The organism is Pseudomonas sp. FW305-7, assembly GCF_058786735.1.
Genome location: NZ_JBYSZA010000001.1, coordinates 568786 through 625952, shown reverse-complemented (window position 1 = coordinate 625952; position 57167 = coordinate 568786). Strand labels below are relative to the sequence as shown.

At 60.4% G+C, this 57167-nt stretch carries 51 protein-coding genes (2 of these 51 only partly in view); 32 read left to right on the top strand and 19 right to left on the bottom strand.

The window, feature by feature from the left end; translation table 11 throughout:
• Positions 1-57, top strand: partial view of a DUF971 domain-containing protein gene (locus AC3WMT_RS02910; protein WP_103302405.1) — the 3' portion only. It extends 222 nt beyond the left edge of the window; 57 of the gene's 279 nt are visible here — the last part of the coding sequence; its start codon lies off the left edge, out of view; it ends in the stop codon at positions 55-57.
• A gap of 125 nt (positions 58-182) precedes the next feature.
• Here AC3WMT_RS02910 and AC3WMT_RS02905 read toward each other — a convergent pair whose 3' ends face one another.
• The 3 genes from AC3WMT_RS02905 to AC3WMT_RS02895 form a co-directional block, all read right to left on the bottom strand.
• A complete protein-coding gene (locus AC3WMT_RS02905; protein ID WP_103302404.1) occupies positions 183-1841 on the bottom strand; it encodes a phosphoethanolamine transferase in 1659 nt (552 codons plus the stop codon).
• Between the two features lie 221 nt (positions 1842-2062).
• Entirely contained in the window at positions 2063-2800 is a 738-nt protein-coding gene (locus AC3WMT_RS02900; protein WP_103302403.1) for a TorF family putative porin, read from the bottom strand.
• 185 nt (positions 2801-2985) lie between these two features.
• Positions 2986-4728 carry an amidohydrolase gene (locus AC3WMT_RS02895; RefSeq protein WP_103302401.1) on the bottom strand — a complete coding sequence of 581 codons (1743 nt, stop codon included), beginning with the start codon at positions 4726-4728 and terminating at the stop codon, positions 2986-2988.
• A gap of 103 nt (positions 4729-4831) precedes the next feature.
• On the opposite strand from AC3WMT_RS02895, the gene AC3WMT_RS02890 reads away from it, so the two are divergent.
• The 11 genes from AC3WMT_RS02890 to AC3WMT_RS02840 all read left to right on the top strand — a co-directional run bounded on the left by AC3WMT_RS02890 (position 4832) and on the right by AC3WMT_RS02840 (position 19746).
• Positions 4832-5749, top strand: a complete 918-nt coding sequence (locus tag AC3WMT_RS02890; RefSeq protein WP_103302400.1) for a LysR family transcriptional regulator — start codon at positions 4832-4834, stop codon at positions 5747-5749.
• Between the two features lie 166 nt (positions 5750-5915).
• Complete coding sequence (lexA, locus tag AC3WMT_RS02885) at positions 5916-6533, top strand: transcriptional repressor LexA (protein WP_103302399.1); 618 nt, start codon at positions 5916-5918, stop codon at positions 6531-6533.
• The gene (gene imuA / locus AC3WMT_RS02880) at positions 6533-7150 is read left to right on the top strand and encodes a translesion DNA synthesis-associated protein ImuA (protein WP_053120911.1); all 618 of its coding nucleotides are present in this window, start codon (positions 6533-6535) and stop codon (positions 7148-7150) included. The genes lexA and imuA overlap by 1 nt, the downstream gene beginning before the upstream one ends.
• A 7-nt stretch (positions 7151-7157) precedes the next feature.
• The gene (locus AC3WMT_RS02875; RefSeq protein WP_103302398.1) at positions 7158-8573 is read left to right on the top strand and encodes a Y-family DNA polymerase; all 1416 of its coding nucleotides are present in this window, start codon (positions 7158-7160) and stop codon (positions 8571-8573) included.
• Positions 8570-11647, top strand: a complete 3078-nt coding sequence (locus AC3WMT_RS02870) for an error-prone DNA polymerase (RefSeq protein ID WP_103302397.1) — start codon at positions 8570-8572, stop codon at positions 11645-11647. The genes AC3WMT_RS02875 and AC3WMT_RS02870 overlap by 4 nt, the downstream gene beginning before the upstream one ends.
• A 341-nt stretch (positions 11648-11988) precedes the next feature.
• Entirely contained in the window at positions 11989-12675 is a 687-nt protein-coding gene (locus tag AC3WMT_RS02865; protein ID WP_177431358.1) for a CsgG/HfaB family protein, read from the top strand.
• 29 nt (positions 12676-12704) lie between these two features.
• Positions 12705-13073: a DUF4810 domain-containing protein gene (locus AC3WMT_RS02860; RefSeq protein WP_103302395.1), complete on the top strand. Its 369-nt coding sequence runs from the start codon at positions 12705-12707 to the stop codon at positions 13071-13073.
• Positions 13070-13729 (top strand): DUF799 domain-containing protein, encoded by a 660-nt coding sequence (locus AC3WMT_RS02855; protein ID WP_103302394.1) that lies wholly within the window; start codon positions 13070-13072, stop codon positions 13727-13729. Before AC3WMT_RS02860 ends, AC3WMT_RS02855 begins: the two co-directional genes overlap by 4 nt.
• Before the next feature lie 220 nt (positions 13730-13949).
• A complete protein-coding gene (locus tag AC3WMT_RS02850; protein ID WP_103302393.1) occupies positions 13950-14639 on the top strand; it encodes a GntR family transcriptional regulator in 690 nt (229 codons plus the stop codon).
• 134 nt (positions 14640-14773) lie between these two features.
• Positions 14774-16885 (top strand): hybrid sensor histidine kinase/response regulator, encoded by a 2112-nt coding sequence (locus AC3WMT_RS02845; protein WP_103302392.1) that lies wholly within the window; start codon positions 14774-14776, stop codon positions 16883-16885.
• Positions 16886-17112: 227 nt separating this feature from the next.
• Positions 17113-19746, top strand: a complete 2634-nt coding sequence (locus AC3WMT_RS02840; RefSeq protein WP_103302391.1) for an excinuclease ABC subunit UvrA — start codon at positions 17113-17115, stop codon at positions 19744-19746.
• Positions 19747-20040: 294 nt separating this feature from the next.
• Here AC3WMT_RS02840 and AC3WMT_RS02835 read toward each other — a convergent pair whose 3' ends face one another.
• Genes AC3WMT_RS02835 through AC3WMT_RS02810 form a run of 6 tightly spaced genes read right to left on the bottom strand, consistent with a single transcriptional unit; the run spans position 20041 to position 25445 of the window.
• Positions 20041-21963, bottom strand: coding sequence for a response regulator (locus AC3WMT_RS02835; RefSeq protein WP_103302390.1), 1923 nt, complete (start codon positions 21961-21963; stop codon positions 20041-20043).
• On the bottom strand, positions 21953-22828 hold the full coding sequence (locus tag AC3WMT_RS02830; protein ID WP_103302389.1) for a sensor histidine kinase: 876 nt from the start codon (positions 22826-22828) through the stop codon (positions 21953-21955). Before AC3WMT_RS02830 ends, AC3WMT_RS02835 begins: the two co-directional genes overlap by 11 nt.
• Complete coding sequence (locus tag AC3WMT_RS02825) at positions 22821-23831, bottom strand: ATP-binding protein (RefSeq protein ID WP_103302474.1); 1011 nt, start codon at positions 23829-23831, stop codon at positions 22821-22823. The genes AC3WMT_RS02830 and AC3WMT_RS02825 overlap by 8 nt, the downstream gene beginning before the upstream one ends.
• On the bottom strand, positions 23828-24232 hold the full coding sequence (locus AC3WMT_RS02820) for an anti-sigma regulatory factor (protein WP_103302388.1): 405 nt from the start codon (positions 24230-24232) through the stop codon (positions 23828-23830). The genes AC3WMT_RS02825 and AC3WMT_RS02820 overlap by 4 nt, the downstream gene beginning before the upstream one ends.
• Positions 24229-24591, bottom strand: coding sequence for an STAS domain-containing protein (locus tag AC3WMT_RS02815; protein ID WP_103302387.1), 363 nt, complete (start codon positions 24589-24591; stop codon positions 24229-24231). The genes AC3WMT_RS02820 and AC3WMT_RS02815 overlap by 4 nt, the downstream gene beginning before the upstream one ends.
• Before the next feature lie 2 nt (positions 24592-24593).
• Positions 24594-25445, bottom strand: a complete 852-nt coding sequence (locus AC3WMT_RS02810) for an STAS domain-containing protein (RefSeq protein WP_103302386.1) — start codon at positions 25443-25445, stop codon at positions 24594-24596.
• A gap of 251 nt (positions 25446-25696) precedes the next feature.
• On the opposite strand from AC3WMT_RS02810, the gene AC3WMT_RS02805 reads away from it, so the two are divergent.
• Complete coding sequence (locus AC3WMT_RS02805) at positions 25697-25966, top strand: hypothetical protein (protein WP_103302473.1); 270 nt, start codon at positions 25697-25699, stop codon at positions 25964-25966.
• A 349-nt stretch (positions 25967-26315) separates the two neighbouring features.
• On the opposite strand, the gene AC3WMT_RS02800 is transcribed toward AC3WMT_RS02805, so the two are convergent.
• Complete coding sequence (locus tag AC3WMT_RS02800; RefSeq protein WP_103302385.1) at positions 26316-26837, bottom strand: DUF4142 domain-containing protein; 522 nt, start codon at positions 26835-26837, stop codon at positions 26316-26318.
• Positions 26838-27042: 205 nt separating this feature from the next.
• Here AC3WMT_RS02800 and AC3WMT_RS02795 point away from each other — a divergent pair, with 205 nt between their 5' ends.
• Complete coding sequence (locus AC3WMT_RS02795; protein ID WP_103302384.1) at positions 27043-27285, top strand: DUF465 domain-containing protein; 243 nt, start codon at positions 27043-27045, stop codon at positions 27283-27285.
• Positions 27286-27394: 109 nt separating this feature from the next.
• The gene (locus AC3WMT_RS02790) at positions 27395-27559 is read left to right on the top strand and encodes a hypothetical protein (protein ID WP_177431347.1); all 165 of its coding nucleotides are present in this window, start codon (positions 27395-27397) and stop codon (positions 27557-27559) included.
• Positions 27560-27691: 132 nt separating this feature from the next.
• Here AC3WMT_RS02790 and AC3WMT_RS02785 read toward each other — a convergent pair whose 3' ends face one another.
• From AC3WMT_RS02785 to AC3WMT_RS02770, 4 genes are all read right to left on the bottom strand, one after another.
• Positions 27692-28768 carry an SMP-30/gluconolactonase/LRE family protein gene (locus AC3WMT_RS02785; protein WP_103302383.1) on the bottom strand — a complete coding sequence of 359 codons (1077 nt, stop codon included), beginning with the start codon at positions 28766-28768 and terminating at the stop codon, positions 27692-27694.
• Positions 28765-29910 (bottom strand): sterol desaturase/SRPBCC family protein, encoded by a 1146-nt coding sequence (locus AC3WMT_RS02780; protein WP_103302382.1) that lies wholly within the window; start codon positions 29908-29910, stop codon positions 28765-28767. The genes AC3WMT_RS02785 and AC3WMT_RS02780 overlap by 4 nt, the downstream gene beginning before the upstream one ends.
• 112 nt (positions 29911-30022) lie before the next feature.
• Positions 30023-30886: a LysR family transcriptional regulator gene (locus AC3WMT_RS02775; RefSeq protein WP_103302381.1), complete on the bottom strand. Its 864-nt coding sequence runs from the start codon at positions 30884-30886 to the stop codon at positions 30023-30025.
• Between the two features lie 175 nt (positions 30887-31061).
• The gene (locus tag AC3WMT_RS02770; protein ID WP_103302380.1) at positions 31062-32780 is read right to left on the bottom strand and encodes a hydrogenase maturation protein; all 1719 of its coding nucleotides are present in this window, start codon (positions 32778-32780) and stop codon (positions 31062-31064) included.
• Between the two features lie 297 nt (positions 32781-33077).
• Between AC3WMT_RS02770 and AC3WMT_RS02765 the strand changes: the two genes are divergently transcribed.
• From AC3WMT_RS02765 to AC3WMT_RS02700, 14 genes are all read left to right on the top strand, one after another.
• Positions 33078-33584, top strand: coding sequence for a sigma-70 family RNA polymerase sigma factor (locus AC3WMT_RS02765; RefSeq protein ID WP_064120628.1), 507 nt, complete (start codon positions 33078-33080; stop codon positions 33582-33584).
• Positions 33581-34528 (top strand): FecR domain-containing protein, encoded by a 948-nt coding sequence (locus tag AC3WMT_RS02760; protein ID WP_103302379.1) that lies wholly within the window; start codon positions 33581-33583, stop codon positions 34526-34528. The genes AC3WMT_RS02765 and AC3WMT_RS02760 overlap by 4 nt, the downstream gene beginning before the upstream one ends.
• Before the next feature lie 168 nt (positions 34529-34696).
• The gene (locus AC3WMT_RS02755) at positions 34697-37618 is read left to right on the top strand and encodes a TonB-dependent receptor (protein WP_103302378.1); all 2922 of its coding nucleotides are present in this window, start codon (positions 34697-34699) and stop codon (positions 37616-37618) included.
• Between the two features lie 270 nt (positions 37619-37888).
• Complete coding sequence (locus AC3WMT_RS02750; protein ID WP_177431357.1) at positions 37889-38365, top strand: antitoxin Xre/MbcA/ParS toxin-binding domain-containing protein; 477 nt, start codon at positions 37889-37891, stop codon at positions 38363-38365.
• Positions 38362-38865, top strand: a complete 504-nt coding sequence (locus AC3WMT_RS02745) for an RES family NAD+ phosphorylase (RefSeq protein WP_103302377.1) — start codon at positions 38362-38364, stop codon at positions 38863-38865. Before AC3WMT_RS02750 ends, AC3WMT_RS02745 begins: the two co-directional genes overlap by 4 nt.
• A 118-nt stretch (positions 38866-38983) precedes the next feature.
• Complete coding sequence (locus AC3WMT_RS02740; RefSeq protein WP_103302376.1) at positions 38984-41638, top strand: TonB-dependent receptor; 2655 nt, start codon at positions 38984-38986, stop codon at positions 41636-41638.
• Positions 41639-41862: 224 nt separating this feature from the next.
• Positions 41863-43713: an extracellular solute-binding protein gene (locus AC3WMT_RS02735; protein ID WP_103302375.1), complete on the top strand. Its 1851-nt coding sequence runs from the start codon at positions 41863-41865 to the stop codon at positions 43711-43713.
• Positions 43700-44764: a microcin C ABC transporter permease YejB gene (locus AC3WMT_RS02730; protein ID WP_103302374.1), complete on the top strand. Its 1065-nt coding sequence runs from the start codon at positions 43700-43702 to the stop codon at positions 44762-44764. The genes AC3WMT_RS02735 and AC3WMT_RS02730 overlap by 14 nt, the downstream gene beginning before the upstream one ends.
• Complete coding sequence (locus AC3WMT_RS02725; protein ID WP_103302373.1) at positions 44764-45786, top strand: ABC transporter permease; 1023 nt, start codon at positions 44764-44766, stop codon at positions 45784-45786. The genes AC3WMT_RS02730 and AC3WMT_RS02725 overlap by 1 nt, the downstream gene beginning before the upstream one ends.
• Positions 45787-45788: 2 nt before the next feature.
• Positions 45789-47408, top strand: coding sequence for an ABC transporter ATP-binding protein (locus AC3WMT_RS02720; RefSeq protein ID WP_103302372.1), 1620 nt, complete (start codon positions 45789-45791; stop codon positions 47406-47408).
• A gap of 43 nt (positions 47409-47451) precedes the next feature.
• On the top strand, positions 47452-47979 hold the full coding sequence (locus AC3WMT_RS02715; RefSeq protein ID WP_103302371.1) for a PAAR domain-containing protein: 528 nt from the start codon (positions 47452-47454) through the stop codon (positions 47977-47979).
• A 12-nt stretch (positions 47980-47991) separates the two neighbouring features.
• Positions 47992-49029, top strand: a complete 1038-nt coding sequence (locus tag AC3WMT_RS02710; RefSeq protein WP_103302370.1) for a hypothetical protein — start codon at positions 47992-47994, stop codon at positions 49027-49029.
• A gap of 95 nt (positions 49030-49124) precedes the next feature.
• A complete protein-coding gene (locus AC3WMT_RS02705; protein WP_103302369.1) occupies positions 49125-49631 on the top strand; it encodes a hypothetical protein in 507 nt (168 codons plus the stop codon).
• Positions 49632-49712: 81 nt separating this feature from the next.
• On the top strand, positions 49713-50288 hold the full coding sequence (locus AC3WMT_RS02700; protein ID WP_146041214.1) for a hypothetical protein: 576 nt from the start codon (positions 49713-49715) through the stop codon (positions 50286-50288).
• Between the two features lie 58 nt (positions 50289-50346).
• Here the strand turns inward: AC3WMT_RS02700 and AC3WMT_RS02695 are convergent, their stop codons facing one another.
• Together AC3WMT_RS02695 and AC3WMT_RS02690 are read right to left on the bottom strand one after the other, a co-directional pair.
• The gene (locus tag AC3WMT_RS02695) at positions 50347-50661 is read right to left on the bottom strand and encodes an SCP2 sterol-binding domain-containing protein (protein ID WP_103302367.1); all 315 of its coding nucleotides are present in this window, start codon (positions 50659-50661) and stop codon (positions 50347-50349) included.
• A 49-nt stretch (positions 50662-50710) separates the two neighbouring features.
• A complete protein-coding gene (locus AC3WMT_RS02690) occupies positions 50711-51421 on the bottom strand; it encodes a histidine phosphatase family protein (RefSeq protein WP_103302366.1) in 711 nt (236 codons plus the stop codon).
• 204 nt (positions 51422-51625) lie between these two features.
• Here AC3WMT_RS02690 and sohB point away from each other — a divergent pair, with 204 nt between their 5' ends.
• Complete coding sequence (gene sohB, locus AC3WMT_RS02685) at positions 51626-52657, top strand: protease SohB (protein ID WP_103302365.1); 1032 nt, start codon at positions 51626-51628, stop codon at positions 52655-52657.
• 81 nt (positions 52658-52738) lie between these two features.
• Here the strand turns inward: sohB and AC3WMT_RS02680 are convergent, their stop codons facing one another.
• Both AC3WMT_RS02680 and AC3WMT_RS02675 read right to left on the bottom strand, forming a co-directional pair.
• The gene (locus tag AC3WMT_RS02680; RefSeq protein WP_095189786.1) at positions 52739-53233 is read right to left on the bottom strand and encodes a DUF934 domain-containing protein; all 495 of its coding nucleotides are present in this window, start codon (positions 53231-53233) and stop codon (positions 52739-52741) included.
• A complete protein-coding gene (locus tag AC3WMT_RS02675) occupies positions 53217-54875 on the bottom strand; it encodes a nitrite/sulfite reductase (RefSeq protein ID WP_103302364.1) in 1659 nt (552 codons plus the stop codon). The genes AC3WMT_RS02680 and AC3WMT_RS02675 overlap by 17 nt, the downstream gene beginning before the upstream one ends.
• A gap of 524 nt (positions 54876-55399) precedes the next feature.
• On the opposite strand from AC3WMT_RS02675, the gene AC3WMT_RS02670 reads away from it, so the two are divergent.
• Positions 55400-56473, top strand: coding sequence for an ABC transporter substrate-binding protein (locus tag AC3WMT_RS02670; protein WP_103302363.1), 1074 nt, complete (start codon positions 55400-55402; stop codon positions 56471-56473).
• Between the two features lie 6 nt (positions 56474-56479).
• Here the strand turns inward: AC3WMT_RS02670 and AC3WMT_RS02665 are convergent, their stop codons facing one another.
• Positions 56480-56698: a DUF2970 domain-containing protein gene (locus AC3WMT_RS02665; RefSeq protein ID WP_042559414.1), complete on the bottom strand. Its 219-nt coding sequence runs from the start codon at positions 56696-56698 to the stop codon at positions 56480-56482.
• Positions 56699-56870: 172 nt separating this feature from the next.
• On the opposite strand from AC3WMT_RS02665, the gene AC3WMT_RS02660 reads away from it, so the two are divergent.
• On the top strand, positions 56871-57167 hold the 5' portion of the coding sequence (locus AC3WMT_RS02660; protein ID WP_103302362.1) for an NEL-type E3 ubiquitin ligase domain-containing protein. 6945 nt of this gene lie beyond the right edge of the window; the window shows 297 of its 7242 coding nt (coding positions 1-297); the start codon lies at positions 56871-56873; its stop codon lies beyond the right edge, outside the window.

Genomic DNA, 57167 nt, shown 5'->3' with positions numbered 1-57167 from the left:
GACGGCCACCAACGCGGGATCTATCCGTGGGCCTACCTCGCAAACCTCACCCCCTGAGAACACTGAAGATCCCTGTGGGAGCTGGCTTGCCAGCGATGAGGTCGGCACATCCGGCATCTGTAGTGACTGACAAACCGCCATCGCTGGCAAGCCAGCTCCCACAGGGATCTTCAGTGCCTGAACTATTGCGCAGCCGTCATGGAAGGCCGGCAGCCATGAAAAATATCCAGCCCCGGCTGATACAGCGATGTCTTGACTTCAAACAGACCCAACACCGAATGAAACAGGTTGTCATGGCTCAAATCAGCCTGCCCGGTCTTGCCTTGCAGGCAACCGCGGTCAATGCCTTCGTGGGCCAGGGTGTTGTCGCCAAACCACATCACCATCGGCACATGGGTCTGTGCCTCCGGCGCGAGCGCATACGGCGCCGCGTGCAGGTACAAGCCGTTCTCGCCCAGCGACTCGCCATGATCGGAGACATAGATCATCGATGTATCCAAGGTCTGCTGATTGCGCTTGAGCAGCTCAATCACCTTGGCGAGGAAATGGTCGGTGTACAAAATCGTGTTGTCGTACACGTTGACCAGTTCATCGCGGCTGCAACTGCCCAACTGGTTGGTGTGGCAGATCGGTTTGAAACGCTCCATCTCTTTCGGATAGCGCTCGTAATACTCGGGGCCGTGGCTGCCATCGGCGTGCAGGACGATGATCGCGTGGCCCTTGAGGCTGTCGATGTAGCTTTGCAGATCCGCCAGCAAGGCCTCATCCAGGCAGTTGTTGCCGTCGCAGAACGGCCCTGGCTGGTTCTTCGAAATATCGCGATTGGGCACGCGCAGGCAGGTGCCTTTGCAATCGCTGTTGTTGTCCAGCCACAGCACTTGCACGCCGACCCGTTGCAGGATATCCAGCAGGCCCTCGTAGGTTTTGCCTTTCTTGTCGCTGTAATCCTCACGCGGGAACATCGAAAACATGCACGGCACCGACACCGCGGTGGAGGTGCCGCAGGAATGCACTTGGGTGAAGTTGAGGATGTCCAGCTTGCTCAGCTCGGGGTTGGTCTCGCGCTCGTAACCGTTCAGGGAAAAATGATCGGCGCGGGCGGTTTCGCCGACCACGAAGACCATCAGCGATTTCCTCTCGCGGCTGGCAGCCTTGGCGCTCATCACCGCGTCTTCGCCGATGGTCTGCACCACGAAGTGCTTTTTGATCCCCAGACGTTGCTTGGTGTATTTGCTGATCGCGTAGATGTAGTTGGTCGGGTTGATGAAGTGAGTGAGCTTGTCTTCTTCACGAAAGATCGGCGCATAGGTCGAATAGAACGCACCCACCGAGACGGCGATGACCAGTACGCAGGCGACGATCACCAGGATCTTGTTGAGCAAACCGCGAAAGAACGGCCGGTAACTCACCGGCCAACGCCAGATCAACGCCGCCGGCAGCACGCCGAGCAGCAGCACATAGGTCAGCAGTTTGCCGTTGAACAGTGCAGTGGCTTCGGCGGGATTGGTTTCGAAGACGTTCTGGATCATCACCGTGTCGATGGTGATTCCGTATTCGTTCATGAAATACGCGGCGCAGGCCGAGAGCAGGGCGACCACCGTGAGCACCGGTTTCAGCGTCCAGCGAAACGACACCAGGGTCAGCAGCAGGGTGATGGCCGCCCACAGGAACACCCCGAAAGAGGCGAAGAACGCCAGTTTGTGCGCGCCCTGCAGGGTAATCAGCGTACCCAGCGCCTTCCAGGTCGCCAGGTTGTACAGCGCGACCAGCGCTAGGGAAAACAGCAGCACCAGTCGGGTAGGAGTGATGGACGGTAAACGCAGTCCGTTGCCCAAAGCCATGTCAAACATTCCTCTACATGAATAGAAAACCCACGCGGTTGCGCGGGTAACTGTAGAAGAACATTAGTAAAAAATTCGTAAACATCCCGTAACAAATGCCGAACGCACAGCGAAACCCTGTAGGCGTGAGCCTGCTCGCGATAGCGATGTGTCAGGTGTCGATGTGTTATCTGACACAGCGCTATCGCGAGCAGGCTCACTCCTACAGGTGATTTCGCTGGTCAGAAGGATTTACTGACGCTGGCGACCACGGTGGCCGTGCACACATCCTTGAAGCCCCAATTACTCAGGCATTGCGCCTGCGACAGATCGGTGTCGATATAGCTCAAGCCCAGTACCACACCGGCCAGATTGTGAGTGACTTTGACTTCCCATTCCCGGTACGACTCTTCGCCATGCCCCGACGCCGAGTACAGGTGCGGGTCCTTGAAGTCCATATTGCCGTAACGCAATTTCAGGCCTGAATCGAATGGCAGCCCGGTTTCATAACTGACATAGCTGTAAAGCGAACTCTGCTTGCTGTCGATCCCCGGCGCATCGCTGGAGTAATACGCCGCCACTTTCACCCCGTAAGCGCCGAAAATCCCGTAGACCTCACTCTGATTGAACTGACTTTCCTTGGGATAGGCGTACTTGAGATAGCCCAGATCCAGGCTGACCTCATCAGTGGCCTGCCACAGCCAACCGGCGTAGTAATCGACTTCCTGACGGGTTTTCAGATCACCACCGAAATCGACGTTTGAACTCCAGGCGCCGAGGTACAAGCCACTGCTGTGGGCGAGGGTCAGACCGGCCTGAAGCGCCGGGTCATTCTGGGTCTGCGAGATGCCGCGGGTGCGGTAATCGCTGGCCAGGGTCAGATCCACCAGCACGGCGAAGTCGTCGTTCAAGGGGATCGCAAAGCTGCTCAAGGGCAGCACGCTCAAGAAACTCAGGGCGAACAGAGGCAAGGCTTTCATGTGAAGTCCCGATGTTGTGATTTTTATTGGGCAGTACGAAAACTGTGGGGGGATGCAATCTCAGCCACCCTCACAGACCTTGTGGGAGCGAGCCTGCTCGCGAAAGCGGTGGTTCATTCAGCGTTGATGGTGACTGACACACCGCTATCGCGAGCAGGCTCACTCCTACAGGGGGATTTTTGGTGTTATTGGGCGGCGGTGTAGACCTGACGGCCACCGAACCAGGTTTGCAAAACCTGGGTGTCATGCAGGGCTTTGGCGTCGACGCTGAACACATCGCGGTCAAGCACGATGAAGTCGGCCTGTTTGCCCGGTGCCAGCGAACCGATCTGCTGGTCCAGGCCAATGGTGCGCGCCGCGTTGGCGGTGTAGGCGTAGAACATGGTTTCGCGGTCCAGACGCTCGTCGGCGTTGAGCACGCCCAGCGGGCCGACGCGGGTGATCGCCTGGGCCATGGCGTTGAACGGGTTCGGCGACGACACCGGCCAGTCACTGGCTCCGGCAATCGTCGCGCCCTGTTTCAGCAGCGAATGCGCCGGGTATTGATAGCGAAAGGCGAGGGAACTGACGTAGGGCTTGATCATGTCGGTGGTGTAGTCGTCGGCGCTGGCCCAGAGCAATTGCATCGAGGCGATCACGTTCAGCGGCTTGAAGCGGGCGAACTCTTTTGGATTGACCATTTGCAGGTGGGTGATCGAGTGCGTCACGCCACTCTGGCGATCCTTGCGCGCCTGGGCGATGCCGTTCAGCGATTCGCGCACCGCGCGGTCGCCGATGGCATGAATGTGCACCAGCCAGCCGCGCTGGTCGATGGCGCTGACCAGTTCGCCGAAGTGCTGCGGGTCGATCAGTAGTTCGCCCTGTTTGTGCGAGTTGCTGTAGGGATCAATCATCGCTGCGCTTTGCGCCGGATATTCGATCACGCCGTCGGCGAAGATCTTGACGCCGGGCAGGGTCAGGTTGGGGATCCCCTGGAATTGCTGGCGCACCTTGTCCAGCGTATCGAGGTCGGCCGGCACGCTTTTTGGATTGGCCACTAACAATGCGGCGACGTGGACGCTCATGTCGCCGCTTTCCGACAAGGCCTTATAGGCCGGCAGCACGCCGACGGTTTTCTCGGTGGGCTTGAGCGCAAAAACCGCTTCGCCCGGTGCGGCGTTGGCGGCGGGGTCCATCCACGCCGTGATGCCGAGGCTGTTATTGAAACGTACGGCGGACTGTGCGGCTTTGAGCATGTCGGCGGCACTCGGCACCGGCATTTTCGAGGCGACCCGATCCCAACCGGCATCGACCACAAAGCCGTTGGGTTCGCCGCTGGCCAGTTTGCCGATGGTGTCTTTTTCCGCGTCGGGCAGGGTTTTCAGCAGTGCGGCGTCGATGCCGGCGCGCTTGAGCATGACGTTGTTGGCCCACGCGGTGTGGTGGTCACTGCCAATGAACACCACCGGCACGTTGGCCCATTCGCCACTGTTGAAGGTTTTGCCCAAGGCTTCGGCTTGTGCCCAGTACTTCGAACTCATGCCCGCGATGCTCAAGACATCGCCGTGTCTGGCCGTACCGTCGTCACGCCAGGTGCGCAGGTTGTTTTCCAGCTCATTGAGGGCGACGACTTCGTCTTCCATGTTCGCGGAGACCATTTCCAGTCCACCGAAAATCGCGTGGGAATGGCTGTCGATCAGGCCGGGCATCAGTGCTTTGCCTTTGAGGTCGATCACTTGGGTACCGGGTTCGATCAGCGCTTTGATCTGCGCATCGCTGCCGACTTTCAGCACCTTGCCATTCTCTACGGCCAGTGCCTGCACCTTGGGTTGAGCGCGGTCAGCAGTGAAAATCTTGCCGTTGAGCAGCACCAGATCGGCAGCGGCCATGGCTTCCATCGAGGCAAAACTTACGGCGGCAGCCAGCAGGCTCGGGATGAATCTTTTCATTGAAGATTTCCTTGTTATTGCGTCTGATGGCCAGATTAGTGGCTGGTTACGGCCAACAGAACGCCTCCCTCACGAAAAACGTTTTTGCCTGAATGGAAAAAGCATGGACAAGTTGGGTGCATTGAAAATGTTCGTGGTCACGGCGCAACTCGGTAGTTTCAGTCGCGCCGCCGAGCAACTCGGCAAGACCCCGTCGGCCCTGACCAAAGCGGTCAATCACCTCGAAACGGAACTCGGCGCGCGGCTGTTCGAACGCAGCACGCGGCGGATTTTGCTGACCGAGATCGGCCGGGTGTATCTGGAAACCGCACGGTTGGTGTTGCAGCGGCTGGAGGAGGCCAGCGAGGAAATCGAACAGCTGCAACATGGTTTGCGCGGCAGCTTGAAAATCACTGCGCCGCTGGCGTATGGACGGGCGTTTCTCGATCAGGTGTGCGACGGTTTCTTGCAGCAATATCCGCAGATCAGCCTGCAAGTGGATCTGTGCGACGCGTTCGTCAATCTGCTCGAAAGCGGTTATGACCTGGCCTTGCGCGAAGGCCATGATGACCTGCCGGGGCTGATTGCGCGGGTGGTCGGCAGCAATCGCCTGGCCCTTTGCGGCAGCCCGGAATATCTGGCGCGCAAGGGTTTGCCGGTGAACCCGCAAACCCTCGATCAGCATGAATGGCTGCTGTACCGGCATCCGTTGCTCAGCCGTGAATTCTGGTGGGCCGAGCGCGATGGCCAGCGCTTGAGCCTGGCACAACCTGCAACACCGTTATTACGCAGTGACAATTACGACCTGTTGCTGGCCAGCGCCCTGGCCGGGCGCGGTTTGCTGCACACGCCGCTGTGGAGCGCCGCGCCGTACATTGCCGACGGGCGTCTGGTGCGGGTCATGGCCGACTACGACATCGACCCGGATACCTTCGGCCCGCACATTCTGGCGGTGTACCCGAGCCATCGGCGGGCCACGGCGAAAGTCGTGGCGTTCATCGATTACATCGGCGCATTCCTCGCCGAACGCGGCCTCAACTGACACCCAGTCCTTGATCGTTCCTACGCTCTGCGTGGGAATGCCTCTGGGGACGCTCTGCGTCCAGTGACGCGGAGCGTCACGGGCTGCATTCCCACGCGGAGCGTGGGAACGATCAAGGTGTAGGCCGACCTGTGGCGCTTGTCAGGAAAATCCTACAGGAGTACAAATGTACTCCATGACGAACCTGACTCCCCGCCGTACCGCCATCCTGACCTTTATCCGCGAACGCATCGCCGAACACGGTCAGCCCCCAAGCCTCGCTGAAATCAGCGAGGCTTTTGGTTTTGCCTCCCGTAGCGTGGCGCGCAAGCATGTGCTGGCGCTCACCGAAGCCGGGTTTATCGAGGTCAATCCGCATCAGGCCCGGGGCATTCGTTTGCTCGGGCAACCGCCACGTCCGGAATTGCTCGACATCCCCGTGCTCGGTCGGGTGGCCGCCGGTGCACCGATTGGCGCCGATGCCGACATCCATAGCCGCTTGATGCTCGACCCGGCGCTGTTCTCCCGCACACCCGATTACATGCTGCGGGTGCAGGGCGACTCGATGATCGAGGACGGCATTCTCGACGGCGATCTGGTCGGCGTGCGGCGTAATCCCGAGGCGTTGAACGGCCAGATCGTCGTGGCGCGGCTCGACGGAGAAGTCACCATCAAACGTTTCGAACGTGTCGGCGACACGGTGCGGCTGTTGCCGCGCAACCCGGCGTATCAGCCGATTGTCGTGGGCGATGATCAGGATCTGGCCATCGAAGGGGTGTTCTGCGGTCTGGTGAGGCAAGGCTGATGGGCGCCGTCGTTGCGTTGGATACGCTGTTCAATGGCGGCCAGGTCTGGAAGGGCCGGCCTGCGCCACCGGCGGCCAGTCCACAACCCACCGGGCATGCTGCGCTGGACGCGGCATTGCCCAGCGGTGGCTGGCCGGAGGCGGCACTGAGCGAAATTCTGCTGGCCGGCCCCGGTGTCGGCGAACTGCAACTGGTCTGGCCGACGCTGGCGCGACTCTCGGCGGCAGGCGAGCGCATCGTGCTGGTGGCGCCACCGTTTGTGCCGTACCCGCAGGCATGGGAAAACGCCGGGGTCGATCTGCGCCAGTTGTCGGTGATTCAGGCCAGTGAACGCGATGCCTTGTGGGCCGCGGAACAATGCCTGCGCTCGGGCAGTTGCGGCGCGGTGCTGTGCTGGCCGCACAAGGCTGACGACCGCGCATTGCGGCGCTTGCAGGTGGCGGCGGAAACCGGCCAGACCCTGGCATTCGCCTGGCGACCGTTGAGCGAAGCGGTCAACCCGTCGCCGGCAGCGCTGCGCATTGCCATCGATGCCAAACCTGCGCAACTGCGCGTGCTCAAGTGCCGTGGCGGACTGGCGCGTACAGCGCCGATTGCCTTTGCCGTGGGGCATTGAGGTCGTCATGCGCTGGGTGTGTATTGTTTTTCCGCAATTGGCCCTCGACGCCGTGCTGCGTCAGCGGCCCGATCCCGCTGAGCCGTTGGTGCTGCTGAGCGGTCCGGCCCAGCGTCGGGTGTTGCAAGCGGTCAACCCGGCGGCACGCCAGCTCGGCTTGCGCCCCGGCCAGTCGATGACGGCCGCGCAGGCCATGAGCAAAGGTTTCGCCACCGCCGATTATGAGGTGGCCGAGGTCGAACACTGGCAGCGGTTTCTCGCCGCGTGGGCCTACGGTTTCAGTGCTCAGGTCAGCGTGCATTACCCACGCACCGTGGTGTTCGAGATCGAATCCAGCCTGGGCCTGTTCGGTTCCTGGGCGCAGTTCGAAGCACGACTGCGCAAGGAACTGACCGATCTGGGTTTCCGTCATCGCATTGTCGCGGCGCCCAACCCGGCGGCCGCGCGCATTCTGGCCAACGCTTATGACGGGCTGGTGGTGCCGGACGGCGAGGCCTTGCAGCATCACCTCGGCCAGTTGCCGATCGACCGCGTCGGTCTGGAGCCGGGCGTGGCCACGGCGTTGTCGCGCATGGGCCTGCGCAATCTGAGTCAGGTGCAGAGCCTGCCCCGCCAGGCGCTGGCCCGGCGTTTCGAGGCGCCGATGCTCAAACACCTCGACACCTTGTTCGGTGCGCGGCCATTGGCGCTGGAGTTTTACTTGCCGCCGGATCGTTTCGATGTGCGCATCGAACTGAATTTCGACGTGCAATCCCATCAGGCCTTGTTATTCCCGTTACGGCGTCTGACCGGTGATCTGTCGGCGTTCCTGTGCGGGCGTGACAGCGGCGTGCAGCGCTTTGATCTGCATCTGGAACACGCCGGGCTGCCGGACACCGTGATCAAGGTCGGTCTGCTCAGCGCCGAACGCGATCCGGCGATGCTCTTCGAACTGGCCCGTGGTCGGCTGGAGCAGGTGCAGGTCGAGGCACCGGTGCGTGGCTTTCGCTTGCGCGCCGAAGATCTGCCGAGTTTTGTGCCGCAGTTTCAGGAGCTGTTCGACGACCGTCCGCAGCAGACCTTGCCCTGGGAGCAATTGCGCGAACGCCTGCGCGCTCGGCTGGGGGATGACGCGGTACAAGGGCTGCGCTTTCAGGCGGATCACCGGCCAGAGTGCGCTTGGCAAAACGGCGTCGATAAACAACCGTGCTCAGGCTTGCCCAGTGTCCACCGCCCGGGCTGGTTGCTCGGCGAGCCGCAGAGCGTGCCGCAAGGTTCGGCGCGGATCCTCATGGGCCCCGAGCGCATCGAATCCGGCTGGTGGGATGGTGACGATGTGCGTCGCGATTACTACCTGATCCAGAACCGCGCCGGTCAGCAAGGCTGGGCCTATCGGGCGGTGGGCGAGGACGGTCCGTTGTGGCTGCAGGGCTGGTTTGCATGAACGCTGGCTACGCCGAACTGCACTGCCTGTCGAACTTCAGTTTTCAGCGCGGTGCGTCCAGTGCGCTGGAACTGTTTCAGCGGGCGAAAAAGCACGGCTATCAGGCGCTGGCGATCACCGACGAATGCACCCTGGCCGGGATCGTTCGGGCCTGGCAAGCGGCGAAATCCGTTGAGCTGCCGCTGATCATCGGCAGCGAGATCCGTATCGACAACGGCCCGAAACTGGTGCTGCTGGTGGAGAATCTTGAGGGTTATCAGGCGCTGTGCGGTTTGATCACCCGTGCCCGGCGTCGTACGCAGAAAGGCCAGTATCAAGTGCTGCGCGAGGACTTCAGCGAAGCGCTGCCCGGGTTGTTGGTGTTGTGGGTGCCGGACACTGTGGAGGATGTGGAGGAGGGCCGCTGGCTGAAACAGACCTTCGGCGAGCGTCTGTTTCTGGCGGTGCAGCTGCATCGCGGGCAGGACGACCAGCGTCGGTTGGCGATGCTGCTGAGTCTGGCCGCCGAGTTGCAGATTCCCGCCGTGGCCAGTGGCGATGTGCATATGCACGCCCGGGGCCGGCGTGCCTTGCAGGACACCATGACCGCGATCCGCCATCACGTCCCGGTGGCCGAGGCCGGATTGCGTTTACATCCCAATGGCGAGCGGCATTTGCGTAGCGTTGAGGTAGTGCGCGAGCTGTATCCGTCGGCATTGCTGGAGGCATCAGTGAAGCTGGCCCGACGCTGCACCTTCGATCTCGGCCAGTTGCGTTATCAATACCCCAAGGAGTTGGTGCCGGAGGGGCATACCGGCAGTTCCTGGTTGCGGCATTTGACCGAAGAAGGCATCGCCTGGCGCTGGCCGCAAGGGCCACAGGCCAAAGTGCTCAAGCAGATCGACGATGAGCTGAAACTGATCGCCGAGCTCGGCTACGAAAGTTACTTTCTCACCGTACACGACGTGGTGAGCTTCGCTCGCAAGCAGCACATCCTCTGTCAGGGGCGGGGTTCGGCGGCCAACTCGGCGGTGTGTTTTGCCTTGGGTATCACCGAAATCGACCCGGATCGCACGACGTTGCTGTTCGAACGTTTCATGTCCAAAGAGCGCAACGAGCCACCGGACATCGATGTCGACTTCGAACACGAACGCCGCGAAGAAGTCCTGCAATACGTGTTCCGTCGTTATGGCCGTCATCGCGCGGCGCTGACGGCGGTGGTCAGCACCTATCACGCCGCCGGGGCCGTGCGCGATGTGGCCAAGGCGCTGGGGTTGCCGCCGGATCAGATCAACGCATTGGCCGATTGCTGCGGCCACTGGAGCGATGAAACGCCGCCAGTGGCGCGCTTGCTCGAAGGCGGGTTCGACCCCGACAGCCCGGTGCTGCGCCGGGTTTTGAGCCTGACCGGGCAACTGATCGGCTTCCCCCGGCACCTGTCGCAACACCCCGGCGGTTTCGTGATTTCCGAGCAGCCGCTGGACACGCTGGTGCCGGTGGAAAACGCCGCGATGGCCGACCGCACGATCATTCAGTGGGACAAGGATGACCTCGACGCGGTGGGGCTGCTCAAGGTCGATATTCTGGCGCTGGGCATGCTCAGCGCGATCCGCCGCTGTTTCGACTTGCTGCGCCGCCATCGCAATATGGATCTGAGCCTGGCGAACATCCCGGCCGAAGACAAACCGACCTACGAGATGATCAGCCGCGCCGACACCATCGGCGTGTTCCAGATCGAATCGCGGGCACAGATGTCGATGCTGCCGCGCCTGAAACCGGCGAAGTTCTATGATCTGGTGATCGAAGTGGCCATCGTCCGGCCGGGGCCGATTCAGGGCGGGATGGTGCATCCCTATCTACGCCGAAGAAACAAGGAGGAAGAGGCAACCTATCCTTCGGAAAAGCTCAAAGTAGTTCTGGAACGGACCCTCGGCGTACCGCTGTTTCAAGAACAAGTGATGCAGATCGCCATCGTCGCCGCCGACTACAGCCCCGGCGAAGCCGATCAGTTGCGCCGTTCCATGGCGGCGTGGAAACGTCACGGCGGCCTTGAGCCACACAAGGCACGTCTGGCCGCCGGCATGAAGAAAAACGGCTACACGGAAGAATTCGCCGCGCAGATCTTCGAGCAGATCAAGGGGTTCGGCAGTTACGGCTTTCCTGAGTCTCACGCCGCCAGTTTCGCCTTGTTGACCTACGCCAGTTGCTGGCTCAAGTGCCACGAACCGGCGGCCTTCGCCTGTGCGCTGATCAACAGTTGGCCGATGGGTTTCTACAGCCCCGATCAGATTCTCCAGGACGCCCGGCGGCATCAGTTGCAGATTCGTCCAGTGGACGTGCGCGCCAGTGACTGGGATTGCAGCCTGGAACCGATCAGCGGCGCGCAACCGGCGATTCGCATGGGCCTGCGCATGATCAAGGGTTTTCGCGAAGACGATGCCCAGCGCATTGAAGCGGCGCGTGCGCGTGGGGCGTTTGCCGATGTTGCCGATCTGGGCGAGCGGGCTGCGCTCGACAGTCGGGCGCAGGCGTTGCTGGCGGATTCCGGAGCATTACGCGGCCTGGCCGGGCATCGTCACCGGGCGCGCTGGGAAGTCGCCGGGGTGCAGAAACAACTTGGGTTGTTTGCCGGATTGCCGAGCCAGGAAGAGCCTGATGTGGTGCTGCCAAAACCCAGCGTCGGCGAGGATCTGCACGCCGATTACACGACGGTGGGCACCACGCTGGGGCCGCATCCGCTGGCGCTGTTGCGGGGCGAATTGAAGGCGCTGCGCTGCCGCAGTTCGCAAGAGTTGCTCGATGTTGAACACGGGCGGCCGGTGAGCATTGCCGGTCTGGTCACGGGCCGGCAACGACCGGGCACCGCCAGCGGCGTGACCTTTGTCACCCTGGAAGACGAGTTCGGCAACGTCAATGTGGTGGTCTGGCGCGATCTGGCCGAGCGTCAGCGCCAGGTGCTGGTTGGCTCGCAACTGCTCAGGGTCGACGGCCGCTGGGAGCGCGAAGGCGAAGTGCGCCACCTGATCGCCGGACGCTTGAGCGACCTGAGCCCGCTGCTCAACGGCATCCGCGTGCAGAGCCGCGACTTCCACTGATTCTTCCACCTCAGGCCAAACACAAAACCCCCTGTCTGATCGTTCCCACGCTCTGCGTGGTAACGCCTCCCGTGACGCTCCGCGTCACATCGGACGCGGAGCGTCCGTGGCTGCATTCCCACGCAGAGCGTGGGAACGATCAATAACGATCAATACACCGCTTTCGCGAGCAGGCTCGCTCCCACAGTGGATTTGTGTACGACCAAGCCAGGCCAATTAACTGACGTCAAAAAAATCTGTCTTCAGTGATGGCACTTTGTCATAATGCCGGCCCTTTTCCGCTGCCCAGCGCTTTATCACGCCGGGACATACCGTTTTTCAAGAAGGAATACCCAGTGAGAATGATCTCCCGGATGTTGGTCTCGGGCGTTGCCATCGCCGTGCTTGGCACGCTGGCCACCACGCTCTCCGGCTGCGCCACCGAAAGCTCCCGCGCGTTGCCAGTGGCTAAAGTTGAAAGCGCCACGCAAGTCTGGACCGGTGTTCGCGTGCCAATGGCGGTGGGCAAGTTCGATAACCGCTCCAGCTACATGCGCGGGATCTTCTCCGATGGCGTCGATCGTCTAGGCGGTCAGGCCAAGACCATCCTGATCACCCACTTGCAGCAGACCAATCGCTTCAGCGTGCTGGATCGCGACAACATGGGCGAAATCCAACAGGAAGCGGCGATCAAGGGCCAGGCCCAGCGTCTCAAAGGCGCCGATTACGTGGTCACCGGTGACGTCACCGAGTTCGGCCGCAAAGAGACGGGCGATCACCAGTTGTTCGGCATTCTCGGCCGCGGCAAGACCCAGGTTGCCTACGCCAAGGTCAACCTGAATATCGTCAATATCAGCACGTCCGAAGTGGTGTATTCGACCCAGGGCGCCGGCGAGTACGCCTTGTCCAACCGCGAAATCGTCGGCTTCGGCGGCACCGCTGCCTACGACTCGACCCTCAACGGCAAGGTTCTCGATCTGGCCATGCGCGAGGCGATCAATCGTCTGGTCGATGGCATGAACGCCGGTGCCTGGAAACCGGGCAACTGAAAGCCCCCATTTGCAAGGAGCAACACACCATGAATTCGATTCTGTCGCGGCCGCTGATGGCCCTGACGCTGGCCGCCAGCGCCTTGCTGGCCGGTTGCAGCAGTCCGCAAACCCTGTACCAGTGGGAAGGCTACCAGCCGCAGGTCTACGAATACTTCAAAAGCGAAACGCCGAAAGAAGCCCAGGCCGAAGCGCTGGAAGCCGATCTGCAAAAGATCCGCGCCAGTGGCAAAGCCGTTCCGCCGGGTTACCACGCACATCTCGGTCTGCTGTACCTGAGCATGGGCAAGGACGATCAGATGGTGCAGCAGTTGCGCACCGAGAAGACCCTGTTTCCCGAGTCCGGGACTTACATGGACTTTCTGCTAAAAAACGCCAAGACCGGTGAAGCCCAATGATCTCGCGCGTAGTAAAACTGTTGGGCGCAGCGCTGGCGTTGACCGTGCTCGGTGGCTGCGTCGCTCCCAAGTCCGTGGACTATTCGGCGTACAAGCAAGCCCGGCCGAAAAGCATTCTGGTGCTGCCGCCGCTGAACACCTCGCCGGACGTCAAGGCGTCCTACAGCCTGCTGTCGCAGGTGACGTTCCCGCTGGCCGAGGCCGGTTACTACGTGTTGCCCATCACGTTGGTCGACGAGACGTTCCGCCAGAACGGCCTGACCACCCCGGATGACATCCATCAGGCACCACCGGCCAAGCTGAAGGAAATCTTCGGCGCCGACGCGGCGCTGTACATCACCGTGACCGAGTACGGTACGCGTTACATGGTGATCAGCAGCGAAACGGCGGTGACGGCGACGGCGAAACTGGTTGATCTGAAAACCGGCACGACGCTGTGGACCGGCTCGGCGCGGGCGTCGAGCGAAGAGGGCGGCAACAACAGTGGCGGCGGTCTGATCGGCATGCTGATCACGGCGGCGGTGAAGCAGATCATCAACAGTTCCACCGATGCCGGTTATCCGATTGCCGGAGTGGCGAGCAATCGCCTGCTGTCGGCCGGGCATCCGGCGGGCCTGCTGTACGGGCCGCGTTCGCCGAAATACGGCACCGACTAAGCCTTGAAACACTGATGCCTTTGTGGCGAGGGAGCAATCTTCCTCGCCACATCTGTAACCCGTCGCACTGGACTCCTCTGTCCAGGTCGCCCCCCCGCACTCGCACGACCGCGCTCTCATTCAACTCTTGATCAAGAACCTGCATCTTCACGCTGAAGGCGATATTCTGCGCGGCAGTTAATGCGCCCGGCTGCGCTGCCAGCATTGAAGGAGCTTTCGAATGACCGAAAAGAAACCGGAAACCACGGTCGACCGCGTCTACCAAGGGGTTTACGAGGCGATCAGCAAGCGCTCGTTGCGCCCTGGCATGAAGCTGGGCGAGGCCTCGTTGGCGGAGTTATTCAATGTCAGCCGCACGTCGGTGCGTGCCGCGCTCAAGCAATTGGAGGCCGATGGACTGGTCACTACCGAGCCCAATAAGGGTGCATCGGTGTCGTTGCCGAGCAACGAAGAGATCCGTTCGCTATTCGAAACCCGGCGCCTGATCGAGATCGGCATCGTCACCGAACTGTGCCGGCGCAAGGACACGGCAGCGATGCAGGATCTGCGCGAGCACCTGCTGCTGGAAGACCAAGCGCACGCGGCGGGGGATCACCAACGGCTGATTCACCTGCTCGGCGAGTTCCACATCAAACTGGCGCGCAGCCTCAATAATCCGGTGCTGCTCGACTGGTTCCAGAAGCTGATTTCCCGCGCATCGCTGTACGCCGTCGCGCTGGATGACGACAGCCACGAAGCCTGCCGCGACGATGAACACTTGCGCCTGATCGAGTACATCGAGGCCGGTAATCAGAGCGCCGCCATCGAGTTGACCTGCGTGCATCTCAATGGCATCGAGAAGGCGATCCTGGACGTCGCCGCGAAGATGAAAACTGGCTACCATCCGCTCAAGCACTTGATCGGGGTCTGAGTTCCGGGCAGAGCGAAATCGGCTATACCTCTAATGAAACCAATGCGTTCGGCGACGCTCGAAACACACGGGCGTTGCGTTGTATTGGGCGTCGCGGTTTATCGGGCAACCACCACAGGACACTGAGTCAGTCGATGCAGTTTTTATCGGATAGCCACGGCTGTGGCGGCTGGAAAGGCGAAATGGCCGGACGCATTTGTGCGTTTGACTGGAGCGCCACTGAACTAGGTCCGTTGCAGGACTGGCCGGCCAGCCTGTGCAGCACGGTGCAGATGATGCTCGCTTCGCCGCTGCCGATGGTGATGCTCTGGGGGCATGCCGGTTACATGATCTACAACGATGCCTACTCGGAATTCGCCGGTGGCCGCCATCCGTACCTGCTGGGCTCTCCGGTGGAGCTGGGCTGGCCGGAGGTCGCCGAGTTCAACCGGCATGTGGTGGACACCTGTCTGGCCGGCGGCACCTTGTCGTATCGCAACAAGGAACTGGTGCTGCTGCGCAACGGCGTGCCCGAAGATGTCTGGATGGATCTCTATTACAGCCCCGTGGCTGACGACGAAGGACGCCCGTCCGGGGTGATGGCGATGGTGGTGGAAACCACCGAATTCATTCGTTCCGAGCGTTTGCGCCAGGCCGCCGAGGAAGCCTATCGCGCTGACAACGAGCGGGTGCGGTTGGCGCTGAATGCCGGGGCCTTGCTCGGTTCTTTCGTCTGGGATGTGAAGAACAATGTGCTGTCGGCCGATGAGCGTTTTGCCCGCACGTTTTCCTATCCGCCGGAGCATGACCTGAGCAATCTGGCGCAGCACATTGCCGAATCACGTATTCACCCCGATGACCGTGCCTGGGTACAGGAGCGCGTCGCTCATTGCGTGCAGACCGGCGAGCCGTATAACGCCGAATACCGGGTATTGCGCAGCGATGGCAGTTACCTGTGGGTTCTGGCCAGCGGCGGCTGCGAGTTCAACGAGCGCGGCCAGGCCTTGCGTTTCCCCGGCGTCCTGATCGATATCCATGAACGCAAGACCGCCGAAGAATCGCTGCTGAAATTCACCCGTAACCTTGAGCAGCGTGTGGCCGATGAAGTCGAGGCGCGCCTGACCGCCGAAGAACAATTGCGTCAGTCGCAGAAGCTCGAAGCGATTGGCGGACTCACCGGTGGCGTCGCCCATGACTTCAATAACCTGTTGCAAGTGATCGCCGGCAACCTGCATTTGCTGGCGCGCCATGAGCCGGACAACGCCAACGTACAACGGCGGGTCAGCGCCTCGCTGGCAGCGGTCGAGCGTGGCGCCAAGCTGTCGTCGCAATTGCTCGCGTTCGCCCGCCGTCAACCGCTGTCACCCGCAGTGTGCAATCCGAGGAAAATTTTCGAAGGGGTGGGTGAGTTACTGCAACGGGCATTGGGCGAAACCATCCAGATCGACGTGCAGTTGCCGCACGAGCCGTGGCACATCAACGTCGACCGCAATCAACTGGAAAACGCCATTCTCAACCTGGCCATCAATGCCCGCGATGCAATGAAGGGCGAGGGCACCATTGAACTCAGCGCGTCCAATGTAAGGCTCGAGCGCGAGTTCTGCATCGGTAAAGGCATTCTCCCGGGGGAGTTTGTCCGCGTAGCGGTCAGCGATACCGGCGTGGGCATCCCGCCGCAGATGCTCGAGCAGGTCTTCGAGCCGTTCTTCACCACCAAGGCCGACGGCCAGGGCACCGGGCTCGGCCTGAGCATGGTGTTCGGCTTCGTCAAGCAGAGCGGCGGGCATGTCGAGATCGACAGCACCGTGGGCGAGGGGACGCGGGTGCAGTTGTACTTTCCGCGCAGCCTGCGCACGATCGTTGATGAGTCGCCGAGCATCGACCCGCAGCAGCACGGGGGGCACGAAACGATTCTGGTGGTCGAGGACAACGACGCAGTGCGCGCCTCGGCGATGGAATTGCTGCGCGAGGAAGGCTATCGCGTGCTGACTGCCGCCAATGGCGATGTGGCGATGCAAATGCTGCTGGAGGGCGCTGACATCGATCTGATTTTCACCGACGTGGTCATGCCGGGGCTGATCAAGAGCTCCGACCTGGCGGCGTGGGCCAAGGTGCAGTCGCCGCCGGTGGCGGTGCTGTTCACCTCCGGGCACACCCGCGACATCATTTCGCGCAATCACCAACTCAGCCCCGATACACATTTGTTAGGCAAACCTTATGGCCCCGAAGCGTTGTTGCAGATGATTCGTTCGGTGTTGGGTGCATGACCTGCGACAGAAGTGTTTTCAGGGGACAGATGATTATTTGTGGCGAGGGGATTTATCCCCGATGGAGTGCGCAGCGCTCCCAAGCCGTTTTCCAGATGAACCGCCTTATCAGTATCTATGACTGCTGCGCAGCCAATCGGGGATAAATCCCCTCACCACAACAGCGTCACTAGCCACAAGAATCTCGGCAATTACGGAGATTGCAACTTTTCAGAAAAGGCCCGCCAATGACTTCCAAACGTTCTTCCAAAGCACCCGACGGCATGGTTCGGGTGCGCGGTGCCCGTGAACACAACCTGAAGAATGTCGACATCGACATCCCCCGCGATGCGTTGGTGGTGTTCACCGGGGTGTCCGGGTCGGGCAAGTCGTCGCTGGCGTTCTCGACCTTGTATGCCGAAGCGCAACGGCGCTATTTCGAATCGGTGGCGCCGTATGCGCGACGGCTGATCGATCAGGTCGGTGTGCCGGATGTCGACTCCATCGAAGGCCTGCCGCCAGCCGTGGCACTGCAACAGCAACGCGGGACACCGAGCACGCGCTCGTCGGTGGGTAGCGTCACCACGCTGTCGAGCCTGATCCGCATGCTTTATTCCCGCGCCGGCAGTTACCCGCCGGGGCAGGCGATGTTGTACGCCGAGGATTTTTCGCCGAACACGCCACAGGGTGCCTGCCCCCAATGTCATGGTCTGGGCCGGGTGTATGAAGTCACCGAAGCGCTGATGGTGCCCGATCCGAACCTGACCATTCGCCAACGCGCCGTCGCCTCCTGGCCGCTGGCATGGCAGGGGCAGAACCTGCGCGACATCCTCGTGACCATGGGCATCGACGTCGACATCCCGTGGCGCAAGTTGCCGAAGAAACAGCGCGACTGGATTCTCTTCACCGAAGAAACCCCGACCGTGCCGGTGTACGCCGGGCTGACCCCGGAAGAAACCCGCGTGGCCCTCAAGCGCAAGATGGAGCCGAGTTATCAGGGCACTTTCACTGGCGCGCGCCGCTACATCCTGCACACGTTCACGCATTCGCAAAGTGCGCTGATGAAGAAGCGCGTTGCGCAGTTCATGCTTGGCAGCCCTTGCCCGTTGTGCGAGGGCAAACGTCTGAAGCGTGAGGCGTTGTCGGTGACGTTTGCCGGGTACGACATTGGCGAGCTGTCGCAAATGCCGCTGCTGCAAGTCGCCGAAGTGTTGCGGCCGGTGGCGGCGACGAGTTACCTGGATCATGCCGAGGAAACCGGCGAGACCTTGAGCCATGCGCAGACCCGTGCAGCGCGTCAGCAACGTGTCGCCCAGGGTGCCAGTGGCCACGCCAGCGCGCCGGATGTGCGCCACACGCCGAACCTGTCACTGGAAAAGCGTCTAGCCGCGCAACGGATTGCCGAGGATCTGCTGGAGCGGGTCAGTACCCTGACCGATCTGGGTCTGGGCTATCTGGCACTGGAGCGCAGCACGCCGACATTGTCGTCCGGTGAGTTGCAGCGGTTGCGCCTGGCCACGCAATTGGGCTCGCAGTTGTTCGGGGTGATCTACGTGCTCGACGAGCCTTCTGCCGGTCTGCATCCCGCCGATGGCGAGGCGCTGTTCGAGGCTTTGCAGCGCTTGAAGGCCGAGGGCAATACGCTGTTTGTGGTCGAGCATGATCTGGAAACCATGCGCCGCGCCGACTGGCTGATCGACGTCGGGCCAGCGGCGGGCGAGAAGGGCGGGCGGGTGTTGTACAGCGGCCCGCCTGCCGGGCTGGCCGAGGTTGAAGAGTCGCAGACCCGCGCCTATCTGTTCGCCGACCAGCAGCGCCCGACACGGGCGGCGCGCAAGCCCTCGGGCTGGCTGAAACTGGCGGGCATCAGCCGCAATAACCTGAGCAACCTCAGCGCCGAATTTCCCTTGGGCTGTTTCACTTCGGTGACGGGTGTGTCCGGTTCCGGCAAGTCGAGTCTGGTCAGTCAGGCGTTGCTGGAACTGGTCGGTGCGCAACTGGGACGTCCGCCTGTCGAGACTGAAACTGAAGAACCCAGTCTTGAAGACGATGCGCCGCAAGTCAGCAGCGGTCAGGTCATTGCCGGTCTGGAGTCGATCAAACGGCTGGTGCAGGTCGATCAGAAACCTATCGGCCGCACACCACGCTCCAATCTGGCGACGTACACCGGGCTGTTCGACAACGTGCGCAAGCTGTTCGCCGCGACGCCCGAAGCGCGGGCGGCGGGGTATGACGCCGGGCAGTTTTCCTTCAACGTCGCCAAGGGCCGTTGCGCCACGTGCGAAGGTGAAGGGTTTGTCAGTGTCGAGTTGCTGTTCATGCCCAGCGTGTATGCACCTTGCACGACCTGTCATGGCGCGCGGTACAACCCGCAGACTTTGGCGGTTTTATGGGAAGGTTTGAGCATCGCGCAGGTGTTGCAACTGACTGTCGATGAAGCGCTGGAGGTGTTTGCCGGGCAGCCGGGTATTCGCCGTTCGCTGGAGGTGTTGCACGATATCGGCCTGGGTTATCTGCGGCTCGGCCAACCGGCTACGGAATTGTCCGGGGGCGAGGCGCAACGGATCAAACTGGCCACCGAGTTGCAGCGCAATCAGCGTGGCGCAACCTTGTATGTACTGGATGAACCGACCACCGGCCTGCATCCGCGCGATGTCGATCGGCTGTTGGAGCAACTGGATACGCTGGTGACAGCGGGGCACACGGTGATTGTGGTCGAGCATGAAATGCGTGTGGTGGCGCAGAGTGACTGGGTGATCGACATCGGCCCGGGGGCAGGGGATCAGGGGGGCAAGATCGTTGTCGCCGGCACCCCGCAGAAAGTCGCCGCCAGCAAGAAGAGCCGGACTGCGCCGTTCCTCACCCGCGCCTTGAGCCGATAACAGCGCCGACCGTTCTGCCCTCATCGCTGGCAAGCCAGCTCCCACAGTGACCGGTGTGTACTGGTATTCCAGGTACACCCAAACTGTGGGATCTGGTTTGTACTGATATTTCAGGTACACCCCAAACTGTGGGTCTGGTGTGTACTGATATTCCAGGTACACCGCAAAACCTGTGGGATCTGGTGTGTACTGATATTCCAGGTACACCGCAAAACCTGTGGGATCTGGTGTGTATTGATATTCCAGGTACACCGCAAAACCTGTGGGAGCTGGCTTGCCAGCGATAGCGGTGGGTCAGGCGCCGTCGATCGTGCGGCGAACCTTGTCGAGCAGTTCGCTGATCTGGAACGGTTTGATCAGCAGATCCATGCCCTCGCCGAGGAATACCTGGCGGTTGATCGCGGTTTCGGTGTAGCCGGTCATGAACAGGATCGGCAATCCCTCGCGCCAGCCCCGGGCAATGTCTGCCAGTTCGCGGCCGCTCATGCGCGGCAAGCCGACGTCGCTCAGCAGCAGGTTGATCGACGGGTCATTTTGCAGACGCTCCAGCGCGGTTTCGATGTCAGCCGCCTGGGTGCAGCGATAGCCGGCATCCTCCAGCACTTCAGTGACGAACATGCGCACCGACGGCATGTCTTCGACAATCAACACGTGCTCGCCGGTGCCTTGCGGATTGACCGTCACCGCTGGAATATCGACCCCGGTCGGATCGCTGGTGGCCGGCAGCATGATGGTCACTTCGGTGCCGCGTCGGGCCACGCTGCGGATGTGCGCATCGCCGCCGGACTGCCGGGCAAAACCATAAATCGTCGACAGCCCCAGCCCGGTGCCCTGACCCAGGGGTTTGGTGGTGAAGAACGGATCGAACACCTTGTCGATCACGTTGTGTTCAATACCGGTGCCGTCATCGCGAACCGACAACGCCACATAAGCGCCATCGGCCAGATTCGGATCGCCGTGGGAATACGCCGCGTAGGTACTGACCCAGATGTTGCCGCCCTGAGGCAGCGCGTCGCGGGCGTTGATTACCAGGTTGAGCATTGCGCTTTCCAGCTGACTCGGATCGACCAGGGCAATCGCCGGTTTGTTGGTCAGCTCGAGCTTGAGGGCAATCCGTTCACCGATGGTGCGCACCAACAATTCTTCAAGTGAACGCACATGCTCGTTGATATCCACCGGGCGCGTGTCGAGCGGTTGCTGACGAGCGAACGCCAGCAGACGATGGGTGAGGGCGGCCGCGCTCATCGCTGAATTCAGCGCCGCCTCAGCGTACAGCTTGACCTTGTCCGGTCGGTCATCGGCGATGCGTTTCTGGATCAACTCAAGGCTGGTGATGATGCCGGTGAGCAGGTTGTTGAAGTCGTGGGCGATGCCGCCGGTGAGCTTGCCCAGCGCATCCATTTTCTGCACTTGCAGCAGCTGCGATTCGGCACGCGCCAGTTGCGTGGTGGTGTCGTCCAGGCGGGCCAGATGCGAACGTTCGCGATGGCGGTGTTCGGTGACGTCCTCGACGAACACCAGGCTCAGTTGTGGCGTGCGATATGGCGAAATCTGCCACTCGGTTTCGCGAATTTCACCCTGCACGCGCATGTTCAGCGTGCCTTTCCAGCGCTCGCCATCAACCAGGCGCAAACGCAGTTCATTGAGAATGGCGCCTTGTTCGTCGGCAAAACATTCGCTCAGGGTTTGTGAACCCTGGTTATCCAGAATCAGTTGGTTGAATGCGTGGTTGCACTCATGCACCTTGAGATTGGCGTCGAGCACCGCAATCGGCGCGGAAACATTGGTGAAAATCTCGCGAAACCGCGCCTCACTTTCGCGCAAGGCATTTTCCGTGTCGCGCACCCGCAGCAGCGTGCGCAAGGTCGCCAGCAGCACGTCCGGGTCGACCGGATGAATCAGGTAGGCATCGGCCCCGGCGTTGAGGCCGGTGATGATGTCGCCGGTCTGGATCGACGCGGCCGAGACATGGATTACCGGCAGCAAAGCGGTGCGCGTGTCGGCCCGCAGGATACGCACGATGTCGAAGCCGCTCATGTCCGGCAGGTTGACGTCGAGAATCAGTGCATCGAGCGGTTCGCGCTCGATCAACGCCAGACCATCGGTACCGGTGCCAGCCTCCAGCACCTCATAGCCGTGGCGTTCCAGACGCTTGCGCAAGGCGTAGCGGGTGGCGACGTTGTCATCGACGATCAACAGGCGCATGTCACGTTTCATCGACGTTCTCCTGAGCGATCGCCAACGGAATGATCACGAAAAAGGTCGAACCGACCCCCGGTGCGCTGTCCATGCCGACCTCGCCACCCAACAGTGCGGCGAAGCGTTTGCACAACGACAGGCCCAGACCGGTGCCGCGCAGGCGTTTCTGCAAAGGCGAGTCGACCTGAGAAAAGTCCTCGAACAATGCGCCATGCAACTCGGCGGCGATACCTATTCCAGTGTCGCTGACGGCAAAGCGCACCTTATCCGCACCCTCAAGCCGCGCCGAGACCCGCACTTCGCCACGGGTGGTGAACTTCAGCGAGTTGGAAATGAAGTTGCGCAGGATCTGCGCGAGTTTCTTGTCGTCGGTGTACAGGCGCGGCAGGCCGACCGGTTCTTCGAAGATCAGGTCCACTGCCGTCGCATCGACAATCGGCCGGAACATCCCACGCAGGGCGGAGAACAGGTCAAACATGTCGAACCACGCAGGGGAGATGCTGATGCGCCCGGCCTCGATTTTCGCCAGATCGAGCAAGTCATCGACCATGTCGCTGAGTTCACGGGCAGCACTGCTGACGAACGCCACCTGTTTGTGCTGTTCGGGGCTCAGCGGCCCGTCCAGCTCGTCGGCCAGCAAGCTGTTGACGCTGAGGATCGAACCCAGCGGGGTGCGAAATTCGTGGCTCATGTACGACAGAAAGCGGCTTTTCAGATCCGAGGCCTGACGCAGTTCTTCGGCCTGAGTGTCGAGTTCGGCGTACAGCGCCAGCACGCCCTGGTTGGTTTCGTCGAGTTCTTCACGCAGGGCCGCCGTTTCGCTTTGCAGTTGCGCGATCAGCGCGGCCTGTTCGGCATTGCTCAAGTTGAGCGACTCAGCCATGGGCGGCCTCCAGGGCAACGACCAGTACCGTTACATCGTCGCGCCCGCGACAGAAATCGCGGTGCAGGACGCTGGCTATCACGGCGGGATGGCGGTGCACCAGACCGGGGTAGTCTTGAAGATTCCAACGGGACTGCAAGCCGTCGCTGTACATGATCAATAAATGTCCGTTCACGTGAGCATAGTCAAAGGGCTGGGCTTTTCGGTATTGGCCGCCAACGATGCCGGGATGTGAGGCCAGGCCGCGCGATTTGTCAGCGGCAATCAGACTGGCGCCGATGTTGCCGACCCCGGCAAACGTCAGGCTGGCGCGGTCGGCGCGAAACTGTGCAAACGCCACGGCGCCGCCACGGGTGCCGATCATCTCGCGGTGCATGTCTTCCATCAGCACCACCGGGGAGCTGAATGGCGCGTCGGCGAAGGCTTGCTCTCCGGCCCGACCGGCGCGCTCGGCGTCCTCGCCGTGACCGAGACCGTCAACGATCAGTGCACTGATGTCGCCACCGTGATACGCCAGATGCCAGACATCGCCGCAGGCTGGATCGTTATGCAGTGAGTGCTGGCTGACGCCGTACAGCAGATCCGCCTGGCGGTCGCTGCGCGGATACAACCGGGCGAGCAGCACGGCGCCGCGATGGTCGGCATACACGTCAAACACGTCGGCCTGGCGTGACACCGCACCCAGGCCAATGCCCTGAGTGCCGCCGGTGGAAAAGCCATCGGCCAGACACGCCTGCAGATCGAAACCCTTGGCCCGGTCTACCGCGATCAACTCGATACCGGCGTCGCCCTGACGCGGCAACAACCGCAGGTGCAGTTCGCCGTGACCGGCATGCTTGAGCAGGTTGCTCGCAAGCTCGGTGGCTATGAGTGCCACGCGCCCCGCATCGCTTTCACCAAAACCATGTTGTTCGGCGAGGTGTTGTGCGCTGCGGCGGGCATGGCCGATCTGGCTGTTGTCTTCGATCAGTAATACCTGGGTCAGTGACCCGCTGATGTTCATGTCCATCGGGTAATCGTTATGCGAGTGCCTTTACCAGGCTCGGTGTCCAGTTCGAACTCTTCGACCAGGCGTTTGGCGCCGGTCAGGCCCAGCCCCATGCCGCTGCCGGAGGTCCAGCCATCGGTCATGGCCAGTTTGATGTCGGCAATGCCCGGACCCTCGTCGCGAAAGGTCAGGCGCAAACCGACCTTGTGATCGTCATCGAGGATCTGCCAGTCCATATCGCCGCCGCCACCATAAACCATGGTGTTGCGCGCCAGTTCACTGACCGCCGTGACCATTTTGGTCAGGTCGATCAGGCGCATGCCGCACTCGGTCGCCAGTTTGCGTGCAGTCTGGCGCGCCAGCACCACGTCCTGCTCGATATGGATGGGTTGAGTTCCGCTGCTGCGCACGATCATTGCGCAAGTACTCGTTCTCGCAGCAGTTTCATCCCCCGCTCGACGTTCAGCGCCGTGCTGACGCCGGGCAGGGTCAGGCCGAGTTCGACCAGGGTGATCGCTACCGCCGGTTGCATGCCGACCAGCATGGTTTCGGCGTCCATGATTTTCGACAGCCCGGAGATCGTACTGATCATCCGGCCAATGAACGAATCGACCATGTCCAGCGCCGAGATGTCGATCAACACCCCGCGCGCCGAGGTTTTGCTGATGCGTTCGGACAGATCGTCCTGCAGGGTCAGGGCGAGTTGGTCATGCATGTCGACCTGGATGGTCACCAGCAGGAAGTCGCCCATTTGAAGAATCGGAATACGTTCCATGCTTAACCCGTCTTGACGAGGCTGACACCCAGGCGGGTCAGGGCCAGTTTCAGCGCGTCGGCCAGATTGGCCTTGGTGACCACACCTTGCAGGTCGAGGCCGAGGTGAACGATGGTTTGCGCGATCTGCGGGCGCACGCCACTGATGATGCAATCGGCCCCCATCAGGCGGATCGCCGTCACGGTTTTCAGCAGATGCTGGGCGACCAGGGTGTCGACGGTCGGCACGCCGGTGATGTCGATGATGGCGATTTCCGAACCGGTGTCGACGATGCGTTGCAGCAGCGATTCCATCACCACCTGGGTGCGTTGCGAATCAAGGGTGCCGATCATCGGCAGGGCCAACACGCCGTCCCACAGCTTGACCACGGGGGTGGACAGCTCCAGCAGTTCTTCCTGCTGACGCTTGATCACCGCTTCACGGGATTTCTGGAAGGTGCGGATGGTGTGCAGGCCGAACGCGTCGAGCAGCTCGGAGACTTCCCACAGCTTTTCGGCGAGCAGGGCCGGTTGTTCTTTGTAGTGATTCTGCAGCAGGGCAAACAGCGGTCCCTTGAGCGAGAAAATGAAACTGGCGGTCTGTTGCGAATCCTGACCGAGCAGGGCGCGGCTATGCGAAAGCTTTTCGAGGAACTGCCGAGTGGCGTCCCAGCCCGGTGCATTGATGTTGGTGCCGTTGTCGCTCTCAAGACCGCTGACCACCAATTGCAGGAATTCGCAGGTCTGTTGCTGCAGGTCCTGGCCTTTCAGATTGCGCGTGCCGCCGCTGGATTCCAGGCTATTGATCCATTCGCCCAGCAGCTGTGCCTGTTTGTTTTTCATCGCATCGAGTGTGCTGTTCTGCAGTGCTGCCATGTGCCTGTTGCTCCGTAGCGAATGAGGGGCCGATTTCGCAAAATTGATCGGCGCGAAGTCAATGACCGTTGCCGTTCGAAATAGTTGTTCGGTCTTGCGAGGATATTTTTGCCCGGGCGCAAGAAACGTCCCGGTAACTCTAGTCGGCATGCCAGCAAGGCGCGATGTTTTGAACGATGGCGCGGTGCCGGATTCGAATCTTCAAGGCCCGGCTGGTTTCAGTCGTGCTGGCCAAGACTTACGAGGTGCTTATGAACGAGCAACAGCAAAATCAGGCCGGGGAGCCGATCAATCGCAATGATCCGGCAATCGACCCGCAAGTGCCGGGGCAACCGGCGCCGACGCAACCTGCGAAACAGCAGGGCGACACTGACCAGGCGCAAAGTGCTGATCCGGCTGTGGATCAGAAGAATCAGCATACCGATAACGACAATGAGTTCAGTCCGGGTTTCGAGCCAAAACCGGATCGCCCGCACCCGGGGGAGGAGACGGATGCGGATATTGATACTGATGGGGGTTAGCCGGGGTTGAAATGCCAAATGCCGCATTGTTGGATGCGGCATTTTTTTGTTCGGGTTTTGTAGTGCCTATCAGAACCAGCCCCTCACCCCAGCCCTCTCCCAATGGGAGAGGGGGAAAGGGAGCCGATCGGGGGCTTTTCAAAAATGGATTCACCTCGGTGGTTCACTTTAGTGCGCCCGCAGGAACAACGCGGTCAGTTCCCTCTCCCATTGGGAGAGGGGGAAAGGGAGCCGATTGGGGGCTTTTCAAACCGGATTCACCTCGGTGGTTCACGTCGGTGTATTTCGAAAATACAACCCGGTCAGTCCCCTCTACCTCTGGGAGAGGGTTAGGGTGAGGGCAGGCTTTTTACTTGCTCGGATGCTTGGCCTGCAGCTCTTTCGCCGCGGCCAGGTGTTTTTCCAGCGCCGGCAACATTTTCTGCGCGAACGCCTTCAATTCAGGGGCACCCTTGACCTTGTCGTCAGTCACGGTATTGGCTTCTTTCTTGAACAGCTCGATGGTTTCTTCGTGGGCCTTGACCTGGTTGTTGGCGTAGGCCGCATCGAAGGATTCATCACGCACTTCGAGAATTTTCTCTTTGGCCTGTTTGACCAATGTGGTGGTGTCCGGTACTTCGATGTCGTGAGCCTTGGCAATCGTCGCCAGTTCGTCATTCGCCTTGCTGTGATCGGTGATCATCATTTCGGCAAACTTCTTGATGTCGGCCGACTGGCTTTTTTCCAGGGCGAGGCGGCTGGTTTCGATTTCGGCGATGCCACCGGCAGCGGCGTTATCGACGAAGTCATTGTCGGTGGCCGCGAAGGCGCTGCCCATGCCGGTGCTTAAAGCGACAGCCAGTGCCAGGTGACGCAGGTTGAATCCGTCCATTGTGTTTCTCCACGCAGTTTGTTGTGAGCGTTATGCAATGGAGGCGAGGCGACGGACAAAGGTTTTATCGCATTTGCGACAGGGCGACGAACGGACACCGCTGGTCTGACAGGTGGTCGACAGAACGGCCCGACCGAGGCCATTCTGATAACTGGTCAGCGCAATCGGTCGCGCTGGCCACCCGATCAACTGACGGAGGTGTTCCATGCCGGTTCCCCATGACCTGTTTCAGGACTTGAGCTGCACGAAGGAAGAGATCCAGCAAAAACGCACCCAGGATCCACGACTGGATTCACTGATCAACAAGTATTCCCAGGCTGATGCCGATGTGGTCAAGGCCGAAACCGCCACCTCAGATGCTCCCAGCGACGACACCCTGAAGAAACTCAAAGAGAAACGTCTGAAGGTCAAGGACGAAATCGTCAGCCATTTGCAGGCCCCGTCCTGACCCCATTCTGATCCGCCGACCTACGGTTGCGGATTGACTGGAACGACAGCCCCGACCGGCACCTCGAATGTTCAGAGTCCTCAATTATCGACTCTTTGCGAGGTGCCTTATGAACGATCCCAAATTTCCCAGTGAAGAGCAGGGCGCATTTGACCCCGTGCCCACCCATCCCGAACCCAACAGCCCGGCGCATACCACCGCCAATCCTGAAGAACCGGACAAGGATCTTCCCGAAGACGAAGACCCCGAAAAATTCGACAAGTCCAGCAACTGACAGACCGCCATCGCTGGCAAGCCAGCTCCCACAAGGATCGCTGTCGTTAACATATATTGCGAACGATCCGGTACCTGTGGGAGCTGGCTTGCCAGCGATGGCGTCAGTCAATTCAACACATCAGAACCCGTTTCACTTCAAGGCTTCAGCCAACGGCAACCGCGCCATATGCGTCGCCTTCAACGAGCCGAAATACAACCAGTCCCCATACTCGCGAACCGTGGTAATCGGCGAATAATTGCCGCTGCTGGCGTCCTGCAAATTGGCAATCACCTTGCCCTGCAGATCCAGCCCCAGCACAAACCCGCGCTTCTCCACCGGTTTCGGCAGTACGGTCAGCGCTCGGACAATCATCTTGCGGACGAACGGATGCCCGGCGGTGCCATCGAGCAAGGCGTTGCGCGGCGCATACAGCGCCACCCAGAAGCGGTCGCGACCGTTGAACGCGAGGTTGTCCGGCAGCCCCGGCAGGTTGTCGATGAACAGATCGTGGGTGCCCGCCTTGGGCCCGGTCAGCCAGAAGCGGCTGATGCGATAGGCGCCGGTTTCGTTGACCAGCACATAGGCGTCATCGGGGCCGAGGGTCACGCCGTTGGCGAACTCCAGTTTGTCCAGCAATACGCTGGTCTTGCCGGTCTGGAAGTCGTAGCGCAACAAGCGTCCGTCACCGCCATGTTCGATGATCGCCTCGCCATCATGGCCATAGCCCCAACGGCTGGAGGCATCGCTGAAGTAGGCGTAGTGCCCGGATTTGTCGATTGCCACGTCATCGGTAAAGCCGAACGTCAGACCATTGGCGGCGGTGGTCAGGGCAATCAACTGGCCCTGAGCATCGAGTGACAGCAAGCCCTTGACCCCGTCAGCAATCACCAGCAATCCGTTGGGATGCCGCGCCAGGCCCAGCGGCCGCCCACCGGTATCGGCCAGCACTTTGCGTTGCTGGCCATCGAGGCTGCTGCGGATCAGTCGGCCGTCATGCAGTCCGGTGATCAAAAAGTCATTTTCCAACAGCAACGCTTCCGGGCCCTCGATGTCGCTCGGCCCGACCTGCGCTGTGTTCTTCAGACGTTGGTTTTCTGCATAAACGCCTTCCTTGAGCGAGGGCGCCGGTGACGGTTGCCAGGCGACCGGCTCTACCCGAGTGGGCATCAGCAGTAAAAACGCGATAACCACGGCAATCAGCAGAAAGAGCACCCGCTGCCACTTCATGCGCTGGCCCTCACTGACGCCAGATACTGCGCAGCCCTGTCCCGCAGCGCGAGCATCGAGGCGCAGGATTCGCGCTCGATGCGCCGTTTCAGCAACAGTCGATTGGCGATGCGCATGCCCAGGCCGTCAAAGCGATAGTTCAGGGTGCGCACGAATCTTGTGCCGCCACCTTCGGCCGCGCATTCATACCTCAGCTCAAGCGACAAGCCGTGATCACCTCGAGCCCGTGCGCACCAGCGCCGGCCCGGCAGGTACTCGGTCACTTGCCAGCGGAGATGACCTGCCCGGCCGCCGGCATGAATGTCTTCTTCAAAACCCGAGCCCGCATGCAGCGGCCCCTGCGGGCCGTCGATTTTCAGCGACGACGGGTGCCACTCGGGCCAACGGCTGACCGTGGCGGCATAGGCGAGTACGGCAATCGGTTCGCCGGCGATATCGATCGTGTGCTGTTGACGGGTCATGGGCATTCTCGAATAACTCAAAGGGGCGACTTCCGGCTCCCAGTACAGGGTGCCGAACAGGTAGTCCATCAGCGGCAGAACGATGTTGAAATTGCGCTCCTGCATACGCTCGCGGCGGTGATGCAGTTCGTGCAGACGGCGCATCTGCCGGATCCACGGCAGGCGCGTGAGGGGATTGGCCGGTGGCAGGTGTTCGGCGGCGTGAAACACTTCGTAGGTCAGATAGCCGAGGACCATACAGCCACCGAACAGTCCGGCGACGTTGGCGTTGACCTGCGCGATCAGCCACCACAAGGGCAGGGTGATCAGTAGCGTATGGATTACGATCAACCACGCCGGAAACAGAATCACCCGCCAGTCGCGGGCGCTGTCGTAGGTCATGTGGCCCGGGGTGAAGAAGCTGTGATGGTCGCCGGCGTGGCGGGCGTAGAACAGTTTCGCAAAGGCTTTTTTATGGTGGCCGAGATGGCGATGGACCATGTACACGCCAAAGTTGAAGAACAACAGCGTCAGTGGCACGGTCAGCCATTCCAGCCAATGGACCTGGTCGACGCCGCTCCAGAATGCGCCGATGGCCAGCACACCGAACAGCAGCACGAAGGCGCCGTGCAGCCACGGGTTGTAGAACGGATGGATCGCCGCACGATAGCGGCTGCGAAATGCCTCGGTGGTCTGCCTCACTGCGTTCACCCGTAGGTATTGTTGTTATACCCGGCAGATTAGCCGATCCGGCCATTTGTGCAGGCCGGACCTTGAGGTCACATGCGCCATGATCCGGTGTAAAACGGCGGATTCAGCTCAATGGATTCCAGCGTTGCGACCAGTCGTCATCGGCCTCGATCACTTTGCGCAGCAGGTCGAAGGCCTGTTGCAGCGTCGCCGAGTCGCGGTCGCGGGAGTACACCAGATAGGTCGGATAGCTGAATTCAGGGGCTTTGGTCACCGGTTCCAAGGCACCGCTTTCCAGATAGGTGCGCACCACGCGGGTGCGGAAATAACCGCTGCCACCGTGTTCAAGGATGTATTGCAGAGCCAGCGGGCCGAGGTTGAAGCTCAGCGCGGCTTTGGCTTTTTCCGGCAGGGCGGCATCGTGCTGGCGACGGAAGTCCGGGCCCCAGTCGATGTAGACGTAAGGGTCGGCGCGCTCCGGTGTGCGCACCAGAATCAGCTTTTCCTCCAGCACTTGCTCGACTTGCAGGCCGGGCCAGTATTCCGGCTGATAGACCAGCGCCGCGTCGAGCACACCGAGTTCGAGTTGGCGCAGCAGGTTTTCGCCGTCGCGGATTTCCATGCGCAGGGCATGCCCGGGAATTTTCTCGCGCAGTTCCGCAGCCCAACTGAGCATCAACGGATTGCACAGGCTGACTTCGCCACCGATGTGCAGCACATTGTGATAGCCCTCGGGCAACGGCAAGTCGCGACGCGCGGCCTCCCACGTCTGCACCAGTTGATTGGCGTAGACCACGAACGCTTCGCCGTTCGGCGTCAATTTCGCCCCGGCGCGGTTGCGCACGAACAGGGTGCTGCCCAGTTGGCTTTCGAGTTTCTGGACGCGGGCGGTGATCGCTGTTTGCGTGACGAAGAGCTTTTGCGCGGCGGCGGCGAGACTGCCGTGGCGGACAATTTCGAGGAAGGTGCGGGCGAGATCGATGTCCATGGGCGGGCCGGTGTTTGAGGTGCACGCATTGTAAGTGCTACCCTGACACCGCGTCATCGTTCATCGCTGGCGAGCCAGGCTCCCACAGGTTTTGCGGTGTACATAGAGTCTGGGTACGCCACGGACACTGTGGGAGCTGGCTTGCCAGCGATGGGGCCCTCGTAGACGCTGAAGATCAATCGGTCAGTTCAATCTCTTGCATCCGCGCCCAATCCTCGACCAACCGCGCCGGCGTGCCACACACCTTGCGCTTGTAGACGAAGTGCCGGCACTTCTCGGCGAAGCCGTTGCGGTTGTAAAGCATGTCTTCCTGCATTTCCTGCAACTCGTTTTCGCGGCATTGCTGGATCAGCACCTGATCAACCCGCAACTTGCGTTCACGCACCGCCGCATAGGTCGGGTCACTCAAAACGCTGTTGGCCCGTTGCAGCAACCACAGGGAAAACTCATCCGGGCAGCGCGGGCCGATTTCCTGAACCATACCCAGTTGCCACGCCTGCACCGCGCTCACCGGCAGACACGCCTGAGTCAATTGCTCGGCCATCGCCGGGCCGACGGCGCGGGGCAGGCTGTAGGTCCAGTATTCCGAGCCATACAGGCCCATGCTTTTGTAATGCGGGTTGAGCACGATATCGGCCCGGGCAAACACGATATCGGCCGCTAGTGCGAGCATCACACCACCAGCGCCGGCGTTGCCGGTGACGCCGCTGACCACCAGTTGCCGCGCCGTCAGCAGCTCTTCACAGACATCATCGATCGCCTGAATATTCGCCCAGGCTTCAGCGCCCGGATCCTGCGCTGCCTGAATCACATTCAAATGCACGCCGTTGGAAAAACTGCCGCGCCCGCCCTTGATCAACAGCACCTGAGTGTCGCGGGACTTGGCCCAGCGCAGTGCATCGACCATGCGCTGACATTGCTCGGTGCTCATCGCGCCGTTGTAGAACTCGAAGGTCAGCTCGCCGACATGCCCGGATTCGCGGTAACGAATCGGCTGATACGCCTCGTCACTGAACGGCTGGCTGGCGACCGACCAGTCCAGCCTCGGCACATCGGCCAATTGATCGGCCAGCACATGCCGCGCCGGTTGCTTGAAGGTTTCTTCGCCGGGCTGCGGTTTGCGCCGCAACGAACCGATCCACACGCTGTGGTCTCCCGCCGCGACCAGTACCGCATCGTCATGCACCGCGAGAATCTCGCCGGGCAGGCCGCTGCGCGAATCCAGATGGGCGTCGTACACGTAATACTGACCGCCGGCCAGACTCGCCAGGACCCCGGGCTGGCCGTCCGCCGCATCGATGCAGCGTTTGATGAAGCGGGCGCAATCGTGCCAGCTGAAACTGCGGTCGACCTGTTTCATGTTCGGCTGCAAACGTCCGCGCACAGCCGGATTGGTGTAATCCAGCGGCACTGGCTGGAAGCCTTCGATGAATTTTTCCACCACTTCGCGAATGCAAACAATGGCCGCATCGCTGACCCGCCCGTTATACAGCTCGGACTTGCGCAGGCCCGTCGGCAGATTGAACTCGCAAGTCGCCCAGACCGGCCCGGCGTCCATTTCCTCGACCGCTTGCAGCGCGGTCACGCCCCAGCTCGACAGCTCATTGGTGATCGCCCAGTCCAGAGCACTGGCGCCACGATCGCCGACGATGCCCGGATGAATGATCACCACCGGGCGTTCGGTGTTACTCCAGAGTGCTTGCGGTACGCGGTCCTTGAGGAACGGGCAGATCACCAGATCGGCGCCGCTGTGCTCGATCTGTTCGCACACCGAGGCCTCGTCGGTAAACACCACGACGCTGGGCGAATGCCCGGCCTCACGCAGTTCCAGCCAGGCACGCTGGGTCAGGCCGTTGAACGCTGACGACAGCAGAATGATCTTGAGTGGTCGCATGAAAGTTCTTCCTTGAGTGGGATCAGCCGCAGGCTCCCGGTGAGCCTTCCCTGGCCTTCGATGGAGCCGGAAGAGTAATGAGTGGCCACCCGCACACCAGTGATCGAGGTCAACGTTGTGTCAGCCAATGTTTCTGGGGCGATGAAGCGTCATATGTCAAATAGTTCGCTTATGTATATTTTTTATTACTTCAAATGTATGAAGCGCTATTGCACAGTCGCGCCTGATCAGAGCCGGACGATCCCGGCAGAACGATGGTTTTTCGCAGCGGGTGGAGCCCGTTTCAGGGAGCAAGACATGGGTGGGCATAACCCGCATTACCAGATCATCGGGCAGATGTTCCAAAAGGACTATCGCTGGCTGTGCGCTGCCGTCGGCCGCACGCTGGGCTGCCCGCACAGTGCGCAGGACATCGCTTCGGAAACCTTTTTACGGGTGTTGGCATTGCCGGACCCGACGGCGATCCGCGAGCCGCGTGCGTTGTTGACCACCATCGCCCGGCGTCTGGTGTACGAGGGCTGGCGCCGTCAGGACCTGGAGCGCGCCTATCTGGAAAGCCTGGCGCTGGCACCGGAACCGGTGCATCCCTCGCCGGAAGAGCGCGCGCTGGTGATCGAGGCATTGCTGGCGGTCGATCGCTTGCTCAACGGCCTATCGGCGAAAGCCAAAGCGGCGTTTCTCTACCACCAGCTCGACGGGCTGACCTACAGCGAAATCGGCGAACGCCTCGGGGTTTCCACCAGTCGCGTGCAGCAGTACATGGTCGAGGCGTTCAAACGTTGCTATCAGGCGATGCAGGCATGAGGGCCGACGAAGCGGTGATCGATGAAGCGGCGCAATGGATGGCGTTGTTGCAATCGGGCGAAGTCAGCCTGGGCGAGCGCGCTGCGTTCGACGCCTGGCGCACGGCCGATCCACGACACCAACAGATCATCGAGCAAATGGGCGGCGGTCTGAACCTGCTGCGTAATCCGAGCCTGCGCGGGCTGCCGCGCAACAGTCTGCTGCACAGCCTTAACGCACCATCGAGCCGCCGCCGCTTTATCAGCGGCAGCTTGAGCGTGCTCGGTGTTGCGCTGCTGGTCGGGTTGCTCGGACGGCGCTATGGCTGGTTGCCGGAGGCGGGTGAATTGGCGACTGGCACCGGTGAGCGGCGTGATTTCACCCTGGAAGACGGCAGTGCATTGACGCTCAACGCGCGCAGTCGTGTGCTGCCTCTGTTCGATGCTCATCAACGCTTGCTCGCGTTGCGCAGCGGGGAGTTGCTGGTGGACGTGGCCAAGGACCCGGCGCGGCCGTTTGTAGTCGAGACCGAGCACGGTCGGATGCGCGCACTGGGGACGAAATTTCTCGTCGAGCAGGGCGAGGATGCCACGCGTTTGGTGATGCTCCATTCACAGGTCGAAGTGGTCACCTCGGGCGGCGCGCGACAAGTGGTGGAGGCGGGGGAGAACCTGCTGTTCAACAGCCAGAACATCCTCAGTCTGCAACGCAACAAAGGCCATGAAAGTGCGTGGGTGCAAGGACGGTTGGAAGTTCGTGACCGTCCCTTGAGCGAGGTCATCGACAGCTTGCGCCGTTACCGTCGCGGCATTTTGCATGTGAGCCCAGAGGTTGCCGACTTGCGCTTGAGCGGCCTCTATCCGCTGGACGACAGTGACCAGACGCTGCAGTTGCTGGAGCATTCACTGCCGATCCGCGTCACCTGGCACAACCCTTACTGGGTCAGCATCGAACCGCGCTCGTAAATACACCGCCCGGCCGTGTAGGAGCTGCCGAGGGGGAGGTGAGACCAGATAAAGGTATTCATCAAGTTCGGTTATAGGGATATGACTTCTTGGCCTAATTGCCGACCTATAAAAAGTGCCGGCCCGCTGCTCATTCCCTGCAGACGCCTTCAACAGGGAAGCCCCTCGATGTTCTCATTCAAACAACAATTACCTCGACTGACACTCGCCGCTGCGTTGGCGATGGGCATCAGTCCATTGAATGTTTTCGCCCAGCAACCGGCTGCCACGGTGTTCACCTTCGACATTGCCAGCGGCCCGCTCGACGAGGTGCTGCTGGATATCTCGCGGCAGACCGGCGTGCCGATTTCCTTCAGCCAGAATCTGGTGCAGGGCAAACGCAGCAGCGCCGTACGCGGGGCATTGGGTGGTCGCCAAGCGGTGGAGAAGGCATTGCTCGGCAGCGGTCTGCAAGTCGAGCAGAGCGCTCAGGGGCTGAGTATCCGCGAAGGCGAAGCCGTGACTTCCGTACCGGCAAAAGTCACCACTGTGGCACCCGCCACCAGCGCCGATTACCGCATGGAGAAAGTCACCGTCACCGGCTCGCGCATTGCCCGCGCACAGAGCGACGGTGCGACACCAGTCAACGTCATCACCCACGAGGAAATGGAAGCGCGCGGCTATAAAAACGTCTACGACGCCTTGGCGACCCAGACGCAAAACACCGGCATGACCCAGGGCGAGGATTACGGCAACACTTGGCAACCGGCGGCCAGTGCGCTGAACCTGCGCGGCCTCGGTCCCAATCACACACTGGTGCTGATCAATGGGCGGCGCGTCGCCGATTACCCGACGCCGTACGACGGCAAGGTCAATTTCACCAACCTTGCGAACATTCCGTCGGCGGTCATCGAACGCATCGAAATCCTCAGCAGCGGCGCCTCGGCGATCTACGGCTCGGATGCGATTGCCGGGGTGGTCAACATCATCCTCAAGAAGCAAATCAACGGTGTCGACGTCAACCTCAAGGGCGGCACGACAGAGCGTGGCGGTGGCGATAATCAGCGCTTGCAGATCAGTGGCGGTGGCAGCTGGGGCGATTTCGACGGTCTGTTCGGCCTGGAGCTGACCCACCGCGACCCGATCTGGGCTGACGACCGTGGCTTCATGCAAAGCGGCCCGCTGGCGGACGTCGGTTATCGCCGCGACCTGACTAATAGCCGTTATCTGGGGCCGGGGTGCGGTGCCTATCAGGGCACCTTCGACAACAAACTGGTCAACAGTGGTGGCCGCTGCCGCACCGATCAGATGTACAACGATTACTGGACGATCCAGACGCAAAAGGAAAACTACGACGGCTACAGCCGCGGCACCTGGCACTTCAGCGACAGCGGAGAGGTGTTTGCCGACTTGATGTACGGCCTCGACCACATCCAGAACAACACCCGCGGCCCGACCTTCACTTCGCCGGATTTCATCAACCAGAACAGCGGCAATCTGGAGCGCTGGTATCGACGCTACGGCGAAGAGGAAATCGGTGGGCGCACCAGCAATAACAGCAAGTGGCGCGACACTTCGTGGACCGGCACCCTCGGTCTTTCCGACAAGATTGCCGACACTGGCTGGCGCTACGATCTGGCGGCCAACCGCTCGGAATATCGCAGCGTGCGGACAACCCGCTACACGCCGCTGTCATCGATACAGGATTTCTACCTCGGCCCGCAACTGGGTACCAGCGGCGGTTACCCGGTATTCGCCCCGGACGCATCGCGCCTTGATCGGCCGCTGACGCCGCAGGAGTGGCAGCAGTTTCGCAGCAACCTGACCCAGAGCAGCAAATCGGTGTCGACCAGTTACAACGCCTCGGTCAATGGCGATCTGTTTGATCTGCCGGCAGGCCCGGTGGGATTTGCCGGCGTGCTGGAAGCGGGCAAGCAGGAATACCGTGTCGACCCGGATGACGGCCTTAACGATGGCACGTTCTATGGCGTGTCTCCCGCGCAAAGCTCCGGCGGTTCGCGCAAGCGTTATGCGGCGGGCGGCGAGTTCAGCATTCCGCTCACCGACACGATTCTGGCGACCGCAGCGGGGCGCTGGGACCAATACAAATTCAGCGGCCGCACCGAGCAACAGAAGACCTACAACCTTGGGCTTGAATGGCGGCCCGTCACCAGCCTGTTGTTGCGCGGCAGTTATGGCACCAGTTTCCGCGCGCCGGACCTGAACTACATCTATCAATCGGACAGCAACGGTTACTACCCGGCACAGGTCGACTACTACGGTTGCAGCCAGGGCGTGGAGGGCGCCTGTGATCGCGGGCGGGTCGACTACACGCAAAGTGGCACCGCCGACCTTGAATCCGAACGCGGAAAATCGTGGACCTATGGTTTTGTCTGGTCGCCCTCGCGTAACTTCGATTTCTCCACGGATTTCTGGCGTGTGGAGATCGATGACCTGCTGACCACGGTCGACGAGAACCGCTTGTTGCAGCAGGAGAACGAATGCCGCAACGGCACCCAGGACATCAACTCGGCCAACTGCCAGTCGACGCTGGCGCGTATCGACCGCAATGCCGGCAACGCCGCCGTCGATCCGAACCAATTGCAGCGCGTGCGGGTGAATGCGATCAACGCCGCCAGCGAGCGGGTCAGCGGTCTGGACTTCAAGAGCAACATTCGCTGGGGCGCCGGCCATTACGGTGCGTTCAGCTCGACGCTGGGCTACACCCTGGTGCTGTCGCATTACTACAAGGAATCCGATGAGGCCCCAACCCAGGATTGGCGCACCTCGCGCACCAACTACGACTGGCGCAGCAAGGTCAACGCCAGCCTGACCTGGGACTATCAGCAAGCCACGGCGACGCTGATGGGCATTCGCTACGGCTCCGTCACCAATGGCGCGGGGGATGGGCGACTGTCGCCGTGGACAGTGTTCAACGCCAGTGCGCGCTACAAGCTCAATGACCGGGCGAGTGTCGGTCTGACCGTGAACAACGTGCTCAATCAGATCAAACACGACGATTCCGCAGGCTGGCCTTATTACCCGACCGGCAACTACGACCCGTACGGGCGTCAGTGGTGGCTGGATGTGAGTTATCACTTCGGCAGCTGATGGCAGAATGCCTCGCGTTTACGTCCTACGGAAAAGGCAGGGTTTTGCGACGGGTAGGGGATATTTCCGACGACTTTTTCAGGTTGGTCGTCGGAAGCGCGATCTATAGCATCAGTCATGACATTGAAGTCGCTGAGCGGCTCGAACGCTCAGACCCCAGACAAAGGATGAATGATGCGAACCCCACACATCGAGATCGAAACCCCAACGTATTCCCCTCGCCATTACTGGCGCGACGATCGCGCCCGATGCCCCATGGAGGATGTCGCGATGCCCGCAGTGAAAACGCCTCGACTCACGGGGCTGAAAAAAGTCGAAGGCAAACCTGTCGACATACTCGTGCATGGTCAGAACGTCGGTGACGATGCCACTTTGATCGTCGAGCTGACAGAACAGGGCTTTGAGCTCAGCGACGTCGTCAACATGCTGTCCACTTCCGAGCTGTACCAGCAAGGCGAGATGGTCAAACGCATCACCGGCAAATCTGTCCGAACCGTGCGCCGGCTCATGAAGGAAGGCTTGTCGGTACGGCTTGACCCGCATCAGAGTGTCGTCGCCTACCAGTATGCCTTGGTGTTGCAGATGGCTATTCGGGCATTTGGGCGTCAATCAAAGGCAGAAGAGTGGCTGCAGCAGCCCACCCCCTATTTGAACGGTTACGTGCCGTCGGAACTGACCCGGCATTCACTGGGTTTCCAGATGGTGGAGCAGTACCTTGGGCAGATCATCTACGGAGTCCACCAATGAATCCATTGCCGTGGGACGGGCAGTGGTATGCCTGGCGGCTGGACCCGGAAGTCTACGGATGCACCTGGGACAGCGGGATTGGTTCAAAGCTGAACGGAGGACGATGGAATGCCCCCGGTCGGCGAGTGGTTTATGCATCGGTCGACCCGTCGTCGGCCATTCTGGAAGTGGCAGCCAATCACAGTTTTGATGTGCTGGACAGTGAGCCTTATGTACTGACCTGTTTCGAGGTCATCAGCGACGCCAAGGTCAGAGTGGTGCAGCCGGAGGAAGTGCCGAATCCTTACTGGTTGAGCCCTGCGCGGCCTTCACCCAATCAACGGGATTTTGCCGACGCTTTACTGGCTGAACATCCGTTTGTGCTGATCCCCTCCGCGGCAACCCGGCACTCGTGGAATCTACTGGTGAGCTGCGAACTGGCGGAGGGGCAGTTCAAAATGGTCTCTCAAGAGCGGTTTGGACTGGATACCCGGTTACTCAGGGAGATGGCATCGGCATGATCTGTGCGGATTTCGTTTTTTGCATAACCTCATCACCCAACGGTCTAACACCAACCCTATAAAACCTTATTCGTCATCGCACATCCCTGCATAAACCAAAACGCAGGGATGGCTGTTCATGATCCATTTTTCACCCGTTAAATCCCCTTTGAGCCTGGCCTTGCTGCTGGCAATCAACACGGTGCCGGCGATTGCCGCCGAGAGCACTGTGACCGAGCCGACCACACAGCTGCAGCGTGTCGAAGTCACCGGCACGGCGATTCGTCGGGTCGATGCAGAAACTGCAGTGCCAGTGACGATTCTGCGCGTCGAAGAGTTGCGCGAGCAGGGCGTCACCACCACGGAAGAGCTGGTCAGTCGCATTTCCGCCAACCAGTCTTCGGTCGGCTCCGGGCGCTCGGTGGGGTCGAGCAGTGGCGGGGCGTCTTACGCGGATCTGCGCGGGATCGGCCCGAACAAGACGCTGGTGTTGCTCAACGGTCGGCGCCTGAGTAACAACGCCACCAACGCGATCAACGGATCTGGCGTTGATCTCAATACCATTCCGTTCGCCGCGATCGACCGGGTGGAAGTGCTGCGCGACGGCGCGTCGGCTTTGTACGGCACCGATGCGATTGGCGGGGTGATCAACTTCATCACCAAGACCAGTCTCACCGAAGGCCAGATCAGCACCAATTACGACACACCGACACATTCCGGTGGTGGCGAAAGCCGTAACTTCAGCGGCAGCTGGGGTTTTGGTGATTTGCAGGATGATCGCTTCAACGTGTTCGGCGTGGTCAGTTACGACAAACAGCAGCGACTGGCCGCCGAGGACCGTGGTTACACCTACAACTACCAGCCCAACCGCGGCCTCGATTACACCTCCGGCACCGCCTCGCCGGCCAACTGGAGTCAGGGCAGCAACGCCACCAACCCGTTGGCCGGTTCCGGTTGCAACGCGCCTGGTTTGCTCTCGCGCAACGGTATTTGCCGCCAGAGCCTGTGGAACTATCTCGATCTGGTGCCGGAAACCGAAAAGACCTCGGCCTTCGCCAAAGCCACCGGCAAGCTGTCGGACGATCACAACGTCAGCCTCGAATACTTCTGGGCACGCAATGAAAACCGCACGCAGATTGGTCCGGGTACGTTGATGGGCAATCAGGTCAATCCCGGTACCACGTTCTATCCAGGTAACGGCATCACCCCGGGGCCGAACGGTTTTGCCCTCGACCCGACACAACCGGTCGATGTGAACTGGCGAGAAACCGCAGTGGGCGCGCGTCAGCATGAGGACGACAACACCGGTCAGCGTTTGCTGCTGAGTTTTGACGGCACGCTGGTGGGCTGGGACTACAACGTCGGTGCCTCGTACAACCAGAACAAAGTGGTCAACACCATTCAAAGCGGCTACGTGAATGACCGCGCTGTCAGCGCCGGCATTGCCAATGGCGTGATCAACCCGTTCGGTCCACAGACCGCCGCCGGTTCCGCGCTGTTGGCGGCCAATGCGGTGGACGGCGATTACGCCACGGCGGTCGGGCGTGTGAAGGCAATCGACGGGCGGATCAGCCGCGAAATTGGCGACTGGTTTGGTGCCGGTCCCTTAGCTTTGGCGCTGGGCGGTGAGTACCGCAAGGAAGACTTCCATCAGGATTTCGCCCAATTCGCCGGTGATGTGCAAAGCCTCGGTGTCGACCCGAACGGCAGCGTGGCCGGGGATCGCAGCGTCTCGGCCGAGTACGCCGAGGTCAACGTGCCGGTACTCGACAGCCTGGAACTGTCTGCCGCCGTGCGCCACGACAAGTACAGTGATTTCGGCAGCACCACCAACCCGAAATATTCGTTCCGCTTCCAGCCGTTCAAGGAACTGGTGGTGCGCGGTGCCTACAGCGAAGGTTTCCGTGCGCCGTCGCTGTATGAACTGTACAACCCCAACTTCACGACGTTCACCAACGCCAACTACAACGACCCGCGCCTGTGCGCTGGCGGCAACCCGAGCAACGGCGGCATCGCCAACCGCGACTGCGCGCAGCAGTTCAACCGTACCAGCGGTGGCAACACCGACCTGAGCCCGGAGACTGCGCGTAACGTCACCCTTGGTTTTGTCTATCAGCCGTTCGAACGCCTGACGGCCGGGCTGGATTTCTGGTGGATCGACATCGCCAATCAGATCGCCGAGTTTCCCGAATCGGCGGTGTTTGAAAATCCCGAGCTGTACCCGGATCGTCTGATCCGCAAGCCTGACGGTTCCATAGACCACGTCGTCACCGGTCTGGCCAACCTTGGCAAGATCAAGACCAACGGAGTCGACGTCAGTTTCGACTATCGCCTGCCGAGTACCCCGTACGGCAATTTCGGCATCGGTCTGCAAGGCACTTACGTCACCCGCTATGACTATCAGCAACAGCTCAAGGGCGATTACATCGACAAGCTAGGTGATTTCCGTGGCGGTGACTTCGCCTCGGCCGGCGCCGTGGCCCGCTGGCGGCACAGCCTGACCGGCAGCTGGAATTACGGCCCGTACGGGGTGGCGCTGACCAACCGTTACACCAGCGGTTATCACGATTCGGATCGCGAGTCCCACGACTACGTTGGCTCATACAACGTCTGGGACCTCGCCGGCACTTACACCTGGCGCAAGACCCTGAGCGTGACCCTCGGCGCGAAAAACCTGTTCGACCGCGAGCCGCCGTTCAGTAACCAGACCTACACCTTCCAGAGCGGCTACGACCCGAAATATGGCGACCCGTTCGGGCGGACGCTGTGCACGCGGGTCAGTTACAAGTTTTAAAAATGGTCAGTGTTGGCGGGTTTTAGTCACTGATTGATCTAAAGCCTGCCCTATAAAAATCGCCGGCCTGTTGCACATCACAGGTAGGCAGGTTGTGTAGTGATTGCCAGGGCCTCATCGCTGGCAAGCCAGCTTGCACAGGAATTCGCGAGCAGCAGAAAACCTGTGGGAGCTGGTTTGCCAGCGATGAGGCCATTAGCAGCACCGTAAAAAGGGATCTGCCAATGTTCTCCAGACTCATTTTATTCAGCGCCTGTGTGCTTTTAACGCCGTTCGGTTGGGCGACCCCACAACCGGCGCTCACCGTCTACGGCGAAGCCCCCAAGTACGCCGCCGACTTCCAGCACCTGGCCTACGCCAACCCCGACGCACCCAAGGGCGGCACACTGCGTCGGTCCTCGCTGGAAAGCGGACCGTTCGATCATCTGATTCCCTACATCGACAAAGGCACCGGCGTGGCGGATGTCGACGGCTGGCTTTACGCGCCGCTGGCCTATCGCAGCAAGGATGAGCCCTACAGCGTTTATGGTCTGGTGGCGCAGCAGATGGAGCTGGACGCCGATCGGCGCTGGCTGCGTTTCTATCTGAACCCTCACGCACGTTTCGAAGACGGCTCGCCGATCACCGCCGAAGACGTGCGCTACACCTTCGAGTTGCTGACCACCCAGGGCAGCCTCAAATACCGCCAGCAGTTTCGTGACGTCGCTGAAGTGCAGGTGGAGTCGCCGACTCAGGTGCGTTTCATTTTCAAGAACAATGACAGCCGCACCTTGCCGCTGGATCTGGCGACGCTGCCGGTGCTACCCGAGCATTGGTGGCGCATCCGTAACTTCGCCGACGGTGGCGGTTTCGAGATTCCGCCGGGCAGTGGCCCCTATCGAATCAGTGCGGTGGATGCCGGACGCAGCGTGAAATTTCAACGGATCACGGACTGGTGGGCCAAGGATCTGCCGATCACTCGCGGTCTGTATAACTTCGATCATTTGAGCGTGGAATTCTTCGCCGACACCGACGTCGCGCGTCAGGTGCTGAAGGCCGGCGGCTTCGACTACAACCGTGAGTTCTCGGCGACCAGTTTCACCATCGGCTATGCCGGCGCGGCGCTGGAACAGGGCAGATTGCGCCGTGAGCACCTCGCACCCGGCGCGGCCCAAGGCACGCAGGGTTTTGTGTTCAATCTGCAAAAGCCGCAGTTTCAGGACCGCCGGGTACGGCAGGCAATCGCCATGCTCTGGGATTTCGAATGGACCAACCGGCAGATGATGCGCAGCATGTACTTGCGTCAGCGCAGCTACTTTTCACACAGCGCCTTGTCGGCCACCGAACTGCCTGATGCCGAGGAACTGAAAATCCTTGAGCCGTTGCGCGGCAAGATTCCCGACGAGGTTTTCACCCAGGTCTTCGAGGCGCCGAAAACCGATGGCAGCGGCAACATCCGCGCCGAACAACTGCAAGCGTTGAAACTGCTGGAGGCGGCTGGCTGGAAACCCCAGGGTGATCAGTTGGTCAACGCCAAAGGCGAACCCCTGCAGTTCACTTTTCTCAATGGCCAGAAGGGCTTCGAACGCTTGTTGCTGCCGTTCAAGCGCAATCTGGCGCAGATCGGCATCGGCTTCGATATCCGTCAGGTCGACACTGCGCAGTACACCAACCGCGTGCGCAATCGCGACTACGACATGATCGTCGTCGGTTACCCGGTGAGTCAGGCGCCGGGGCGCGAGATGTTCAATTTCTTTGGCGCCGACGGGGCCGACGATCCGGGTTCGAACAACTACATGACGCTGCGCGATCCGGCAGTCGACGCGCTGCTCGAAGGGCTGGTACAGGCCGATAACCGCGAAAGCCTGCTGCGTCACGCCCGTGCCCTGGATCGGGTGTTGCAGTGGGGGTATTACTGGGTGCCCAACTATTACCCGCCGGGCCTTTCCACCGTTTGGTGGAACCGTTTCGGTCGCCCGGCGATTGCGCCGCTGTACGACGCCGGCCTCGACACCTGGTGGGAAATCAGTCCCACGGCGCTGACCGCGACCCAGATGCAAAACCAGCAAAAGGAGTACGCCCATGTGGGGTTATAGCCTGCGACGCCTGCTGCTGATCGTGCCGACGTTACTGGCGATTCTGCTGGTCAATTTCGTCATCGTTCAAGCCGCACCGGGCGGCCCGGTGGAGCAAGCCATTGCGCGGCTACAGGGGATTGGCGTCGGGGCAGCGGTGGGCTCCAGCCATGTCGAGAGCGTCGGCGGCGAATCCCGCGCGACTCGCGGCCTTGATCCGCAACTGGTGGCCGACATCGAGCGCCAGTATGGCTTTGACAAGCTTGCCAGCGAGCGTTTGTGGCTGCTGCTCAAGAACTACGCGCAACTGGATTTCGGACAAAGTTTTTTTCGCGGCGCCAGCGTCACCGAGTTGATCTGGCAGAAGCTGCCGGTGACCTTGTCGCTAGGCTTGTGGGCGACCTTGATCACTTATCTTGTGTCGATTCCGCTGGGCATTCGCAAGGCCGTGCACAACGGCTCGGCGTTCGATGTCTGGAGCAGTGCGGCGATCATTATCGGTTACGCGATGCCGGGGTTTCTGTTTGCGCTGCTGCTGATCGTGGTGTTTGCCGGCGGCACGGCGCTGGACTGGTTTCCGGTGCGCGGGCTGGTCTCGGACAACTTCGCCGAGCTGTCGCTGTGGGGCAAGATTGCCGATTACTTCTGGCATCTGGTGCTTCCGGTAACAGCACTGGTGATCGGCGGTTTTGCCACGCTGACAATCCTCACCAAGAACAGCTTTCTCAATGAAATCTCACGGCTGTATGTGGTCACCGCGCGGGCCAAGGGGTTGAGTGAGCGGCAGGTGTTGTACGGCCATGTGTTTCGCAATGCGATGCTGCTGGTGGTTGCCGGATTGCCTCAGGCCTTGGTCACTGTGTTCTTTGGCGGTTCGCTGCTGATCGAAGTGATCTTCTCCCTCGATGGCCTTGGCCGTCTCAGCTACGAAGCGGCGGTGTCGCGCGACTATCCGGTGGTGTTCGGTTCGCTGTTCATCTTCACCCTGTTCGGCCTGCTGATAAAGCTGCTCGGCGACCTGTGCTACACGCTGGTCGACCCGCGCATAGACTTCACTGCGAGGGCTGCCTGATGCTGACGTTATCTCCTATCGGCCAGCGTCGCTGGGCGCGGTTCAGGGCGCATCGGCGCGGCTGGTGGTCGTTGTGGCTGTTTCTCGCGCTGTTCGGCCTGAGCCTGGGCGGCGAACTGGTCGCCAATGACAAGCCGCTGTTGGTGAGCTATCAGGGCGACTGGTACTTCCCCGCGTTCAAGCGCTACACCGAGCAGGACTTTGCCGGCGAACTGCCGTTTCAGCCGGACTATCGCAGCGCGCAGGTGCGTCAGTTGATCGAGGGGCAGGGCGGGCGGATGTGGTTCGCGCCGATCCCGTTCGGTTTCGACACGGTCAATTACGACCTCACGGAACCGGCGCCGAGCCCGCCAAGTGGCGAGAACTGGCTGGGCACCGACGATCAGGCGCGGGATGTGCTGGCGCGGGTGATCTTCGGTGCACGGGTGTCGCTGTTGTTTGCCTTGGCACTGACCGCCGCCAGCGCGCTGATCGGCATCGCGGCCGGTGCGCTGCAGGGCTACTACGGCGGTTGGGTCGACCTCATCGGGCAACGCTTGCTGGAGGTGTGGTCGGGCCTGCCGGTGTTGTATCTGCTGATCATTCTGTCCGGGTTCGTCGAGCCGAATTTCTGGTGGTTGCTGGGGATCATGGCGCTGTTTTCCTGGCTCAGTCTGGTCGATGTGGTGCGCGCTGAATTCCTTCGCAGCCGCGGGCTTGAGTACGTGAAAGCCGCACGGGCACTGGGGGTGGGTGATGCGCAGGTGATCCTCCGGCACATCTTGCCCAATGCCATGAGCGCGACGTTGACCTACCTGCCGTTCATTCTTACCGGCGCGATTGCGACGTTGTCGGCACTGGATTTTCTCGGTTTTGGCATGCCGGCCGGCAGCGCCTCACTGGGGGAACTGATTGGCCAGGGCAAAAACAATCTGCAAGCGCCATGGCTTGGCTTGACCGCGTTTTTCGCGCTGGCGCTGATCCTTTCCCTGCTTGTTTTTATCGGCGAAGCCTGTCGCGACGCGTTTGATCCAAGGACCTGAAAATGAGCGATAACCTGATCGAAATACGCGACCTGCGAGTGGCCTTCAATGGCCAGAAAGTGGTGCACGGTATCAACCTCGACATCCGTCCCGGTGAATGCCTGGCACTGGTGGGTGAGTCCGGTTCCGGCAAATCGGTGACGGCGCACAGCATCCTGCAACTGCTCGACCCGGCCATCACGCGGATCGACGGCAGCATTCGTTATGCCGGTGAAGAGTTGTTGGGCGTGCATGAGCGTTATCTGCGGCAACTGCGCGGCAATCGCATCGCGATGATTTTTCAGGAGCCGATGAGCTCGTTGAACCCGCTGCACACCATCGAACGGCAACTCGGTGAAAGCCTTGCCCTGCACAAGGGCCTGGCCGGCGCGGCTGCCCGCGCACGTATTCTTGAACTGCTGGAACTGGTCGGCATTCAGCGCCCACGCGAACGGCTGAAGGCGTATCCGCATCAACTTTCCGGTGGCCAGCGGCAACGGGTGATGATCGCGATGGCGCTGGCGTGCGAACCGCAATTGCTGATCGCCGACGAGCCGACCACAGCGCTGGACGTGACTGTGCAGCGCAAGATTCTGCTGCTGTTGAAGCAGTTGCAGACGCGTCTGGGCATGGCGCTGTTGATCATCAGCCATGACCTTAATCTGGTGCGCACTATCGCTCAGCGCGTGGCAGTGATGCGCGGCGGTCTGATTGTCGAGCAGGCGCCTTGCGAACAATTGTTCAGTGCACCGCAGCATCCTTACAGCATTGAATTGCTCAATGCCGAACCGGGGGGTACGGCGCTTTGTCGCGATGCGGCAGAAGATCTGTTGCAGGTGAGTGATCTCAATGTGCGCTTTCGGCTGGGCGGCGGCTGGCTGCGGCCCAGGACTTATCTGGAGGCGGTGAAGGGGATTGGCCTGACGCTGCAGCGGGGCAAGACCCTGGGGATTGTCGGCGAGTCAGGTTCCGGCAAATCCACTCTGGGGCAGGCGATCCTGCGTCTGATCGATGCCGACGGCCAGATTCGCTTTCAGGGCGAGGCGCTGGAGCAACTGAGCGGCAAGCAACTGCGACCCCTGCGCAAACGCCTGCAAGTGGTATTTCAGGATCCGTTCGGCAGTCTCAGCCCGCGTCTTTGCGTGGAGCAGATCATCGCCGAAGGATTGCGCGTGCACAGTGATTTGAACGCTGGCGAGCGCGAGCAGGCGGTGATCGATGTGCTCCGCGAAGTCGGCCTCGACCCTGCAACGCGTCATCGCTATCCCCATGAGTTTTCCGGCGGTCAGCGACAACGCATCGCCATCGCCCGCGCACTGGTGCTCAAACCGGACCTGATCCTGCTGGATGAACCGACCTCGGCGCTCGATCGTACGGTGCAAAAGCAGATCGTTGGGTTGTTGCGGCGATTGCAGGAGGAACACGGCTTGACCTACCTGTTCATCAGCCACGATCTGGCGGTGGTGCGGGCGCTGGCGCATGACTTGATTGTGATGAAGGACGGCGAGGTGGTGGAGCGTGGCGCGACGGATGAACTGTTTCGCGAGGCGCGCCATCCTTATACGCGAGAGTTGCTGGCAGCCTCGTTCGCTGCGCCGGATTTGCCCCTTGCAGCCAAGGACAGACTTTTATCCCTGGTCTAGATCCGGTACATTCCGCGGCTTGGCTCTCACAAGGATGTAGATGATGGCAAAACCTGCCGCCCGACTCAGTGATCTCAACGCCTGCCCGGTAACCGGCCACGGCACCAATGCAAGCACCGCCGGTTCACCCAATGTGAACATCAACGGCATGCCGGTGCTGCGCGTCGGCGACGCCACGGCCTGCGGCGATGCGGTCAGCGAAGGCATCGGCAATATCCTGATCAATGGCCAACCCATTGCATTTCTCGGCAGTGCCACCGCCCACGGCGGCATGATCATCACCGGCTCTGGCGACGTCTTCGTCGGCACTCAGGCCGGCGCCGCGCCGTTCACTCCGATCGTGACGGTCCCCAAACACAGCGAACGCTTCCAACTGGTGGACGAAACCACCGGCGAAGCCATTCCCGACATGCTCTTTTGCATCGAAACCGGTGACGGCCAACGCCTTGTCGGCCATACCGACAACCACGGCAACGCCGCACGGGTGTTCACCGCCGACCCGACGTCCATTGTCGTGCAATGGGGCAAGGAAGCCGCCGCTCACCTGGATGCACTGGGCATCGCTTACTAAGGAAGGTTCAACGTGGCGACACCGGACAAGAAACAGGGCGAGACAAGCGATCAACACGCGACGACGCAGGTCAAGGGCACACTGGCGCAGGACTATGTGACTGTAGTGGGGGCATCCTACATGTCGCTATACGAGAAGGTTCGCGGCCAGAAAGGCAACAAGATGCGCTTTATCAATCAGGGCATCCGTCAACTCACCAAGTACCCGGCAGGTACTCCTAACTTCTCTGTCCAGCGTGTATTTCTGGTGTTCAAGAATGATTACCCGGATAACTTGCTGGCGGCTTTGAAAGACGTCGTGGAGAACCAACACGGTGCGCAGTATCGGGAGATGGATTCCATCTCTGGTGTTGTCGACTTCATTGCCACCCGGCAACGTCGGGGCCGGGAAATCAAACAACTGGATTTTTTCTCCCACGGTGTAGTGGGCAGTATTGAACTGGGCTACGAACTGGATAAAAACGACAGTTATCGGCTGCGTGATGCGCAGGCCCAGATGTTCAAGCCCGAGGCATTTGCTTACGGTGCCAAGATTTACTCGTATGCCTGCCGTACCGGTTTGGGTATCGACGCCGATTTCAAAGTGAATGAGGGCGAAGATCCTCATTACGAACGCAGTCTGGCGCAGATTCTGGCCAACTCGACTCAGACCACTGTTTGGGCGTTTCCACGACGCAGCAATTACGACACCACCTACGGCACGTCGGCCGAACGCGAGTCCGTGCCGGGGATTCGTAAGCAGGCGAGTAGTGATGCCCAGGCAATGGAGGCATACAGAAGTCAGAAGACTGCCTATCAGCGAAAATTGGCAGCGCATCGCAAGCAGGCGAATGATCCCACTGCGCAAATTCCTGGAGAACAGGCACCGCAGGCACCAAAACCCACGATCACTGATGAACAGCGTGATTTGATGGCGCACGACGACAGTCGGGCGTTTTATGAAAAAAAGGTTGGCTTCCCCCTTGATGCTTTAGGTGCACATCGTGATGTTCGCTCAGGTAACACGCCTGATGGTGTTCCCAAGCAACTCTGTGCCTATAAACCCATATGAAAACAAGGCTGTTATCGGGTAAACAGCGCCTTTTATGCATACTGTTGGCCGTCGTCAGCGCTGCAACACTATTTATTTACGCCAAGGAAGATCATATGTCCGCCAAAGTGATGATGTATTACGGCGCCTGGAGTCCCGAAGAAGTCCGCTTTGACGCCACTCGGTGGTTCAGCTCTGGCATGTACCGCCCGCGTTTGATGGAGACGCCGCCGCAGGCGAGTCCGTTGACAATGCTGCGTAACAAGCCGGAAAGCTTGCAGTCGATTGAAAACGACGTTCTTTTGACCAAGGTTCTGGTGGCGATCGAACAGAAATATCCGAAGGTCGACACAGAAGATCTTGTCCTGAATACCCCGGATTTGCGCCGTCAAATACGCTATGCCTACAGCGCATTCGCTGAACCGGACAAGCCAGTGGATTCCTATTGGCTGTTTGTAACGCTTCAGCACGATACCTACGTCGTCACTCTGGATTGGGACGTCAACGACAAGCAGCTGCTGACCGGAGCCATGGCTTCGCACTTGGTGAAAGGGAGTGATGAAGAAGTCGCATACCTGCAAGTACAGCGCGAGCTTGAAAAAGCGGCTGACGCAAAGCGTTGAACTGCAGAGTTTGAAAAACTCGGCAGGCGAAATTCAAATATCGAACGTAAGTCGTCGACGCAGACGTTCGCAGGTCATCGAGTGAAAAGTCATTTTTTCAGGACCAGGGTCGTTCAAGCGCTCGTGCTGCTTGCTGTCATTCTTCCGTTGAGTGTTTATCTCTACCCTTCAAGGGTTGATATGTATTACGGCGACTGGAGCCCTGAAGAGAACCGCTTTGATGCTTCCAGGTGGTTTAGCAACGGTATGTATCGTCGGGATGTTGTGAATGGCAAGGTCAGTCTCATCACCATGCAACGCACACAGCCACTAATTCTGACCTCGGCAAATAACGATGAATTGGTCGCGACGGCGATTGTTGCTCTGGAGTCTGCGGATCCCGAAGTGAGTGGCGAGTTGCTACAAAAGCACTGGCCAACGCTGGTGCCACGGGTCCGTTATCGCTACAGCGCTTTTGCAGCGCCGGATCAGCCGCAGGATTATTACAACATTTACCTGAAGTATCAGGGTGAGCGGTATGTCATCACCTTCGCCCGTGATGCGCAAACCGGTGAAATCATCCCCGGTGGCAGCGTCCAGTTGATGTACCCCGACAGTCAGACCCAGATCGCCGATCGGCAGGTCTTCAAGGAGCTGGACGCCGACGGCATCCAGTGACCCTGAAACGACAAATCCCGCCAATCAGGCGGGATTTGTTTGTAAGCGAACGGCAGTCTTACGAAGGGAACAGCTCGGACAGTTTCATCGCCAGCATCATGTCGCCTTCAGCGCGCAGTTTGCCGCCCATGAACGCCTGCATGCCGTCGGTCGAACCGTCGACGATGCCTTCCAGGGTTTCGCCGTCCATCACCAGAGTGACCTGGGCGTCCGGGTTCTCGCCTTCTTGCAGCTCGCAGGTGCTGTCCTTGACGATCAGCGAGAAGTTTTTGGTCTCGTCGATGCGGAAACCGAAGACCAGATCCAGACCGGCAGCAGCGGCTGGGTTGAACTTGGCTTTCATTGCTTGTACGGCGTCAGCTACGGAGGTCATGGTTCAATCCTTATTTGGTTGATACAGCAAGGTTCACGGTAATCCGGACTCAACGAAAAGTGATGAGTTCCGGGGCCTTCAACAGTTGCAGATGTGCATGACTGTTGAAGGAGGCCAAAGCCACCTCGCGACCGCGGAACTTCAGCTGGTTGAGCGAGGTGTTGACGATTTGCCAGTTCAATTCAAAGGCCTGTCTGGCAGGCATTTGCGTAATGAGGTGGAGCAGGGCGGTGATGGTGCCACCGGAGGTAAACACGGCGATTTTCTGGTTTTTTTCCGCCTGCTCAAGGATGCGATGCAACCCGCCCCGGACTCGCTCGACGAAGCCCAGCCAGCTCTCCAGCCCCGGAGTATCGTAGGTGCCCGCCAGCCAGCGCTCGATGATCAAGGCGAAGATGCGCTGGAACTCACCACGGTTTTGCGCGGCGTTGCGCAGGATGTCGAGGGCCTCGGGTTCTTCCGGCAGCATCGCCGGCAGCAGGGCGCGAATCACCGCGTCGGCATCGAATTCGTTGAAGGCGGAATCGGTTTCCAGCGTTGGTACCGACAGGCCTTGGGCAGTGAACTGTTCCAGCGCGCTGGTGGCCGTGTGTTGCTGGCGCCGCAGGTCACCCGACAGGCAGCGATCGAAGCGAATCCCCAGTTCGGCCAAGTGTTGGCCGAGGATTTCTGCCTGGCGCACACCGGTCGGCGACAGGACGTCATAGTCGTCTGCACCAAAGGAGGCCTGGCCATGTCGAATCAGATAGATGCTGCCCACGTCCGCGTCATCCCGGTACGTTGAAGGTTTGGCGAGGTTATGAGGATGATGCTGAGCTGTCAATGAAAAAACATACGCTTGTTTGAAATTCCCGTTACAGGCGTGTTGCCAGAGTTTTCACGGCTGGCCGACGAGCCGGCGCATGGGTATGCTGGAACCATTCCGCGTGTGCCGTACATCCACGCATCGTTTTAAGGAGTCTCTGTGGAGTTTTTCACCGAATACGCCAGTTTCCTGGCCAAGACCGTTACCCTGGTGATCGCCATCCTGGTGGTGCTTGCCAGTTTTGCCGCGCTGCGCAGCAAGGGGCGGCGCAAGTCGGCGGGGCAGCTGCAGGTCAGCAAACTCAATGATTTCTATAAGGGCCTGCGTGAGCGTCTGGAGCAGACGCTGCTCGACAAGGATCAGCTCAAGGCGTTGCGCAAGGGCGAGGCCAAGTCCGAGAAAAGCGCGAAGAAGCAAAAGAACAAGCCCGAGGCCAAATCTCGCGTGTTCGTGCTGGATTTCGATGGCGACATCAAGGCCTCGGCCACTGAGAGCCTGCGCCACGAAATCACCGCGCTGCTGACCCTCGCCACTCCCCAGGATGAAGTCGTCCTGCGTCTGGAAAGTGGTGGCGGCATGGTGCACAGCTACGGTCTGGCGTCGTCGCAACTGGCGCGTATCCGCGAAGCCGGCGTGCCGCTGACGGTTTGCATCGACAAGGTCGCGGCGAGCGGCGGCTACATGATGGCGTGCATCGGCGAGAAGATCATCAGTGCGCCCTTTGCGATTCTGGGCTCGATCGGTGTGGTTGCGCAGTTGCCTAACGTCAATCGCTTGCTGAAGAAGCACGATATCGATTTTGAAGTGCTGACCGCCGGTGAGTACAAACGCACTTTGACCGTGTTCGGCGAAAACACCGAAAAGGGCCGCGAGAAGTTCCAGGAAGACCTGGACATTACCCACCAACTGTTCAAGAACTTCGTTGCCCGCTACCGCCCGCAACTGGCCATCGACGAAGTGGCGACCGGCGAAGTCTGGCTCGGCGTCGCGGCGCTGGACATGCAACTGGTGGATGAGCTCAAGACCAGTGATGAATACCTCGCCCAGAAAGCCAAACAGGCCGAGGTCTATCACTTGCATTACGCCGAACGCAAAAGCCTGCAAGAGCGCATCGGCATGGCGGCCAGCGGTTCGGTGGATCGCGTGCTGTTGAGCTGGTGGAGTCGTTTGACGCAGCAACGTTTCTGGTAAAACAGTCAGGCATAAAAAACGCCGGTCATTGACCGGCGTTTTTTTGTCCGCAGCTTTTTGTCAGCAGGGAAGGCCGAAAGCCTAGCGACGCCGGAACAGCGGCAGCGGTTCGTCAGTGGCGGCCTGATAGGTCACCGAGAAGTCCTTGAGACCTTCCAGGGCTTCGTAGGGATCTTTGTCCGCACGCACGGCAAAGGCGTCGAAGCCACAGCGGTGCATGTAGAACAACTGGTCGCGCAACACATCGCCGATTGCACGCAGCTCGCCTTTGAAACCGTAACGGTCACGCAAAAGACGTGCATTGGAGTAGTTGCGGCCGTCGGTGAACGCCGGGAAGTTCAACGCAATGACCTGAAACTCGGCGACGTCGTCACCGATTTCCTCGGCTTCTTCGTCGGCGTCCAGCCATACGCCCAAGCCACCGTCGCGGGCCTTGAGCATGCGGCTGTGTTCGCGCCACAGTTGCAGTGGAACGATCAGATCGTCGCAATTGCTGATCTCGTCGATGTTGAAATCCTTGGGCAGCAAGTGCCAGGTTTCGTCGACGACTTCGTTGTTCTTAATGATTCGCTGCATAGACGCGTTCCTTGAAGAGGTCGATGCCAATACGCTGATAGGTGTCGATGAAGCGCTCGTCTTCGGTACGTTGTTCCACGTACACGTCGATCAGCTTCGAAATGACGTCAGGCATGGCTTCCTGAGCGAAGGACGGGCCGAGGATCTTGCCCAGGCTCGCGTCACGGCTGGCGCTGCCGCCGAGGGAAACCTGATAGAACTCTTCGCCTTTCTTGTCCACGCCGAGAATGCCGATGTGGCCCACATGGTGGTGACCACAGGCGTTCATGCATCCGGAGATGTTCAAGTCCAGCTCACCGATGTCGAACAGGTAATCGAGGTCGTCGAAACGGCGCTGGATCGATTCGGCAATCGGGATCGACTTGGCGTTGGCCAGCGAGCAGAAATCACCGCCCGGGCAGCAGATGATGTCGGTCAGCAGGCCGATGTTCGGCGTCGCGAAACCGCCTTCACGCAGCTCGCCCCACAGGGTGAACAACTGGCTCTGCTCGACGTCGGCAAGAATGATGTTCTGCTCGTGGGACGTGCGCAGTTGGCCGAAGCTGTAGCGGTCGGCCAGATCGGCAACGGCGTCGAGCTGCTTGTCGGTGATGTCGCCCGGCGCGACGCCGGTCGGTTTCAGCGACAGGGTCACGGCCACATAACCCGGCTTTTTGTGCGCCAGGGTGTTGCGGGTGCGCCAGCGGGCGAAGCCTGGATGTTCCTTGTCGAGTGCGGCCAGCTCGGCGGTCTGGTTGTCCAGCGCCTTGTAGTCCGGATCAACGAAGTGCTTGGCCACTCGATGCAGTTCGGCTTCGGTCAGCGTGGTCTGGCCACCGCGCAGGTGTTCCATTTCCGCATCGACTTTCTGTGCGAACACTTCAGGCGTGAGGGCTTTGACGAGGATCTTGATCCGAGCCTTGTATTTGTTGTCGCGACGGCCGTAGCGGTTGTAGACCCGCAGGATGGCGTCGAGATAGCTCAACAGATCCTGCCATGGCAGGAACTCGTTGATGAACGCACCGACGACCGGAGTACGACCCAGGCCACCGCCCACCAGCACGCGGAAACCCAGTTCGCCGGCTTCGTTATGCACGGGTTCAAGACCGATGTCGTGAACTTCGATAGCGGCGCGGTCAGCGGTCGAACCGTTGACGGCGATCTTGAATTTACGCGGCAGGTAGGCGAATTCCGGGTGGAAGGTGGTCCACTGACGGACGATTTCGCACCATGGGCGCGGGTCGATCAATTCGTCGGCGGCGACACCGGCGAACTGGTCGGTGGTGACATTGCGCAGGCAGTTGCCGCTGGTCTGGATCGCGTGCATCTGCACGGTGGCCAGTTCGGCGAGGATGTCCGGGATGTCTTCCACCGCCGGCCAGTTGAACTGCACGTTCTGCCGGGTACTGATGTGGGCGTAGCCCTTGTCGTAGTCGCGGGCAATCTTGGCCATCATGCGCGTCTGACGCGAAGTCAGTTGGCCGTAAGGCACCGCAACACGCAACATCGGCGCAAAACGCTGGATGTACAGGCCATTTTGCAGGCGCAGGGGGCGGAATTCTTCTTCGCTCAGCTCACCTGCCAGATAGCGTCGGGTCTGATCACGGAACTGCTTGACGCGGTCCTCGATGATCCGCTGATCGTACTCGTCGTATACGTACATATAAGTCCTGTTCTCAGGCTTTGGGCTACTCGGAAAACGCTGCGTTTTCGCTTGCTGGAGTCCGATGGTGCCTCTGCAATTCTGCGCGCACGGCCGCGCACTCCCTAACGGAGCCGGGGCAATATACCCGTTTGCAGTTATGCGCAAAAGTGATGTTTGAGTATATGTAAAGAACCAAATCGCCTAACGAGAACAGTTATTAACTATTCCACATTTGTCGTGCGGACAATCATCGTCTTAACTGTGGACGAGTCTTTCTGCAATCACCGATAAAACCGATAAGAGGCGATGCAATGAGCAATCCGACCAAGGCAAGGAAAAGCGATAGCAGCGTTGATGCATGGGCCATTTTGTTCCTGATCATTCTGGTCGTGGGGACAGCGGTATTCTGGGTCAGTCATCAGTAAACGACCCATCCGGGTCCGCGCCCGACGATTGTCGGACAAAAAACGGGATCAGGCGTCAATAGCCGGTGTCTGGATGGCTATAATGCGCGGCCATTTTTCCTTGGGCCCGGATGATTAATGTTCAAGTTTCTCCACGTCAGCTTTCTGCTCTTCGGTGCGGTGTTTTCCACCTGCGCACGGGCGGAGTCGGTGCTGTTTCTTAACCCGGGCTCGACGCAGGAAGCCTTTTGGCTCAGCTATTCACAATTCATGCAGGCGGCCGCCCGGGACTTGGGGATCGATCTGCAAATCCTCTATTCCCAACGCCAGCCTGAACTCACCCTGGCACAGGCGCGTCTTGCGTTGCAGGGCTCGAATCGGCCCGATTATCTGATATTCGCCAACGAACAATACGTTGCCCCGCAGATCCTGCGACTTGCGCAAAACAGCGGCGTAAAGCTGTTTATCGTGAATGCCGCACTGACCCCCAATCAGCAGGCCCTGGTCGGCGAGCGCACCGACCGCATCGGCAGTCTGGTGCCGAACGACGAGGAGGGCGGTTATCTGATGATGAAGGAGCTGATTCGTCTGCACCCGCCCGTTGCCGCGAATGAGCCGATTGAAGTGCTGGCGTTCTCCGGTCTGAAAATCACCCCGTCGGCGCAGTTGCGCGAACACGGCATGCAGCGCGCTTTGGCCGAGCATTCGCAGGTACGCCTGCGTCAACTGGTCTACAGCGGCTGGACGCAGCAACGTGCCTACGAACAGGCGAAACAGCTGTTCGCCCGCTATCCGAAGGTGTCGCTGGTGTGGTCGGCCAATGATGAGATGGCGTTCGGCGCAATGCGCGCGTTTTCCGAGACCGGCAAGGTCCCGGGCAAAGACGCCCTGTTCAGCGCGGTCAATACTTCACCGGCGGCTTTGCAGGCGATGGTCGACGGGCGTCTGAGTGCATTGTTGGGCGGGCACTTCACCCTGGGCGGCTGGGCGCTGGTGGAAGTGCATGACGATCAGCAGGGTGTCGATCTGAATCAGTTCGGCGGGCGTGACCGGCAGTTGCCCTTGTTGCAACTGATCGACAAAAGGCAGGCCCGGCAAATGCTGGCCATGGGTGAGTCGCCAGACTACGGCGTGAGTTTTCGCAAACTCTCGGCCAAGGGCCGCCCGGCTTCCTACCGTTATCCGTTCACCTTGCAGACCTTGATGCGCTGAAACTCGTCAAACCCCGGCGAAATGCAGCACCAGTTTGACGATGGCAAACAGCGTCAGGGCGAACACCGCCGTGAACAGAATGCCCAGCAGCACGAAATGGCTGGGCTTGCCGTGGGTGAAGTCCCTTGCCCGGTTCTTGCCGCTCTGCACGCCGAACGCTGCCGCCATCACGCTGTGCAACATTTGCCAGAAGCTCGGCGGTTTGTTGTCGACTGGATCGTCCATAAATCCCTCGTAGCGTCAGTTGTCCAGAAGAGCATAGCCAACTTGCCACTGGATGGCCTGCCGGCGCACGCCCATACAGTCGACGGGTTTCCACTCACCGTGCGATATCTATCTACCGCAGATGCGAATGTTCGAGATGGTCTGCTCTTGGCTCCACCAAAAAGGAGCGACCATGACCGTCATCCCATCCATTGCGCCAACAGTCCGGCCGGCGGCAACCCAGAGCCTGCACGGTGACTTCCTCGAACAATCCATCCCCCAATGGCTGACTGACGCTTCGACGCAAAGACGCCAGGCATTCAAGGACATTCATACAACGCTGCCACCGTGGTACCGCAACGCCGCACCTGACCAGCGCGAGGCCTTGAATGTGAGCTTCGTCGCCAGTCTTGAGGCGCAGAACCGTCTGGACCAAAGCATGGCGACGTTTCAGGACGTTGAAGCCTTCGCCCGGCCCCTGTTGATCAAG

What these genes read in the sequence shown, in the direction of transcription:
- AC3WMT_RS02745 (WP_103302377.1), top strand. Translation starts at nt 38,362, where the DNA reads ATGAATCCATTGCCGTGGGACGGGCAGTGGTATGCCTGGCGGCTGGAC.
- AC3WMT_RS02830 (WP_103302389.1), bottom strand. Translation starts at nt 22,828, where the DNA reads ATGGCTGAGTCGCTCAACTTGAGCAATGCCGAACAGGCCGCGCTGATC.
- AC3WMT_RS02740 (WP_103302376.1), top strand. Translation starts at nt 38,984, where the DNA reads ATGATCCATTTTTCACCCGTTAAATCCCCTTTGAGCCTGGCCTTGCTG.
- AC3WMT_RS02770 (WP_103302380.1), bottom strand. Translation starts at nt 32,780, where the DNA reads ATGCGACCACTCAAGATCATTCTGCTGTCGTCAGCGTTCAACGGCCTG.
- AC3WMT_RS02805 (WP_103302473.1), top strand. Translation starts at nt 25,697, where the DNA reads ATGAACGAGCAACAGCAAAATCAGGCCGGGGAGCCGATCAATCGCAAT.
- AC3WMT_RS02865 (WP_177431358.1), top strand. Translation starts at nt 11,989, where the DNA reads ATGATCTCCCGGATGTTGGTCTCGGGCGTTGCCATCGCCGTGCTTGGC.
- AC3WMT_RS02760 (WP_103302379.1), top strand. Translation starts at nt 33,581, where the DNA reads ATGAGGGCCGACGAAGCGGTGATCGATGAAGCGGCGCAATGGATGGCG.
- AC3WMT_RS02765 (WP_064120628.1), top strand. Translation starts at nt 33,078, where the DNA reads ATGGGTGGGCATAACCCGCATTACCAGATCATCGGGCAGATGTTCCAA.
- AC3WMT_RS02665 (WP_042559414.1), bottom strand. Translation starts at nt 56,698, where the DNA reads ATGGACGATCCAGTCGACAACAAACCGCCGAGCTTCTGGCAAATGTTG.
- AC3WMT_RS02860 (WP_103302395.1), top strand. Translation starts at nt 12,705, where the DNA reads ATGAATTCGATTCTGTCGCGGCCGCTGATGGCCCTGACGCTGGCCGCC.
- lexA (WP_103302399.1), top strand. Translation starts at nt 5,916, where the DNA reads ATGTACTCCATGACGAACCTGACTCCCCGCCGTACCGCCATCCTGACC.
- AC3WMT_RS02900 (WP_103302403.1), bottom strand. Translation starts at nt 2,800, where the DNA reads ATGAAAGCCTTGCCTCTGTTCGCCCTGAGTTTCTTGAGCGTGCTGCCC.
- AC3WMT_RS02755 (WP_103302378.1), top strand. Translation starts at nt 34,697, where the DNA reads ATGTTCTCATTCAAACAACAATTACCTCGACTGACACTCGCCGCTGCG.
- AC3WMT_RS02870 (WP_103302397.1), top strand. Translation starts at nt 8,570, where the DNA reads ATGAACGCTGGCTACGCCGAACTGCACTGCCTGTCGAACTTCAGTTTT.
- AC3WMT_RS02775 (WP_103302381.1), bottom strand. Translation starts at nt 30,886, where the DNA reads ATGGACATCGATCTCGCCCGCACCTTCCTCGAAATTGTCCGCCACGGC.
- AC3WMT_RS02675 (WP_103302364.1), bottom strand. Translation starts at nt 54,875, where the DNA reads ATGTACGTATACGACGAGTACGATCAGCGGATCATCGAGGACCGCGTC.
- AC3WMT_RS02680 (WP_095189786.1), bottom strand. Translation starts at nt 53,233, where the DNA reads ATGCAGCGAATCATTAAGAACAACGAAGTCGTCGACGAAACCTGGCAC.
- AC3WMT_RS02840 (WP_103302391.1), top strand. Translation starts at nt 17,113, where the DNA reads ATGACTTCCAAACGTTCTTCCAAAGCACCCGACGGCATGGTTCGGGTG.
- AC3WMT_RS02895 (WP_103302401.1), bottom strand. Translation starts at nt 4,728, where the DNA reads ATGAAAAGATTCATCCCGAGCCTGCTGGCTGCCGCCGTAAGTTTTGCC.
- AC3WMT_RS02825 (WP_103302474.1), bottom strand. Translation starts at nt 23,831, where the DNA reads ATGAACATCAGCGGGTCACTGACCCAGGTATTACTGATCGAAGACAAC.
- AC3WMT_RS02795 (WP_103302384.1), top strand. Translation starts at nt 27,043, where the DNA reads ATGCCGGTTCCCCATGACCTGTTTCAGGACTTGAGCTGCACGAAGGAA.
- AC3WMT_RS02815 (WP_103302387.1), bottom strand. Translation starts at nt 24,591, where the DNA reads ATGGAACGTATTCCGATTCTTCAAATGGGCGACTTCCTGCTGGTGACC.
- AC3WMT_RS02730 (WP_103302374.1), top strand. Translation starts at nt 43,700, where the DNA reads ATGTGGGGTTATAGCCTGCGACGCCTGCTGCTGATCGTGCCGACGTTA.
- AC3WMT_RS02785 (WP_103302383.1), bottom strand. Translation starts at nt 28,768, where the DNA reads ATGAAGTGGCAGCGGGTGCTCTTTCTGCTGATTGCCGTGGTTATCGCG.
- AC3WMT_RS02735 (WP_103302375.1), top strand. Translation starts at nt 41,863, where the DNA reads ATGTTCTCCAGACTCATTTTATTCAGCGCCTGTGTGCTTTTAACGCCG.
- AC3WMT_RS02875 (WP_103302398.1), top strand. Translation starts at nt 7,158, where the DNA reads ATGCGCTGGGTGTGTATTGTTTTTCCGCAATTGGCCCTCGACGCCGTG.
- AC3WMT_RS02850 (WP_103302393.1), top strand. Translation starts at nt 13,950, where the DNA reads ATGACCGAAAAGAAACCGGAAACCACGGTCGACCGCGTCTACCAAGGG.
- AC3WMT_RS02670 (WP_103302363.1), top strand. Translation starts at nt 55,400, where the DNA reads ATGTTCAAGTTTCTCCACGTCAGCTTTCTGCTCTTCGGTGCGGTGTTT.
- AC3WMT_RS02905 (WP_103302404.1), bottom strand. Translation starts at nt 1,841, where the DNA reads ATGGCTTTGGGCAACGGACTGCGTTTACCGTCCATCACTCCTACCCGA.
- AC3WMT_RS02720 (WP_103302372.1), top strand. Translation starts at nt 45,789, where the DNA reads ATGAGCGATAACCTGATCGAAATACGCGACCTGCGAGTGGCCTTCAAT.
- AC3WMT_RS02695 (WP_103302367.1), bottom strand. Translation starts at nt 50,661, where the DNA reads ATGACCTCCGTAGCTGACGCCGTACAAGCAATGAAAGCCAAGTTCAAC.
- AC3WMT_RS02855 (WP_103302394.1), top strand. Translation starts at nt 13,070, where the DNA reads ATGATCTCGCGCGTAGTAAAACTGTTGGGCGCAGCGCTGGCGTTGACC.
- AC3WMT_RS02890 (WP_103302400.1), top strand. Translation starts at nt 4,832, where the DNA reads ATGGACAAGTTGGGTGCATTGAAAATGTTCGTGGTCACGGCGCAACTC.
- AC3WMT_RS02820 (WP_103302388.1), bottom strand. Translation starts at nt 24,232, where the DNA reads ATGATCGTGCGCAGCAGCGGAACTCAACCCATCCATATCGAGCAGGAC.
- AC3WMT_RS02790 (WP_177431347.1), top strand. Translation starts at nt 27,395, where the DNA reads ATGAACGATCCCAAATTTCCCAGTGAAGAGCAGGGCGCATTTGACCCC.
- AC3WMT_RS02800 (WP_103302385.1), bottom strand. Translation starts at nt 26,837, where the DNA reads ATGGACGGATTCAACCTGCGTCACCTGGCACTGGCTGTCGCTTTAAGC.
- AC3WMT_RS02725 (WP_103302373.1), top strand. Translation starts at nt 44,764, where the DNA reads ATGCTGACGTTATCTCCTATCGGCCAGCGTCGCTGGGCGCGGTTCAGG.
- AC3WMT_RS02835 (WP_103302390.1), bottom strand. Translation starts at nt 21,963, where the DNA reads ATGAAACGTGACATGCGCCTGTTGATCGTCGATGACAACGTCGCCACC.
- AC3WMT_RS02715 (WP_103302371.1), top strand. Translation starts at nt 47,452, where the DNA reads ATGGCAAAACCTGCCGCCCGACTCAGTGATCTCAACGCCTGCCCGGTA.
- AC3WMT_RS02705 (WP_103302369.1), top strand. Translation starts at nt 49,125, where the DNA reads ATGTCCGCCAAAGTGATGATGTATTACGGCGCCTGGAGTCCCGAAGAA.
- AC3WMT_RS02750 (WP_177431357.1), top strand. Translation starts at nt 37,889, where the DNA reads ATGCCCGCAGTGAAAACGCCTCGACTCACGGGGCTGAAAAAAGTCGAA.
- AC3WMT_RS02845 (WP_103302392.1), top strand. Translation starts at nt 14,774, where the DNA reads ATGCAGTTTTTATCGGATAGCCACGGCTGTGGCGGCTGGAAAGGCGAA.
- AC3WMT_RS02810 (WP_103302386.1), bottom strand. Translation starts at nt 25,445, where the DNA reads ATGGCAGCACTGCAGAACAGCACACTCGATGCGATGAAAAACAAACAG.
- imuA (WP_053120911.1), top strand. Translation starts at nt 6,533, where the DNA reads ATGGGCGCCGTCGTTGCGTTGGATACGCTGTTCAATGGCGGCCAGGTC.